Source organism: Nonomuraea basaltis, assembly GCF_005893125.1.
GTDB lineage: Bacteria > Actinomycetota > Actinomycetes > Streptosporangiales > Streptosporangiaceae > Nonomuraea > Nonomuraea basaltis.
This window is the reverse complement of the sequence record NZ_VCJS01000007.1, coordinates 1-55,859: the sequence shown is the minus strand read 5'-3', so window position 1 is coordinate 55,859 and position 55,859 is coordinate 1. Positions and strand designations below refer to the sequence as shown.

The window sequence follows — 55,859 nt, the reverse complement described above, 5'->3', positions numbered from 1 at the left end:
AGCAGATGCTGGCCATCGCCCGCGCGCTGATGTCCCAGCCGAAGCTGCTGCTCCTCGACGAGCCCTCGCTCGGCTTGGCGCCGCTGCTGGTGAAACAGATCGGCGAGACCGTGCGCGAGATCAGCCGCGACGGCGTGCCCGTGCTGCTGGTGGAGCAGAACGCGGCGATGGCGCTGTCCGTCGCCCACCGGGCGTACGTCCTGGAACTGGGCCGGGTCGTGCTGAGCGGACCGGCCGAGGAGCTGTCCCGCAGCGACGAGGTACGCCGGCTCTACCTGGGCGAGGACGACACCGAAGACGCGGCAAGAGACCTGGCCGTGCCCGAGCTGGCCCGGTGGACGGCATGAGCCCGCCCCGCCTGACGGTGGACGAGGTGACCGTGGCGTTCAGCGGCCTGCTGGCCCTGGACGCGGTGTCGTTCACCGTCGAGCCGGGCACGGTGCACGCGGTCATCGGCCCCAACGGAGCCGGGAAGTCGTCGCTGCTCAACGCGCTGTGCGGGATCTACCCCGTGACCGGCGGGCGCATCCTGCTCGACGAGCACGAGGTGACCCGGCTACGGCCGGACCGGGTCGCGGCGCTGGGGGTCGGCAGGACCTTCCAGAACATCGTCGTCTCGCCGCAGGAGTCGGTGCTGGACAACCTGATGGTGGGGCGGCACCGGCTGACCCGCGCCGGCCTGGTCACGACCGCGTTGTGGCTCGGCCGCCGCGAGCAGCGCCGCCACGAGGCGCGGGCACGGGAGATCGCCGAGTTCGTCGGCCTCTCGGCGCGGCTGGACACCACCGCGGGACGGCTGCCCTTCGGCGACCTCAAGCGCCTGGAGTTCGCCAGAGCGCTCTGCCTGGAGCCGCGCCTGCTCATCCTCGACGAGCCGGTCGCCGGCCTGAACACCACGGAGAGCCGGGAGCTGGGGCAGCTCGTCCTCGCGGCGCGCAGGGCCCTCGACCTCACCGTGGTCTTCGTGGAGCACGACATGGGCGTGGTCATGTCGATCGCCGACCGCATCACGGTGCTCGACTTCGGCAAGGTCGTCGCCGAGGGCGCGCCCGCCGAGGTGCGCCGGGACCCGACCGTGGTCAGCGCCTACCTGGGCGCGCCGGAGGAACCCCGGACCGGCCGAGAGGCAGAGAGGACGCCGCAATGACCCGGCTGCTGGAGCTGCTCGTCAACGGTGTGTCCCTGGGCCTGCTGTACGCGCTCATCACGCTCGGGTTCGTCATCGTCTTCAAGGCCACCCGGGTGGTCAACTTCGCGCACGCGTCGTTCCTGCTGCTCGGCGTGTACGTGGTCGCGGCCATGCAGCCCCGGATCGGGTTCGCCGCGGCGGCGGTGCTCGGGCTCGCCGTCGCCGGCCTGCTCGCGCTGGCGACCGAACGGCTGCTGCTGGCCCGCATCGACCGGCACAACCACCACGCGATGTCGATCCTCACGATCGGCCTGAACGTCGTGCTGGCCGCCGAGCTGACCCGCCGCCTCGGGGAACACGTACTGCCGCTGGGCGCGCCATGGGACGGTCACGTGGTCCACCTCGGGCCGCTGACCCTGCCGCTCACGGTCGTCATCACCGTGGTCGCCGTGCCGCTGCTGATCGGCGGCCTCACCGCACTGCTCACGCTGACCGGCTGGGGGCTGGCGATGCGCGCCTCCATCGCCGACGCCGAGGGCGCGGCGCTGGTGGGAATCCGCCTGCGCCGCGTCTCCGCCACCGCCTGGGCGCTGGCCGGGCTGCTGGCCACCCTGGCCGGCATCGGCCTGGCCTCGTTCCCCAGCCCCGGCGTCAGCGTGAGCATGGAGGCGGTCGCGATCGCCGCCTTCCCCGCGGCCATCATCGGCGGGTTCGACTCGCTCGGCGGGGCCATCGCCGGTGGCCTCATCGTCGGGGTCGTCCAGGTGCTCGTGGCCGGCCACCAGGACTCGCTCGCCTTCCTAGGACTCGGCGTCGGCGACGTCGTGGCCTACCTCGTGATGATCGTCGTCCTGCTGTGGCGGCCGTCAGGACTGTTCGGGTCGAAGGAGTTCAGCCGTGTCTGACGACACCATCGCGCCTGCCCGCCCCACTACCTCCCGGACGCGGCCGGCCGTAGCGCCCGCCCGGACGCTGCCGCGCCGGCTACTGGGCGCCGCGGTCCTGGTCGCCGCGATCGTCGTGGCGCTGGCGCTGCCGCTGTACGTGGACGCGTTCTGGCTGCGCATCGGCCTGTTCGCGATGGCCGCGGCGGTCGGGGCGCTCGGCCTGACCATCCTGTTCGGCGCGGCTGGACAGTTGTCGCTCGGCCACGCGTTCTTCGTCGCCGTCGGCACGTACGGGTACGCGTTCCTCGCCGGCGGCGACAGCGGCCATCTGACGGGCCTGGGCCTGCCCCCGCTCGTGGCGGCCGTGCTCGCGACCCTGCTCGCCGGACTGTGCGGCCTGCTGTTCAGCCCGGTCGCCAGCCGCCTGCGCGGCATCTATCTCGGGATCGCCTCGCTCGGCCTGGTCTACCTCGGCCACCACCTGCTGCTCAACCTGCGGCCGGTGACCGGAGGCTACGACGGGCGCTCCGTCACGCCGTTCGCGCTGGGCGAGTTCGCCTTCTCCGACGCCGCGGGCCTCGTCGTGCTCGGCGTTCCGTTCGGGGCCGTGGAGAACCTCTGGTACCTCTTCCTGGCGGTCACCGTCGCCGCGACCCTGGTGGCCCGCAACGTGCTGCGGGGCCGGCCGGGCCGGGCGTTCCGGCTCATGCGCGACAGCGAGGTGGGCGCCGCCATGATGGGCGTGCGGGTCCAGCGCACCAAGGCGGCCGCGTTCGTCCTGTCCTCGATGTACGCCGGTGTCGCCGGCGTGCTGACGGCGCTGGCGTTCCAGCGCGCCGTCCCCGACTACTTCGACCTCCACCTCTCCATCGACTTCCTCGTGATGATCATCCTCGGCGGTCTCGGCTCGACGTCCGGCGCGATCGTCGGCGCGACGTTCGTGATCGCGCTGCCGATCGTCCTGGCCAGGTACGCGGACGTGCTGCCGCTCGTCGCGGGCCCCGGCCAGGACGGGCTCGAGGCGTCCATCGCCGCGCAGTTCGTGTACGGCGCGCTCGTCGTGGTCGTCATGCTCACCCAGCCCGGCGGGCTGCGCGCGATGGTGCACGCCCTCCGGGACCGGCTCAGGCCGGCTGTCCGCTGATCCATCCCACCCCCCAGGAAACACGCCAGGAGAACCACATGAACCGGTCTCGTCCGCGCGTCCTCACCGCGGCCGCCCTCGCACTCACCCTGTCCGTCACCAGTTGCTCGACCAAGGCCGCCACGTCCTCGGACGGCGCCGCCGCCCCGGGAGTCAGCGACTCCACCATCAAGCTCGGCATGCTGGTGGACCTGTCAGGGGCGTTCGCCACGTCCGGCAAGACCAGCAACACCGCCGGCCAGTTCGCCGTCGACGAGATCAACGCGGCGGGCGGCGTGTGCGGGAGGAAGATCGAGCTGGTCGTCCGGGACCACGGGTACGACGTGCAGAAGGCGGTCACGGCCTACGACGAGGTCGCACCGCAGGTCCTCGGATTCCTCAACGTCTACGGCTCGGCGATCACCTCGGCGCTGCGGGACAAGATCTCGGCGAACGACATGCTGGTCGGTCTGACGGCGTTCGCGCCCACCCTGCTCGGCGACCCGCATCTCATCGTGGTCGGCTCCACGTACGACATCCAGGCGATCAACAGCATCGACTGGATGTCGCGTGAGGGCATGCTGAAGAAGGGCGACACTCTCGGGCACATCTACCTGCAGGGCGAGATCGGCGAGACCAGCCTGCGGGGCAGCACGTACGCGACCGAGCAGCTGGGGCTGAAGCTGGTGGGGCAGCAGATCAAGCCGACCGACGCCGACCTCAGCAGCCAGGTGAACGCGATGAAGGCGGCCGGCGTCAAGGCGATCCTGATGGACTCCACGGCGAAGCAGGCCGCGGCACTGGCCAGCGCCACCCAGGCCGCCGGGCTGGACGTGCCGATCATGGGCGGCGTCGCGTCGTTCAGCACCAGCCTGCTGTCGACGGCGGCCGCGCCCGCGCTGCTCGAGCGGTACCACCGGGTGTCGGGCGTCGGGCTGATCAGCGATGACGCGCCCGCGGTGCAGAAGCTCGCCGGCAAGTGGAAGGCCAAGTTCGGCGCGGAGCAGCCCGAATCGGGCGGCGCGATCGTGCTCGCCTACGAGACGACCCATCTGTGGGCGAAGATCATCAGCGGTACGTGCGACGACCTGACGCGCAAGGGCCTGCTCGCCGCCCGCGCCAAGGTGACCAGCTTCAGCATGGACGGGCTTGGGCCGGCGCTGGACCTGTCCGACCCGGGGCAGCCGACCTCGCGGGCGAGCCAGATACACCGCCCCGACAAGGACGCCTACGCCGGCATGAAGCTCCTCGAGGACTTCAAGGTGTCCGACCTCGCCAAGCAGTATCAGGTGAAGGCGGGGTAGCCCCCGGCCGGGCGGCGCCCCGGCCGGCGCGGATGATCTGACGTTCAATCTCTGGAATAGGATGTGGTAATGGCGACACGCGGCACGACCGATGCGGCGGATCGGCCGCCTCGGGCGGTGGCCAGGGGAGACGGGCTCGCCGCGATCATGCGGTCGGCACGCGAGATCTTCGCCGAGCGCGGCTACCACGGCGCGTCGATCAGAGACATCGCCAAGGGCGCGGGGCTGAGCCTGTCGGTCCTGTACTACTACCACACCGGCAAGCAGGAGCTGCTCCACGCGCTGCTGGAGGACGCGCTCGACGACTGCTGCCGCGGCTGCGAGACGGCGCTGGCCACCGCCGGGGACGATCCGGCGGCGCGGCTGGGCGCCTTCGTGCGGGCCACGGTGGAGTACCGGGTGCGGCGCCAGGTGGACAGCCTGCTCGCGCTGCGCGAGCTCCGCAACCTGGAGCCGGAGCGGCTGGAGCGGTTCGTCGAGCGGCGCGACGCGCTGCCCAAGCTGCTGCTCGAGATCATCGACGACGGCGTGGCGCGCGGCGTCTTCGCCACGCCCTACCCCGACGAGGCGCAGCGGGCGATCCTGGCGATGTGCAACGCGATCGCCCAGTGGTACCAGCCGTCCGGTGACCTGAGCGTCACCGAGCTGGCGGAGCGGTACGTCCACCTTTCGCTCACGCTGGTGCAGCACCACGTGCCCGCCGCGAAGGCGCCGGCCACCCGCAAGCCGCGGGCCAAGAGCCGGTAGCACCCCCGCGAGCCGGATCCTGGCGGGTCCGGCTCGCGCCCCTTGCTTAACGATCGTTCGACAAGCTGGCCAGAGGAGAAGTGATGCGACGCACCGTCTTCGACGAGGACCATGAGGCGTTCCGGGCGACCGTCCGCGATTTCCTCGCCCGCGAGGTCGTCCCGGTCTTCCCGGAGTGGGAGAAGGCGGGTGCCGCGCCCCGCGACTTCTACCGGCTGCTGGGCAAGCTGGGCGTCCTCGGCCTGCAGGTGCCCGAGGAGTACGGGGGTGGTGGCCAGCGCGGTTTCAAGTTCAACGCCGTGGTGAACGAGGAGCTGGCGCGGGCGAAGCTGGGCCTCGGCACGGTACGGGTGCACACCGACATCGTGCTGCCGTACCTGTTGCGGTACGCCGACGCCGAGCAGCGGCGGCGCTGGCTGCCCGGGGTGGCCGATGGCGAGCTGATGACGGCGATCGCGATGACGGAGCCGGGCACCGGGTCCGACCTCGCCGGCATCACCACGACCGCGGTCCGCGACGGAGACCATTACGTGCTCAACGGGGCCAAGACCTTCATCACCGGCGCCGTCAACGCCGACCTCGTGCTCGTCGTCGCCCGCACGTCCGCGCCGCCGCCGGACGACCGCCGGGCCGGGCTGAGCATCCTCGTCGTCGAGGCGGCCACGCCCGGTTTCTCGGTGGGCCGCAACCTGGCGAAGCTCGGGCTCAAGGCGCAGGACACCGCCGAGCTGGCCTTCGACGGCGTCCGCGTGCCGGCGGCCAACCTGCTGGGCGAGGAGGGCCGCGGGTTCGAGTACCTCGGGCACAACCTCGCGCAGGAGCGGCTGTCCATCGCGGTGAACGCGCAGGCGGCCGCGGCGGCGGCGCTGGAGCTCACCCTCGGGTACGTGGCCGAGCGGAACGTCTTCGGCAAGCCGCTGTCCGGGTTCCAGAACACCAAGTTCGTGCTCGCCGAGTGCGCGACCGACGTGGAGGCGGGTCAGGCGCTGGTCGACCGGGCACTGGAGGAGCACGACGCCGGCGGGCTGAGCGCGGCCGACGCGGCCAAGGTGAAGCTCTTCTGCACCGAGCTGCAGTCCCGCGTCGTGGACAAGTGCCTGCAGCTGCACGGAGGCTACGGGTACGTGCTGGATTATCCGATCGCCCGCATGTACGCAGACGCCAGGGTCACCCGCATCTACGGTGGCACCAGCGAGGTCATGAAGAGCATCATCGCCAAGTCCATCGGCCTATGAGGCGGTGACGCGGCCCCCCAGTGACCAAGGAGTTCCGAGATGAGCACAGTGCTGACCGAATTCGCCGACGGCGTCGCGGTCATGACCATCAACCGGCCGGAGGCGCGTAACGCGGTGGACCTGGAGACGACGAAGGCGCTCGCCGCCGCGATCGACGAGTTCGAGTCGCGGCCCGAGCTGCTGGTCGGGATCCTCACCGGCGCGGGCGGCACCTTCTGCTCCGGCATGGACCTGAAGGCGTTCGCGCGCGGCGAGAAGCCCGCGCTGCCGGGGCGCGGCTTCGCCGGCATCACCGAGCGGCCTCCGGCGAAACCGCTGATCGCGGCGGTCGAGGGGTGGGCCGCCGCGGGTGGCTGCGAGCTGGCGCTGGCCGCCGATCTCGTGGTCGCGGCCAAGGACGCCCGGTTCAGCCTGCCCGAGGTCAAGCGGGGCCTGATCGCGGTGGGCGGTGGCCTGTTGCGGGTGGCGAAGGCGCTGCCGTACCACCTGGCCATGGAGCTGGTGCTCACCGGCGACCCCCTCCCGGCCGCGGAGGCGCACGCGTACGGGCTGGTCAACGTCCTCACCGAGCCGGGCGGCGCGCTGGCGGGGGCGCGGTCGCTGGCCGCCCGGATCGCCGCCAACGCGCCGTTCGCGGTGCGCGCGTCCAAGCAGGTCCTGTCGTCGGCGGTGCGTTACACCGACGATGAGGCGTTCGCGGCGCAGCGGGAGGTGTGGTCGGCGGTCGAGCGGTCCGCCGACGCGCAGGAGGGCGCCCGAGCCTTCGCGGAGAAGCGGGCACCGGTCTGGCGGGACCAGTGATGAGCAAGACCGAGCTGAGGGAGCGCGCCGTCAGGGCTTGGCCAGCCGCGGGGCGATGACGCGCAGGGCGAGCACCTCGTCGGCGCCCTCGAAGATGGACAGCACCCGGGCGTCGACGAACAACCGCGAGATGCTGTACTCCTCCGCGTACCCGTAGCCGCCGTGCAACTGCTGTGCCTCCCGGGTGACCCATTCGGCCGCCCGGCAGGCGAGCTGCTTCACCTGTGCGGCCTCGAGCTGGCCGTCGCCGGCCGCCACCGCCCGTGCCGCCGCGAACGCGAAGGCGCGGCACGCGGCGATCGACGCGGCCATCCTGGCGATCTTGGTGCGGGTCAGCTGGTGGTCCGCGAGCGGCCGGCCGAAGACCGACCGCTGCCTCGCGTAGTCCACGGCCAGCTCGAGCGCCGACTGCATGACCCCGACGGCCCGGGCGGCGGTCTGCAGCCGCGCGTTGGCGAACGCCTGCATCTGCAGGTAGAAGCCGCGGCCGAGGCCGTCGTCCAGGCCGATCAGGCCGCCCGCCGGGACGCGCCAGCGGTCGAAGCCGACCTCGAACGAGTGCATGCCCCGATAGCCGAGGGTACGGATCGCGCGCCCTTCCATACTCCCGCCGCCCTCCTGGGTGAGGCGCCATTCATGACCGGCGATCGATGGCTTCTCCACCACGAAGAGCGACAGGCCACGGTGGCCGGCGGCGCGGTCCGGGTCCGTCCTGGCGAGGACCAGGAGGTAATGCGCGCGGCCGGCGAAGGTGCACCAGGTCTTGACGCCGGTCAGCAGCCAGTCGTCGCCGTCCCGGACCGCGCCGGTGGTGATCCGGGCCACGTCGGAGCCGTGGTCGGGCTCGGTCACCGCGACCGCGCACAGCCTCTCCCCCGAGGCGATCGCCGGCAGCCAGCGCCGCTTCTGCTCCTCGGTGCCGCCCCGGGCGATCGCGGTGCCGATGATCTCGGGACGCGTGATGAGCGAGCCGGCGGCGCCGAGGGAGGCCCGGGAGAGCTCCTCGGTCACCACGACCATGCCGAGCAGCTCGTCGGCTCCGCCCTCCGCGAATCCACCGTACGCGGCCGGGATCGACAGCCCGAAGCAGCCCATGTCCGCGAGCCCGTCGATGATGTCGGCGGGGATGTCCTCATTGTCGCGGTGGATCCGGTCGGCGACCGGGGCCACCCGGTCGGCGGCGAACTCGCGGAAGGCGGTGCGGACCATCCGCAGCTCGTCGGGGAGGTGCCGCGGCCCCGCCTCACGGGTGGCCATGACCCGCTCGGCCACGCGTTCCTGGAAGACCGGGTCGCGTCCCGCGGCGACGTGGGCGGCGACGCCGTCCAGCGCCGATCCGTCCACGCCCCACTGGGATTCCCTGCCGGTCATGCGGCCGGCCAGGTCCGCGGCGACGTCGGCGGCATGGAGCAGCGCCAGGTCCGCCTCCTCCTGGCCGCGCGCGCCGTAGTCGAGGAGCTCCGCGGCCGCCGCGACCGCCGACGACATCGACGCCAGATCGTAGGCGACGGCCTGGCCCTCGCCGGGCGAACGGGACGCCTTGTCGATGACGGCCCGCAGCGCCTCGACGACGGCACGGGCGCGGGCGAGATTGTGCTCCATCGCGGGTTTCCTCAGCCTTGGAGTACGAGGGTGATGGTGTCGGCGACGCAGGCGGGTTTCCGTCCCCCGTCGATCTCGATGGTGTAGCGCGTCGTCAGAGCGGGGCCCGCCGCGGTCTGACGGAGACCGGCGAAGACGGCCTGCGCCCGCAGGCGCGACCCCACGGGCACGGGCGAGGGGAAGCGGGCCTTGTCGACGCCGTAGTTGATGCGTGCCTGGCCCAAGTCGAGGCGGAAGAGCTGCCGGCCGAAGTGGGGTATGAGAGACAGGGTCAGGTATCCGTGCGCGATGGTGCGGCCGAACGGCCCGGCCGCGGCCCGTTCGGGGTCGACGTGGATCCATTGGTGGTCGCCGGTGGCGTCGGCGAAGGCGTCGATGCGCTCCTGGTCGACGACCAGCCAGTCGCCGGGGCCGAGCGGCTGGTCGAGGGCGCTCTCGAGCTCCTCCAGGGACGCGAAGACGCGCGCGGTCATGCCGTCACCCGCTCGAAGACCGCGGCCAGCCCCTGGCCTCCGCCGATGCACATGGTCTCCAGGCCGTACCGGGCCTGGCGCCGGTGCAGCTCCCGGGACAGCGTCGCGAGCATCCGCACGCCGGTCGCGCCGACCGGATGGCCGAGCGAGATGCCTGAGCCGTGGACGTTCGTGCGCGCCAGGTCGTCGTCGCCGAACTTCCACTCCCTCATGACCGCCAGCGCCTGGGCCGCGAACGCCTCGTTCAGCTCGATGAGGTCCATGTCGTTCATGGACAGTCCGGCGCGGTCCAGGGCGGCCGCGGTGGCGGGGGCCGGGCCGATGCCCATGGTGCCCGGCTCGACTCCCGCCACGGCCCACGACACGAGGCGGACCAGCGGTCGCAGGCCGAGCCGCTCGGCACGCTCGGGCGTGGTGACGACGCACATGGCGGCCGCGTCGTTCTGCCCGCTGGCGTTGCCCGCCGTGACCGTCGCCTCCGGGTCGGAGCCGAGCAGGATCGGCTTGAGCCTGCTCAGCGACTCCAGCGAGGTGTCGGCGCGCGGATGCTCGTCGGTGTCGATCACGACCTCGCCGCTCCTGGTCCTGACCGGGGTCGGGATGATCTCCTCGGCCAGGATCCCGTCGGCCTGTGCCTTGACCGCCCGCTGGTGGGACAGGAGAGCCAGCTCGTCCTGTTCCGCACGGGAGATCCCGTACGCGCGGCGCAGGTTCTCCGCCGTCTCCAGCATGCCGCCGGGGACGGGATGGCTCCTGCCGCCCGCGGTCTGCCGGGCACGCGCGAGGCCGTCGTGCATCACGATGCCGTTCCTCGCGCCCCACCGCATGTCGAGCGAGTAGAACGGGGCGTTGCTCATGCTCTCGGTGCCGCCCGCGACGACGACCTCGCAGGCCCCCGTCCGCACCTGCATGGCGGCGTAGATGACGGCCTGCAGGCCGGAGCCGCACCGGCGGTCGAGGTGCAGGCCGGGGACGGTGACGGGCAGACCGGCGTCGAGCGCGACGACCCGGCCGATCGCGGGGGCCTCGCTGGTGGCGTTGCAGTGGCCGAGGATGACGTCCTCGATCACCTCCGGCGCGATGCCGGTACGGTCGATCAGTCCCCTGAGCGCGGTCACCCCGAGGTCGACCGCCGTCAGGCTCTTGAACATCCCGCCGTAGCGGCCTATCGGGGTGCGGACGGGCTCACAAACGACCGCTTCACGCATGGCCGGTCCCTTCGAACTCGATCGTCAACGTGCTGTGGGGCTCGGGATCCGGCCCGAACAGGCCCAGGGTGTCGTCCTCGACCCGCCGGAGCCGCGCGGGCTGCCCGCAGAAGAGGGGTTTGCGGTTGCGGTGCCGCAGGCGGGAGACGCGGGCCGGGTGCCCTTCGAGGCGGAGGACCTCCGCGAGGGCGAGCGTCATCAAGGGGCCGTGCACCACCAGGCCGGGATAGCCCTCGACCCGGGTGGCGTACGGCCAGTCGTAGTGGATCCGGTGCGGGTTCGACGTCGCGGCGCTGAACCGCATCAGCAGCGTCGGGTCCGTGGCCAGATTCCAGGCCCACTCCCCCGCCCGGCTGAACGGGGCGCCCGCCGGGGCGAGGCCGGCCACCGGCTCGGCCGGGATCGTCGCGGACGCGACCGCTCCGGCTTCCCGGTAGATGAGATCCTGCCGCTCCTCGATCGCGAGCCTGTCGTCCTCGTCGTAGAGCCGGGTGGCGACGACCACGACGACCAGCCCGCCCGAGCGCCCGGACTTCTCGGTGACCGACTCCACGCGCGACTCGCGGCGGACCGTGCTCCCCACCGTCAGCGGGGCGTGGAAGGCGACCTCGCCACCGGCGAACATCCGTCGCGGCAGCTCCACCGGAGGCAGGAACGTCCCGCGCGCCGGATGGCCGTCCGCGCCCAGCGCGGACGAGCGGGGCCAGCGGGCCAGGGCGAGCCAGTGCCACAGCGGCGGCAGGACGTCTCCCGGGCCGGCCGCCGGTGTGCCGTCGTCGAACAGCGCGGACAGCGCCGCCACGGGATGGGGCTCGACGGTCTCGGTGGTGGTGACGGTGTGCGGCTCCCAGCTCACATGAACCTTCCGCCGGTCACTTCGAGCACCGTGCCGGTCATGTACGAGGACAGATCGCAGGCCAGGAACAGCGCGACATTGGCGACCTCGATCGGCTCGCCGGCGCGCCGCATCGGGATCTCGGCCAGCTTCTGGTCCCACGCCTTCTGCGGCATCGCCTCGGTCATGGCCGAGCGGATCAGGCCCGGCTGGATGACGTTGACCCGCACACCGTGGTGCGCCAGCTCCTTGGCGGCGGCCTTGGACAGGCCGACGATGCCGGCCTTGGCGGCCGAGTAGTTGGTCTGGCCGACCATGCCGACCTTCCCCGACAGCGACGAGATGTTCACGATCGCGCCGCTCCTGCGCTCGCGCATGATCGCGGCCGCCTTGCGGGTGCCGTTCCAGGTGCCCTTGAGGTGCACGTCGATGACCTGGTCGAACTGCTCCTCGGTCATCGTCCGCATGGTCGCGTCGCGAGTGATCCCGGCGTTGTTGACCATGACGTCCAGCGAGCCGAAGGCCGCCGGTGCCGTCTGGATCAGGGCGTCCATGTCGGCGGCGCTCGTGACGTCGCACCGCACCGCCCGGGCCACCGCGGGACCGCCGAGCTCCTTGGCCGCCGCCTCGGCCGCGTCCAGGTTCAGGTCGCCGAGGACGACCCGCGCGCCTTCCTTGACGAAGACCTCCGCGATGGCCAGGCCGATGCCCTGGGCACCGCCCGTGATGACCGCGATCTTACCGTTGAGCAGCATCATGTTCTCTCATGTGATGGGGTTGCGGGCGATCAACTGCGCCGCGATGACGTTGCGCTGGATCTCGTTGGTACCCTCGCCCAGGATCATCAGCGGGGCGTCACGGAAATACCGCTCGACGTCGAACTCCTTGGAGTAGCCGTACCCGCCGTGCACGCGCATCGCGTCCAGCGCCACCTGCATCGCGGCCTCGGAGGCGAACAGCTTGGCCATGCCGGCCTCCATGTCGGCGCGGCCGCCCGCGTCGAGCCGGCGGGCGGCGTCCTCGGTCAGCAGCCGCGCCGCCTGGACCTTGGTCACCATGTCGGCCAGCAGGTTGCCCACCGACTGGTGTTTCCAGATCGGCTTGCCGAACGACTCGCGTTCCTGGGCGTACCGCACCGCGTCGTCGAGCGCCGCCTGGGCCACGCCGACCGCGCGCGCGGCCACCTGGATCCTGCCGACCTCGAGGCCACGCATCATGTGCGTCCACCCCTTGCCCGGCTCGCCGCCGAGCACGGCGGACGCGGGAACCCTCATCCGGTCGAAGACGAGCTCGCACGCCTCGACCCCGCGGTAGCCGAGCTTGGGCAGGTTCTTGGAGACGGTCAGGCCCTCACCGGGCTCGACGAGGAGCACGCTCATGCCCTTGTGCGCGGGTGCCGCGCCGGGGTCGGTCAGGCACAGCAGGCCGATCAGGCCCGAGTGCCGGGCGTTGGAGATCCAGGTCTTCGACCCCGTGATCACCAGGTCTCCTCCGTCGGTGACCGCCTGCGTGCGCATGGCCTGCAGGTCGCTGCCGCCGCCCGGCTCGGTGAGCGCCATCGTCGCCCGGATCGTGCCGTCGGCCATCAACGGCAGGTAGCGTTCCCGCTGCTCCCGGGTGCCGAACGTGCTGATCAAATAGGTGATCACGGAGTGCCCGCCGATGGCGCCGGCGAGGCTCATCCAGCCGCGGGACAGCTCTTCGGTCACGCGGGCGAAGCAGGCCGCGCTGACCTCCACGCCGCCGTAGCCGGAGGGGACCAGCAGGCCGAAGAAGCCCAGCTTCTTCATCTCCTCGATGAACTCGGCGGGGTACTTGTCCACCGCCTCGTAGTCCCGCACCCGCGGCCGCACCCGCTCGTCGACGAATTCGCCGGCCAGGGCGACGATCTCCCGCTCGTCCTCGGTCAGTGCGCTCATGCTTGCTCTCCGCTCATTCCACGTCCTCGAACGTCCGGATGACGCCGTTCTTCCTCAGCGTCGCGAGGTCCTGGGCGGACAGTCCGAGCTCGGCCCGCAGCACCTCGCCGGTGTGCCGGCCCACCGGCGGCGACGCCACCGGTGGCGACTGCTCGCCGTCCATCACCACGGGTGATCCGGGCGCCCAGTGGCTGCCTGCCCCGGGCTGCTCGATCTCCGCCATCAGCGGGCTCTCGCGCAGCAGGCGCGCGTCGTCGGCGGCGAGCTCGGCGAAGCTCCGGTACGCCGACCACAGCACGCGGGCGGTCCGCAGGGCCTCCTCCGCCTCGGCACGGGTACGGGTCTGGAACCAGCCGGCGAGCAGCTCGCCGAGCAGCTTGCGGTGCCGATAGCGCTCCGACTCCTCGTCGAAGTCCGCCCCCAGCGCGGCGGCCAGCGCGCGGACCGCGTCGGTGAGGCCGGTCGCGGCGAGGAGGCCCCGCCAGTGCCGGGCGGTGAGCGCGACGATCATCAGCCGCCCGCCGTCGGCGGTGGTGAAGTCGCGGCCGAAGGTGCCGTAGACGTAGTTGCCGGTGCGTTCCCTGGGCGTGCCGCTCAGTTGCGCTTCGGCGAGGTAGCCGAGGTTTCCCGCGGTCGCCAGGGCGACGTCCTCCAGCGCGACCCGCACCTGCTGCCCCTCCCCCGTGAGCAGGCGGTGCCGCTCCGCGGCCAGCAGCCCGATCGCCAGGTAGAGCCCGGCGGCGACGTCCCAGGCGGGCACCAGGCTGTTCACCGGCTGCGCCGCGTCCTCGGGGCCGGTCAGCAGGGGGAATCCGGTGGCCGCCTGGACGGTGTAGTCCACCGCGGGTTCGCCGTCCCGGCGGCCGGTGAGCAGCACGTGGATCACGTCGGGGCGGCGCGCCCGCAACGCCTTGAAGGTCAGCTCCGGGTACCGCTCGGAGTTGCTGATCACGATCCCGCCGCCGCTGACGATCAGGTCGGCGACGAGCCGTCGTCCCTGTTCGGAGGACAGGTCCACCTCGATCGCGCGCTTGCCTTTGTTCAGCCCTGACCAGTACAGGCTCGTTCCGCTCTCGGCCAGCGGCCAGCGGGTGCGGTCCACCGCCCCGCCGATCGGCTCGACCCTGATCACGTCGGCGCCCAGCTGGGCCAGCGTCATCCCGCTCAGCGGGGTCGCCACATAGCTCGAGACCTCGACGATCCGCATGCCGCGCAGCGGTTGCGTCATCGGCCGGTCCTGAGCAGTTGCTTGGCGATGATGACCTTCTGCACCTCGCTGGTGCCCTCGTACAGCCGGAACAGGCGGGCGTCGCGGTAGAACCGCTCGACCGGCACCGTCCGCATGTAGCCCATACCGCCGTGGATCTGGACGGCGCGGTCGGCCACCCGGCCGACCATCTCGGAGCAGAAGAGCTTCGCGCACGACGGCGCCATGCGGCGGTCGCTGCCGTCGTCGTACGACTTCGCCGCCTCCAGCACCAGCGCCCGGCCGGCCATGACCTCGGTCTGGGAGTCCGCGAGCATCGCCTGCACCTGCTGGAACTCCGCGATGGGACGCCCGCCCTGCCGGCTCGCCGCGGCATGGTTGACGCTCTCCTCGACCAGCCGCTGGCCGAGCCCGACGCAGATGGCCGCGATGTGCAGCCGGCCGCGGGCCAGCGAGCGCATGGCGGCCGCGAAGCCCTCGCCCTCGGCCCCGCCGACCAGCGCGGACTCGGGCACGAAGACGTCGTCGAGGAACACCTCGGCGGTGTGCGCGCCGCGCTGTCCCATCTTCTCGTCGTTGGGGCCGACGGTGAGCCCTTCTGCGCCGGACTCGACCACGAAGACGGAGATGCCCTTGGTGCCCTCGGTGTCGGCGTTCGTCCTGGCGAAGACCATGAACAGGTCGGCGCGGTCGGCGTTGGTGATGAACCGCTTCTGGCCGGTGAGCCGGAAGCCGCCCTCGGCCCGGACCGCCCGGGTGCGCAGGCCGCTCGGGTCCGAGCCCGCCTCGGACTCGGTCAGGGCGAAGGAGGCGATCTTGTCACCGGCGGCCAGGTCCGGCAGGTAGTGCCGCTTCTGCTCGTCGGTGCCGAAGTTCACCAGCACCTGGCCGGCGATGCCGTTGTTGGTGCCGAGCATCGAGCGGAAGGCCGGAGCGGTGTAGCCGAGCTCCATCGCCAGCCGGACGTCCTCACTCATCGAGAACCCGAGGCCGCCGTACTCCTCTGGCAGGGCGTAGCCGAAGAGCCCCATGGCGGCCGCCTTCGCGCGGATGACCTCGGGGATCTCGTCGGTCTGCTCGATGACGTCTTCGGCGGGCACGACCTCCTTGCGCACGAAGGTGCGCACGGCGGCGAGCACCGCCTGGAACGCTTCGGTCTCCACTGTTCATCTCCCGGTGCTGGTGGTGGGCTGCGCGAGCCGGGCGCGCAGCTCGGCCTTGAGGATCTTCCCGGCGGGCGAGGTGGGCAGCGCGTCGACGACGTGGACGGCGCGGATCCTCTTGTACGGAAGGACGCGCTCGGCGACGAACGCCATGACGGCCTCCGGGTCGACGACCGCGCCCTGCCTCGGCACGACGAACGCGACCGGCTCCTCCCCGGCGCCCGGGACGGGCCGGGCGACGACCGCCGCCGCCCCCACGCCGGGATGGCCGTGCAGGACGTCCTCGAGTTCGCGCGGATAGACGTTGTAGCCCTTGTAGATGAGCATGTCCTTGGCGCGGTCGGCGATGAAGAGGAAACCCTCCTCGTCGACGTACCCGATGTCCCCGGTGCGCAGCCAGCCGCCGGCGAACTGTTCGGCGGTCGCGTCCGGCCGGTTCAGGTAGCCCGCCGTGACCTGGGGGCCGCGTACCCAGAGCTCGCCTGCCTCGTTCGGGCCGGGCGCGGCCGTGCCGCCGGCGACGGGGCGTACCCGCACCACGGTGTCGGACATCGGCAGGCCGACGCTGCCGGGCTTGCGCCTGGCGCTGCGCAGCAGCGGCGCGGCGGTGACCAGGCACGTCGCCTCGGTGAGCCCGTACCCCTCGCTGACCATCGCGTTGGGGAAGGCGGTCTGGAGCGCCTGGAGGGTGGCCGGGTCGATGGGGGCGGCTCCCGAGGAGATCACCCGGACCGAGGACAGGTCGCGGCCGCCGGGCGCGGGGCTGTCCAGCAACGCGTGCCACATGGCGGGGCTGCCGGTGAGGTACGTCGCGCGGTGGCGCTCGACCGCCTCCAGCAGCGACTCGGGAGAGAAGCGGCCGGTGAGCACGATGGTGGTCCCGCAGAGCAGCAGGAAGTTCACGTTGATGAGCGCGTGCGCGTGGAACAGGGGTGACACGAGCACCGTGACCGCGTCCCCCGGCCGCACTCCCGCGTCGTGCAGGCCGTGGATCGGGCGGAGCCGGACGTCGCCGTCCACGGTGTGGTCGATCAGGTGGGCGGCGCGCCAGGCGGTCATCTGGGTGACGTTGGCGACCACGTTGCGGTGCAGGACCCGCACGCCCTTGGGGACCCCGGTGGTGCCGCCGGTGTAGGCGATGTGCGCCACGTCGTCCGCGGTGACGGTGATCTCCGGCGGGACGGCGGCCCGGCCCGCGACGAAGTCCGCGAGGGCGACCACACCGTCGCCGGCCTGTTCCGTGGAGGGCGCGCAGGCGCTCGGCGGGACGACCACGATCGTCCGCAGGGCCGACTCCGCGCCGGCTTCGCGCAGCGTGGCGACGTGGGCGGGATGGCTGACGGCGAGGACCGCACCGGTGTCGATCAGTTGGGCGCGCAGGCCCGGCGCCGGTTGCAGCGGGTTGGCCGGCGACACGGCCGCTCCGGCGAGCAGCGCTCCGTAGTAGCCGACCAGGAACCACACGCTGTTGGACAGGTGCAGAAGGACGACGTCGCCGTCTCGGACGCCGGCGTCCCGCACGGCATGGGCGAACGCCGCGACGTGCTCGCCCAGCTCGGCGAAGGTGAGCCGCTCCGCTCCGTCGACGACGGCCGTCCGGTCGCCGTACAGCTGCGCGGCGGCGGTGAGCAGCTCGGCCACGGTCAGCTCGGGGTAGTCGAGCGAGGCCGGCATTCCCTCCGGCCAGTACGCGTTCACCGCACGACCCCCTCCGACAGCAGGTTCTCGATGTCCTCGGAAGTGTGTCCCAGCTCGGCCAGGATCGCACGGGTGTCCTGGCCGGGGACAGGCGCGGGCGCCGGCCGTCCGCAGGGGGTGCCGGCGAACCGGGGCGCGGGCGCGGGGTGGATCGCGCCCTCGGCGTCGGTGTAGAAGCTCTCCCGATCGGCGTTGTGGGGGTGCGCCGCCACCTCGTCCATGGTCAGCACCGGCGTGACGCAGGCGTCGACACCGGCGAAGCGCTCGGCCCACTCGTCGCGCGAGGCGTTCATGAACGCCTTCGCGAAGGTCTCCCGCATCGCGGGCCAGGTGCCCGGGTCCCGCTGGGCGGCGAGGTCGATCGAGCCGGCGACGCCGAGGACGTCCACCAGCCTGGCGAAGAAGGCGCTTTCGATGGCGCCGACGGCCACGTGGCGGCCGTCGGCGCACTCGTAGGTGTCGTAGAAGGGGGCGCCGCCGTCGAGGAGGTTCTCGCCGCGGCCGACGGTCCACGTGCCGTGCGCGTACCGGCCGTAGATCATCGACATCAGCAGGCCGGATCCCTCGACCATCGCCGCGTCCACGACCTGGCCGCGGCCCGACGTCCGCGCGTTCAGCACCGCGGCCAGCACGCCGAGGGCGAGGAGCATGCCGCCGCCCCCGAAGTCGCCCACCAGGTTGAGCGGCGGCGTGGGCGGCTGGCCGGGCCGGCCGATCGCGCCGAGGACGCCGGACAGGGCGATGTAGTTGATGTCGTGGCCGGCCCGCATCGCCAGCGGCCCGTCCTGGCCGAAGCCGGTCATGCGGCCGAACACCAGCCGCGGGTTGCGCTCGGCGAGCGTCCCGGGATCGAAGCCCAGCCGCTCGGCCACGCCCGGGCGGAAGCCCTCCAGCACCACGTCCGCGGTGTCGATCAGGGCCAGGACGACCGCGGCGCCGCGGGGGTTCTTCAGGTCGGCGACCAGCGATCGGCGGCCGCGGTCGAGCACCGGGTTCGGGCGCGCGTCCCGATCGGCGGGGCGGTGCACCCGGATCACCTCCGCCCCCAGGTCGGCCAGGACCATGGCGGCGAAGGGCACGGGGCCGATGCCGCCGAGCTCGACGACCCGCACCCCGGTGAGAGGACCGTTGCGGCTCATCGGCCGCGCCAGTTCGGGCGGCGCTTCTCCGCGAAAGCGCGAGCGCCTTCCTGGGCGTCCTCCGAGGCGAAGACGGGCTCGATGATCAGGCGCTGGCGGGTGAACCTCTCGGTCTCCGGCCACTGCTCGTGCTCCTTGATCACCCGCTTGCTGGCGAGGGTGGCCAGCGGGCCGTTCTCCGCGATGCGGGCGGCCAGGCCGAGCGCGGCCTCGAGGGCCTCGCCGTCCTCGGTGAGCCGGTTGACCAGGCCGATCTCGTACGCGCGGGCCGCCGTGATCATGTCGCCGGTCAGGGCGAGCTCCATCGCGATCTGCGCCGGGACGCGGTGCGGCAGGCGCAGCAGCCCTCCGGCGGCGGCGACCAGGCCGCGCTTGACCTCCGGGATGCCGAACTTGGCCGTCCGCGCCGCCACGACGAGATCGCAGGCGAGCACGATCTCGCAGCCTCCCGCGAGCGCGTAGCCCTCGACCGCCGCGATCAGCGGCTTCTTCGGCGGCGCCTCGGTCAGGCCGGCGAAACCCCTGCCCTCGATGCTCGGCCGCTCCCCGCGCAGGAATCCCTTCAGGTCCATTCCCGCGCAGAAGCAGCCCCCGGCCCCGGTGAGGACGCCGACGGAGAGATCGTCGCGGCGGTCGAGCTCGTCGAGCGCGGCGGCGATGCCCTCGGACACCGACCGGGTGACGGCGTTCCTGGCGTGCGGCCGGTTGATGGTGATGAGCGCGATGCGCGACTCGTGACGCACCAGCACGTCGTCGCCGGTCGTGCTGCTCTCCGTTGTCATCTGTCGAGCTCCCGAGTGGGCCGGGGGGCGGGTCGGCCGCGACGCGGCCATGGGCACACCTGACTGCATCATCACCGAGGCGGTGCACGCAAAGACCAGGCTGTGTATGGATCTATTGGCCAGACCTATGAGTGAAGGTCAGCCGCCAGGTCCGGCGATGCCCGTATCGTGCCGCTATGGACCTGCGGCTCGTCGCGTACTTCGTAGCGGTCATCGACCACGGCAGCATCACCAAGGCCGCGCAGGCGCTGTACATCGCGCAGCCCTCGCTTTCCCAGGCGATCCGCAGCCTGGAACGCCAGCTCGGCGCCCAGCTGTTCGACCGGTCCGGCCGCGGGCTCACCTTGACCGCCGACGGACGGGCGTTCGCCGGGCCGGCCCGGCAGATCCTGGCCGACGTCGAGAGCGCCAAGGGCAAGGTGCACGCGGTCCGGGACCTGGTCACCGGGCGCCTGGAGATCGCGGTGCTGTCGACGCTGTCCGCCGATCCGCTGCCGGAGCTGACCAGCAGGCTGCATCGGCTGCACCCGGGCATCCTGATCACCGTTCTCGATCCCGGCAGCTCATCCGGTGTCGAGACCGCCGTCCGGCAGGGGCAGGCCGAGCTGGGGCTGACGGACTTCCCGGTGAAGAGCGACCTGTTGCAGACCCGCGAGCTCTGGGAGCAGGAGATCGCCCTCGTCCTGCCGCCGGACCTGGCCGCCACGCTCCCCGATCCGGTCCCGCTGGAGGCGGTCGCCGACATCCCGTTGGTGCTGGAGTCCTCGGACCCGAGGGGCCGGACCGCCATCGACGACGCGCTGGGGCAGGCCATCGACTTCGTGGCCGTCGAGTGCGCGCACCGGCAGGCGATCTGGGAGCTGGTCATGCACGGCGCGGGCGCCACGTTCCTGCCCCGGCGGATCGCGGAGACGGAGCTGCGCAACGTGGTGGTGCGGTCCACGTCGCCGCAGGTCCGGCGTACGGTGCGGCTCGCGTACCGGCCGGGCCCCCTGTCCCCCGCCGCCACGGCGTTCCTGAACGTCGCGGCGGCCGTGAGCCGGCAGCGGCTGTCATAGGTTCGGCCTATCGGACGATGCGGCGTTCGCTCTTTGCGCCGCGCCTCCCGGGATGGTCGACTCTCAGCAGCGTGTCTCGGCCCGGATGCGAAGGAGAACCGACGTGAACAGTGCCTGGAGTTCGCCATCGGCCCACTCGGGGATGACGATCGGCGACCAGCTCGCCCGGCACGCCCGCTCCGTCCCCGACGCCGTGGCCCTGCGTATGGACGGGGTCGATCGCACGTACCGTGAGCTGGACGCGCGGGTCGACCGGCTGGCCAACGCCCTCAGGACGCGCGGCGTCGATCAGGGCGACCGGGTCGTGGTGATGACGTTCAACGGGCTGGAGATGGTGGAGGCCTTCTTCGCCTGCGCCCGGCTGGGGGCGATCTGCGTCCCGATCAACTTCCGGTTGCACGCCGACGAGGTGGCGTACCAGCTGTCCGACAGCGGGGCGGTGCTCGCCGTCGTCGAGGCCGGGCTGGCGGGGACCTTCGCGCGGGCGTGGAAGGACGTGCCGACGGTGCGCCACTGCCTGGTGGTCGGCGACGAGCCGGTCGCGGACATGGAGCGCTACGAGGACGCGCTGCGCGACGCGCCCGAGAGCGGCCCCGGCGTGGCGGTCGACCTCCACGCGCCCGCCTTCATCATGTACACCTCGGGTACGACGGGACGGCCCAAGGGCGCGGTGCTGACGCACTACAACCTCGTCATCCAGACCATGAGCAGGTTCGCCCATATCGGGGTGCCGGCCGACTGCCGGGTGTGGCTGATCAGCACCCCGCTCTTCCACATCGGCGGCCTGGCCGCCCTGCTGTCCAGCGTCCTGGTCGGCGCGCGGGCCGTGATCGCCAGGTCGGGCCGCTTCGACCCGGTGGAGACCGTGGACCTGTTCGAGCGCGAGCGCATCGCCTACTGCTTCCTCGTCCCCGCCCAATGGCAGGCGGTCTGCGACGTGCCGGGGATCGCGGACAGGGACCTGTCCGCGCTGCGGATCATCTCGTGGGGCGCCGCACCGGCGACGAAGGCCCTGCTGCGCCGGATGATCGAGACTTTTCCCGCCGCCAAGCTGCTGAGCGTGTTCGGCCAGACGGAAAGCAGCGCGGTGTCGACCGTGCTGCTCGGCGAGGACGCCCTGCGCAAGATCGGCTCGGTGGGGACCCCGCTGGTCAACGTCGAGGTGCGCATCGTGGACGAGCGGATGAACGACGTGCCGCGGGGCGAGATCGGTGAGATCGTCTACCGGGGGCCGTCGATCATGGCGGGCTACTGGAACAAGCCGGCCGAGACCGCGCAGGCCTTCGCCGGCGGCTGGTTCCACTCCGGTGATCTCGTCCGCCAGGACGAGGACGGCTACATCTACGTCGTCGACCGGCTGAAGGACATGATCATCTCTGGTGGCGAGAACATCTACTCCGCCGAGGTGGAGGAGGCCATCGCCGCCCACCCGAAGGTGGCGGAGGTCGCGGTGGTGGGCGTGCCGGACGAGCGGTGGGGCGAGACGCCGCTGGCCGTCGTGGTGCCCGCCGGCGCCCCGGACCCGCCGACGGCCGAGGAGATCGCACAGTGGTGCCGGTCCCGGCTGGCGGCGTACAAGGTGCCGCGGCGCGTCGCCGTGGTCGCCGAGCTGCCGCGCAACGCGAGCGGGAAGGTACGCAAGCACGAGCTGCGGCAGGCCTACGGGCCGGCGCCCGCCCGGGCCAGCTCGACGAACGCGCGGCCTGCCGGGGACAGCGCGGCGGAGTCGTACACCAGTCCGTAGGCCCGGCTGATCCGCGGCTCGAGGGAGCGCACCACGGCTCCCCGGGCCGCGGCGGCCTCGGCCATCGACCGCTCCAGAAACGTGGCGCCCACCCCGGCGAGGACGAAGGGCAGCCGCGCCTCGCGGTGCTCCACCACGACGGACGGGCTGATGGCGCGGCCCGCCGCCGCGACCGCCTGCTCGATCTCGCCGACCGCCAGGGAGCTGCCGCGCGGCACCGTGACGTGCGGGAGGTCCGGCAGCTCGGAGAGCGGCAGCGGATCGTCCAGCGGCACCGCCGATCCCGGCGGCAGGACGAGCCAGTACTCCTGCACCCCGAGCTCGCAGACCTCCAGGCCGGCGTGGTCCGTCGCGGGCAGATGGCAGACCACGATCTCGCAGTGCCCCTCCTTGATCAGGGAGGCCCCCATCGCCTCGTCGCGCAGGTCCCCGATCCGGATGGAGACCTTCGGGAACTGCCTGCGGAAGGCGCCGACCAGGGGTGCCACCGGATCGGCCGACAACGCGGGCATGGCGAAGATGTCCAGCCGCCCCCGCGGCCGTCCGGCCGCGTCGACGAGCGAGCCCTCCGCGGCGACGACATCACGCAGGATGCGGCGCGCGGGTCCCACCAGGCTGTGCCCGGCCGAGGTGAGCACCATGCCACGGCCGATGCGGTGGAACAGCGGGACGCCGAGCTCGCGCTCGAGCCCCTGGATGGCCTGCGAGATGGTGGGCTGGGCGACGTCCAGCACGGTCGCCGCCGCGTTGATGCCGTTGTGGTCGACGACCGCGAGGAAGTACTTGATCTGGTGCAGGTCCACGGCGTGACTGTATCCGGGCCCGCCCATGCGGTCGTTCAGCGCGGCGCCATGCGGATGGCGCCGTCGAGCCGGATGGTCTCGCCGTTGAGGTAGCCGTTCTCCAGGACCTGGCAGGCCAGCTGGGCGAACTCGTCGGAGCGGCCGAGCCGGGCCGGGTTGGGCACGCTGGCCTCGAGGGAGGCTCGCACGTCGTCGCGCAAACGGGACAGCAGGGGCGTGTCCATGATCCCGGGCGCGATCGTGCACACCCGGATCGACCTGCCGGCCAGGTCGCGGGCCGCCGTCAGGGTCATCCCGACGATGCCCGCCTTCGCGGCGGTGTACGGAATCTGGCCGATCTGGCCTTCGTACGCGGCCACCGACGCGGTCAGCACGATGGCGCCGCGTTCGCCGTCGATCTCGTCATGGCGGGCCATGCGGGCCGCGGCCAGGCGCAGGGCGTTGAACGAGCCGATCAGGTTGAGCCTGATCACCCATTCGAAGTCCTCCAGGGAACCGGGGTTGCCGTCCTTGTCCAGCAGCCTGAGGCGGCGGCCGGCGCCCGCGCAGTGCACGAGACCCCGGAGGCCGCCGAATCCGTCGGCCGCGTCGAGCGCCGCCGCGAACTGGTCCGCGTCGGTGACGTCCGCGGCTGCGAACCGGGCCGCCTCGCCGAGCTCCCCGGCGACGTCGGCACCGGCGGAGGCGGGCAGGTCGATGATGGTGACCTTGCCGCCCGCCTTGACCAGCCGCCGGGCCGTCGCCAGCCCGAGGCCGGACGCGCCTCCGGTGACGGCGAAGGACAGTCCTTCCACACGCATATGGTCAGCCCTCTCTTCAGAGCAGCAGTTCGAGGATGGTCGCGTTGGCCATGCCGCCCGCCTCGCACATGGTCTGCAGGCCGAAGCGGAGGCCCTGGTCCTTCATGTGATGGACGAGCCGGGTCATCAGGATGGCGCCCGAGCCGCCCAGCGGGTGGCCCACGGCGATCGCCCCGCCCAGGGGGTTGAGCCGATCGCCCGGGCCTCCGATTTCCGCCTGCCAGGCCAGCGGGACCGGCGCGAAGGCCTCGTTCACCTCGAAGGCTCCGATGTCGTCGATGCCCAGCCCGGACTTCTTGAGCGCCTTGGCGGTGGCCTCGATGGGCGCGGTCAGCATGATGACCGGATCGTCGGCAGCCAGCGTGGCCGTGTGCACGCGGGCGATCGGCCGCAGCCCTCGCGCCCGGGCGGTCTCGCTCGACGTGATGAGCAGGGCTCCGGCGCCGTCGGAGATCTGTGAGGCGTTGCCGGCGGTGATCACGCCGTCCTCGCGGAAGGCGGTCTTCAGCCCGGCCAGCGTCTCCACCGACGATCCGCGGCGGATGCCCTCATCGGTCCGCAGGACGCCCTCCACCGGAGCGAGCTGTCCGTCCAGCGCACCGGAGTCGACGGCCGCCGCCGCCCTGGCATGCGACCGGGCGGAGTATTCGTCGAGCCGCCGCCGGGAGAATCCCCACCGCTCGGCCATCATCTCCGCCCCGACGCCCTGGTTGAAGCCGGGCACGCCGTAGCGTTCGAGCACCTCGTCCGGGTACGGCCGGCCGTCCCGCGCGGCCGAGCCCATGGGCACCCGGCTCATCGACTCGGCACCGCCGGCGATCACGAAGTCGTAGTGCCCGGCGATGACTCCCGCGGCCGCGAAGTGGACCGCCTGCTGGCTTGAGCCGCATCGGCGGTCGACCGTCGTGCCGGGGACCGAGTCCGGCCAGCCCGCCGCGAGCACGGCGACCCGGCCGATGTTCCCGGACTGGTCTCCGACCTGGCTGACACATCCCCAGATGACGTCGTCGATCTCCACCGGATCCACTCCGGTGCGCTCGACGAGCGTCTTGAGCACGTGTGCGGAAAGGGTCGCGGGGTGAATGCCGGACAGGGCCCCATTGCGCTTTCCGACGGGGGTGCGAACCGCATCGACGATGACCGCGTCCCTCACGCACTTCTCCTCATGTACTGAGATGGATTCGCTGCTCGGAAGCCGCTTGCAGGAGCCGTTCGAATCAATCACACGCCGCGGGTCCGGCACAAAGCCCGGATTGCGATCAGGGGTATCGCCCATACCTATATGAGCCCTGTGCTTTCCGGCTGAGGGCCGGCCACAGCCTCCGCGTCATCGTGGCCGGCGACGACTACCCGGAGATCGACTCCGACGCCCCTGGCCGGCTAGGTCCGCCTGCGCGTGGGCCACGTCGGCACCGGGATGCGCCTCAGCACGGGGAAGAACGCAACGTGAGCGGCCTCACCTGGACCGGTCCCCCTTGTAGGACCGGGCACCATCGGCCGCCTGTGCCGCGGCGATCGCCTGCTCCACACGGTCATGCACGACCACGGCCTGCCTGGCGCCGGTGATCTCCAGCAGCCGGGCCGGCCTCGGATGCAGCGCGGCCACGTGCAGCACGGCGTCGTGTACCCGGGCCAGGGTGGCGGCGGCGAGCAGGACGGCCAGACCGGAGCTGTCCATGAAGGACAGCTCGCTCATATCGAAGATCAGGTGTTCGTCCAGCCGCCGGCGCGCCTGATCGATGTACGTCTCCAGCTCGGCGGAGGTGGAGGCGTCCACCTGGCCGGCCACGATGATCAGCGTGGCCCCGGTCAGGTGCCGGCAGGTGAGGTTCACTTGGACTCCCGGGGGAGGAGTTAGCGTGGCCGCTCCGCGCCATGGCGACGGCGTTGAGGCGTTGTGCCGTCGATGAAACACTAACGCCCGAAGCTAAATACCGGAAGGACAGTTCCTCAAAGGATCTTCAGGTAAGCACCTGCTCCTGAAGGAACCGACGACGTGCGGCCGGCCACATGCGCACTCGCAGCGGACACCGAGATCCGCTCGGCCGGCATGGCCTGGAAATGTACCGGCCCGGGGAGTGGCGCAGGCCCGGGCTCAGGTGCAGGTGAGGCGGGGTTCCGGCTGGTAGACCGTGGTGAACTTCTGCTTGCGCAGCGCCTTGCCGTCCTGCTTGAAGATGCGCCACACGTCGATGGTGAAACCCTCCGCGCCCTCCATGGCGATGCACTCCGGGTCCGACTCGGTCAAGGTCGGAAAGCCCTTGACGTTGTAGCGGCCGGAGCTCTCGGAGTCGATCTCGTACCGCTTGGTGCTCCAGAACTGCACCGTGATGGAGGTGCTGGTGTACGACGTCTTGATGAGAACCCCGTACGGCGAGTCGTTCCGCCAGCGGAAGTCCGGCTGCGGGAAGGACACCGTGGACTCCCGCCCGGCGGGGTAGCGGGAGATGTAGTACTGGTGCGCCCTGTGCTGGACGTCCTGGAAGCCGCCGAAGAAGACGGCGTTGAACATGGTGGTGGCGAACTGGGAGACCCCGCCGCCGACGTCGTTGACGAACCGGTTGTTGAGGATCATCGGCGCCTCGACGAAGCCACGCGCCTTGTCCCGCTTGCCGACCACGCCGTTGAGCGAGAACGTCTCTCCGGGCTTCACGACGTAGCCGTCGACGATGTCGGCGATGCGGTGGATGTTGGTCACGCGCGGCGCGCAGCACGGGTGGTTCGTGGTGAACGAGCTGACCCGCTCCTTGACGCCGAGCTTCCCGGCCAGCTCGGTGGTCACCCTGGGCTGGATCCGCTTGGTCGGGACGACGGCGCTGCGGTCGTCTCCGGTGAGGGCGCCTGAGATCGTCTTGCTGAGAGCGGTCGTGTCGATGCCCTGGCCGGTTCGTGCGGGGATCACCCGCGGCTTGCCGCCGGTGATCTTGAATGAGGCGTCCTTCGGCCGCTGGGCCGCCTCGACGAGTTGCTTCTCGAGGCCGGCGGCGAGGCCCCGGGCGTCGAAGGCCGCTCGTAGCGAGCCGCTGCCGTCGGGGACGAAGCGCAGCTGCGCGGCCAGGTCCGCCCGGGAGAGCTGGGCCTTCTTCGACCCGTTCGTCACGGTGAACGGGCGGGCGACCGCGGTGCGGGCCTCGGAGGCGGCGATCCGGCGTATCTCGTCGGCGGGCACCGAGGCGGGAAGCTGCCGCAGGAGGGCGTCGACCGGGTCGTTCGTCTTCATGAAGGCGGCCCGGACCGAGCGTGCCGTCCGAACCTGATCCACGGCTCGGCCGGGCTTCGGCAGGACGGCCTGCGGTTCGAGCCCTTTGTAGCGCACGCTGCCCTCTTTGGGCTTGCGGTCCACGGTCTTGGCGAAGGCGGCGATGCGGTCGTTCAGCCGCCGCTCGTCGGCGCGGACCACCGGTTCGAGCGTGCGTGCGCCGAAGATCGATCGGACGATCCCGGCCGGTGTCATGGCGCCGTCGAGCGCCTCGGCGACCGTGGCGCGCGCGTCGAAGGTCAGGCCGAGATCGCGCGGGGCCAGCGCCACGTTCTTGCCGGTCACCCGAACCCTGATCGGGCGCGCGGCGGCCGGGCCGAGACGCCTTTCCAGCAGCGACTCTGCCGCGGTGGGCGTGAGGCCGCCGATGTCGACGCCGGCGACGCGCGTGTCCGGCGGCACCTTGCCGGTCAGGAGAGCGGCGGGGACGGCATAGGCCAGCAGGAGGAGACCCAGGAGGCCGCAGGCGATCAGCGCCAGGCGAGGAACCCTGCCTTTGCCGGTCATACGCCTGCCACGGCGCATCAGCCGCTCGCCGGGCGGAAGACGACGGCGAAGTCCGTGCCGCCGTTCTCGCTGATCCGCACGCCACCGGTCGTGGCCGCGTAGACGCGTTCGGGCCGTGCGGCGTTGTCGGCGAGATCGATGATCTCCTCCTCGGCACCCTGGCGCCAGGTCGCGCCCTCGTCGACGCTCACCCGGACGCGGCTGGTCTGGCTGTCGTAGGCGTAGAGCGTGCTCCCGGCCGGCTGTAGAGCGTGGAAGCCGGCGGCGCCGCGCTCGGAGACAGTCTCCCACGCCACACCGGCATCTGTGGTACGAATCAGCCCAAAATGGGGCGGGGAGTCCGCAACACGCATTCCTCCCACGGCACGAAGTCTACTATCCATAGTCGTAGGTCAGAGCGTGAGGAGCGAGTGGCAGTGGTGGGCCAGGAAGGAGCTGAAGCCGGGCACCAGCGCGACCATCGCGGGACCGCCCAGCAGCACGGCGACCGCCGCCAGCCCGGTCAGCCGCTCGCGGCGGCCGAGGGGCGCCTGGGGATTGAGCATGCGGCGCACCCGCGCGATCGCCGTCTCGCCGCCTGCCCCCAGCGTGAACGCGGGCACGCGGCCGGTGGCCAGGCGGACCAGCGCGGCGGCGATCTGCGCGCGGGGGTGGCGGCGGGCGGCGACGTCGTCGGCCAGGAGCTCGATCATCCGGGCGACCTCCGTCCTGGCCCGCTCGAACAGCGGGACGCCGGGGAACGCCCTGGCCAGGGCCTCGGTGGCGGCGAGCACGAGATGATGGCGGCCGCGGAGATGGGCCCGCTCGTGCTCCAGGACCGCGGCGACCTGCTCTGGCGCCAGATTGCTCAGCGCGCCCGTGGTGATGACCATCTGGGCGTTGCGGCCGGGCAGGCAGTAGGCCAGCCGTTCGGGGTAGTCGATCACGACCGCGCCCAGCTCGGTGTCGCGCCGGCCGAGGAGGCCGAGCAGCGCCGCGTGCTCGCGCCGCTCCACGCCTGCCCTGAACAGCACGGCCGCGCCGCAGTAGGCCACCCTCGCCAGCACCGCGCCGGCCGCCAGCAGCGCCGCCGCGCCCGCCCGCGTCACCCCTGAGCCGTTGGTCAGCATGGCGGCGCAGGCCTCGAACAGCCCGGCCAGGCCGTGCCCCACGACCTCGGCGGGCACCGCGAAGGCCAGCGCAGCCAGCACGGCGGAGGCGACCACCGAGGCGGCCGCCGCCTGCCACAGCGCGATCGCCAGCCACGGCGCCCGGTCGGCCCAGCTCGCCGCCCGCCGTCCCAGCCTCGGCAGCCAGATCGCGGCGACGATCGTGTAGAGCACCAGGACGATGGCGGCGATCACGCTGACCTGCCTTTGTGCGGGAACACCTGCAGCGCCGCCTCGAGCGCCGCGGCCTCCTCCGGCGTGAGCCGTTCGAGGAAGTGCACGAGCGTGGCCGCCTGGTTGCCGCTGCCGGCCAGCGCGCTGCGCATCAGGTCGGCGGTGTAGGCCTCCTTCGAGGCGACCGGCTCGTAGACGTAGGCCCGGCCGACCGGCCGGCGCTTGAGCAGGCCCTTGGTGTGCAACTTGTCCATCACGGTCATCACGGTGGTGTAGGCGATGGCCCGCTCCCGCCGGAGGTCCTCCAGCGCGTCCCGGACGGAGGCCGGCCGGCGCCGCGCCCACATCCAGTCCATGATCGTGGATTCGAGCTCGCCAAGGCCGCGTATCATGCGGCAATCCTACCGGCGGTCGTAGTCATGCCGTAGCGCGTTCTCTGCGACTCACATGCCCCTCGCCCAGGCGTTCGGCCGACGCCGTTTCGGTACGGAATGTCGCGTTCAAGTCGCGATGTATCGTTTTCGTCGACTCGTATACTTGGCGCGTGCCGAAGCTGTGGAACGAGACGATCGAGGCGCACCGTCGCACCGTGCATGACGCGATCCTGGACGCCACGGTGGAGCTGGTGGCCGACCGGGGGCTGCTGGCGGTGACGATGTCGCAGATCGCCGAGAAGACCGGCATCGGCCGCGCCACGCTCTACAAATACTTCCCCGACGTTGAAGCGATCTTGCTGGCCTGGCACGGCCGCCAGATCGCCGCCCACCTTGAGCAGCTCGCCCAGGCGACGGAGCGCGAAGGCGACGCGGGGCGGCGGCTCGAAGCCATGCTGGAGGCGTACGCCGTCATCCACCAGCAGCGGGGACGGCACGACAAGCACCAGGCGTTCGGCCCCGACCTGATCGCGCTCCTGCACCGGCCGGAGGATGTCGGCCACGCCCAGCGCCGGCTGCACGACCTGCTGCGCGACGCGCTGGCCGACGCCGCCCGGGCCGGTCACATCCGCGACGACGTCGCGGCCGACGAACTCGCCACGTTCTGCCTGCACGCCCTGCAGGCAGCCGCCGTCCTGCCGTCCAAGGCGGCCGTCCAGCGGCTGGTCGCGCTCACCCTGGCCGGGCTGCGCGCACCCTGAGCCGGTTCAGCGGGCTCAGGCGGACGTGCCGGAGGGGGTCACGTCAGCCGGCGAGAGTGGTGGACGGCCGGGGGGCGCGACGCGTTTCCGGCGGTATCAGAGTGGGCCCATAGGTAAAGAATTGTGCTCGCAAACCCCTACCAGATAGGGGATTTCATGGCGTTCCCCCAAACCTGACTTGCACTGCCCTATGCGAATTGCTTACCTTTGAGGACTTGAGGCGCATAACCAGTGCCGCGCTTTGCGTGGCGTGTGCGTCCGATCTCGCCGAGACCGTGCTCGACCTGCGCAGGCATGAGGCCCGCAGAGCAGGCACGGCCGCCGAATCCGCGAAGAAGAAAAGCGGAACCGGGGACCCAATTCCGTTGGGGTGAATCGGAACATCCACATGGACCTTCCGTAGGGCACTTCCACGCCCGAACCCGTCAGCTAACCCGGTAGGCGGCATGGAAGCAAGGAGTAAATCTCAGTATGGCCAAGAACGTTCTTTCTCACGCCCTCAGCCCGATGAACATCTCGCGGATCGCGGTGGGAGCGGCTGTCGCCGCCGGCGCCTTCCTCGCCGGAAGCCCCGCCTTCGCCGCCGACGACACGGGTGACCGTGCCCCAGTCGCCGCGGCCGTCGCGCAGAAGCCCCGCCAGATCACCGCCGCGGCGGTGCTCAAGGTGGCCGAGTCCCAGGTGGGCGTGTCCGAGAACGCGGCCGGCGGAGGCACGCCGTTCCACCAGTGGTACATGTCCTCGCCTCGCGCGAAGGAGACCGTGGCCCGGGACGGTGGCAGCATCGGCTCCTACGCGAACGCCCCGTGGTGCGCCATGTTCGTCTCCTGGGTCGGTGAGAAGGTCGGCGCCCGGCCCACCGTCGGCTGGGACGCCTACACCGTCTCCTACGCCAAGTGGTTCGAGGAGAACGGCCGCTGGGGCACCACGGCCAAGCCCGGCGCCGTCGTCTACTTCTCCTGGAGCGGCAGCAAGGACCTCACCGACATCAACCACATGGGGTTCGTCGTGAAGGACAACCAGGACGGCACGATCTCCACGATCGAGGGCAACACCGGCAACGGGCGGGTGGAAGAGCGCATCCGGCCCACGTCGCAGGTCGTGGGCTACGGCTACCCGCAGTACCAGGGCTGACCGACGCATCACCGGGGCCGTCCGTCCCGCCGACATGGCGGGATGGGCGGCCCCGTCGGCGTTCAGGTAGGCGAGAGGTCTGCCCGACCGGTGCCGCCCTGAGACTGCCGTTGCACGGCCACGCTCAGGCCGGCTGGTAGTCACGCATGTAGCGAGAGACCCTGTCGGTGTAATCGCGCCACCGCTCGGGGATGCCGCCCGCCCGCTTCAGCGGGTCGACGCCGCTGCGGTAGAGGGCGGCGAGCTTCAGCGCGGGCTCGCCGGGCAGATCCTGGACCCGAGGGCCCAGGGTGCACATGAACCGCCCCATGGACACGATCGACAACTCGGGGCTGAGCGGCGGCGTGGGCTTCGGGCTCTGCAGTCCACCCGGCTGCCAGTGCCACAGCACCTCGGGCGTCCACCTGGCGATGCCGTACTCGTTGTTCCCCGGATCGGACAGGCCGGGGTCGTAGCCCGACTCCGCCTTGAGCATCGCGGCGATCAGGGCGGGGCTCAGGCCGGGCTGCTCGCAGTACGTGCCCGCCTGCACGATCAGCCGGCGATACCGGCGGGGGATGTCGGAGTCGTCGCGCAGCCAGGTGCTGGCCTCGGCGCTCGCGGGCGGCGGGCTTGTCGTGGCGTCGGCGCCGCCGCCGGGCGAATCGGGGGTCTGGGCGCTGTTGACGACCACCGCTGTGACGGCCGCCGCGGCCACGACGGCCGCCGCCGTGCCGCCGGCGATCGCCATCCGCCGCGTCGGCCTACGACCCTCGCGCGGCCGCTCCACCTCGGCCGGGCCCTCCCCGGACGGGGCCTCCCCGGACGGACCCTCCTCAGACGGACCCTCCCCGGACGGGGCCTCCCCGGACGGACCCTCCTCAGACGGACCCTCCCCGGACGGGCTCTCCGGCAGGGTGACGGTCGACGACGACAGGGCCGCGGCGTAGCCGGCGGCGTCGGCCCAGCGCGCCTCCCTGTCGGGATCCAGGGCGCGCATCACCGCGGCGTCGATCGCCTCCGGCACCTCGGGCCGCAGCGCGCTCGGCGGCACCCGCCGCTCCGGCTTGGCGGGCACCTGGCCGGTGAGCATGTGGTACGTCAGCGCCCCCAGGCCGTGCACGTCGGCGCGCGCGTCCGGCGCCCCGTCGAAGTAGAGCTGCTCGGGGGCCTGGTAGCCGGGTGAGCCCGCGGGCAGCGTCAGCCCGCTCAGGTGGTCGGTGGACCTGGCGATGCCGAGGTCGGCCACCATCACCCGCTCACCGCCCTCGGGCCGCGAGCAGAACAGCACGTTGGACGGCTTCAGGTCGCGGTGGACGACCCCGATGCTGTGCAGCACGGCCACGCCCTGGCAGATGCCGCGCATCAGGCGGAGCGTCTCGTCGACGGTGAGCGGCCGCCCGGCCAGGCGCTCCTCCAGGGTGCCGCGGTCGGCGTACGTCATCACGAAGTACGGCCTGCCGTCGTCGAGCTCGCCGATGTCGAAGACCTGCACGAGCAGATGTGAGTCGGCCCTGCGCAGCAGCCGCGCCTCCTGGATGAAGCGCTCGCGCACGCCGGTCTGACGGGCCCAGTTGTCCGCGAGGATCTTGACCGCCACCGGCGAGCGCAGCTCGTCGTCGTGGGCCAGGTGGACGGAGGCGAAACCCCCGACGCCGATGAGCTGCTCGATCCGGTAACGACCTGCGTGGGAAGGAGCCGTCATTCAGCTCATCATGGCCGATGGTCAGGGGTTCGTCCACGTGCCCTGGCAGCTACCAGGTTACGGAACCGCCCTCCGCCCCGCACGATCGACGCAGCGACACCGAAAAGGGGAGGGAAACATCATGAGCATCCGACGGGCCGCGATCGCCATGTCCTTCGCGCTGGCGGGTCTCGCCGCCGCCGCTCCGGCCGCGCAGGCCGCCGCGGGAGACACCCAGCCGTGTGGCAAGCAGTACCAGCACAACGGCCTCACGGTCCAGAACTGTCCCGACTGGTCGCCGAGCGGGAGCATCCCGGTCCACGCGTCACCGGCGAAGGGCAAGATCGTCGGCTACATCAACCCGTCGGGGGCCGACTGGTACCTGTGTCACAAGCCCGGCGCCGGCTACCAGCTGGGCGGCTACCGCAACTACTGGTGGGCCTCCACGATGGCCGACAACAACAAGTGGGGGTACGTCAACGAGGTCTACTTCCGCGGCGGCGGCAACAACGAGCCCGACTCCGGCCTGCGCACGTGCCGCGGCCCTGGGGGCAAGCCGCTGCCCGAATGACCTGGACACCTTCACCGGCATGCGAGTAGGGTCCCGCCGATGCACAGCACGATCTTGATCCAGATGGCGGCTGCGCCGACCGACGACCGGCCGTACTCGCTGGAGCTCGCGCCCGGAGAGCAGGCGTTCTTCGGGCGCGGGACACCCGGCTCCCCTGTGGACATCATGCTGGACGACCCCGCGGTCTCCCGCCGGGCCGGCAAGATCGTCGCAGTGGGCGACTACTGGCTGCTCTCCAACCTCAGCACGTCGAAGACGTACGTCGTGGAGAACCCGGAGGGCGGCGGGGAGTTCGTGAAGGTACCGCCGGGCCGCATGGGCGCGCCGATCCCGTTCGAGTTCTCCCGGGTGAGCCTGCCCGCGGTCGACGGCACCGTCTCGTTCCTGGTGTTCGCGCCGCAGCACGTGCATGTGCCGCCGCTCCACGCGGACGGCGGCGAGGCCACGCAGGTCGCCTACCCCCTCGACCGGAACGCCAAATACTTCCGCATCCTGGTGGCGCTGTGCGAGCCGCGCCTGCGCGACCCGTCGACGTCACGCATCCCGACGATTCCCGAGATCATCGAAAGGCTCCCCGACCTGGGGCTGAGCCGCACCGCCATCGGCTTCCACATCGGATACCTGGCCGAGAAGAAGCTGCACGTCAAAAGCCCGCAGGGCGGCGAGGGCAAGGCCGACTGGCAGCGCCACGCGCTGGTCTCCCTCGCGCTGAGATTCGACCTGGTGACCAGCGAGCACCTCGCCCTGCTGCCGATGCCCGGCCGCTGAGCGCCGCCCGACCGGCCTGCCATTTCGGGGGCCAGGCCGAAGGCGCGGCGCGTGTGGGCCTTCCTGCCGCATCTGCCGTGAGGTAGTCAAGGAGGTGACCCCACGACCCCTCGGGAGGAATCCGATGCCGTACATCGAGCTGGGCAACGACGCTCCGGGCATCACCGGGCTGTTGCGGTACCGTCCCGAGACCGGCAGGGTGCTGAACGAGCTGGCCGAGGTCCTGCTGCGCGGCGACAACACCCTGTCGCGGGGCGAGCGCGAGCTCATCGCCTCGTACGTCTCCACGCTCAACGGGTGCCGCTTCTGCGCGATGTCCCATGGTGCCTTCGCCGCCGCCCAGCTCTCCGGGGGTGAGCCGGTGGTCGCCCACGCCTGCTCGGCCCCCGACACCGCCCCCATCTCCGGCAAGCTACGGGCCTTGCTGCGCGTCGCGGCGGCCGTACAGCGGAGCGGAGCCGCCGTCAGCCCCGAGGACATCGCGGCAGCCCGGGAGGCCGGAGCCACCGACGTCGAGATCCACGACACGGTCCTGATCGCCGCCGCGTTCTGCATGTACAACCGCTACGTCGACGGCCTGTCCACCACCGCACCCGACGACCCCGCCCTCTACGCCCGGCGCGCCTCCCACATCGTCGCCCACGGCTACCTCCCCCTCTCCGCCTCCCCGTGAACCCGGCGTTTCCAGCGCCCATCGCCCGTTCATGACGGCCGGACCGCCGTTCAAGACGCTGTTGCTCTGGCACAGGAGCCGGGCGCTGAACGCTCCGGGCCTTGCGCGCGTATCTCCACATGAGCTGGTATGACCGTCCGTTATTCCGGACAGTACGTCCAGCTCACCGAGGGGTAAATGCCGCGAACAGGCAAACCAGCCTCTTCGCTTCTGTACTATTTCGCCCCGGGTTGGAGATATACGAGGAGGCTTCGTAGTGGCAGCGCCGAGATGGGTTGGGCGAACAGCAGTGGCAGCGGCGCTGGCCTTGGCCGCAGCGGTCGCGAACCCTGGCAGCGCCGCCGCCGATCCGTCGCCCGCCAAGGCCAGGGCCAAGCTGGTGAAGCTGAACGAGCAGGCCGACCAGATGGTCGAGCGGTACAACCAGGCCACTGAGACCTTCAAGAAGGCCAAGAAGAAGTTCGACGTGCTCAACGCCGAGCTCGCCAGCAAGAGCACGCAGGTGGACGACCTGCGCCAGGACCTCATCACCGCGGCGGTCAGCGACTACCAGAACGGCGCCTCCCTGGGGTGGCGGCGGTTCGTCGGCGAGGGGAGCCCGGAAGCGCTGCTGAGCGGCATGGCCTCGCTCGATCAGATCGCGCAGGACAGGGCGGCGAAGGTGCGGGCCTTCGAGAAGTCGACCAAGGACCTGCGCGATCGGCGTAATGCGGCCAAGAGCGTGCTGGCCGAGGCCGAGACCGCGCGCGACAAGGTACGCGGGGAGAAGACGAAGGTCGACAAGCTGGTCGACCAGCAGACCAAGCTCCTGCGCAGGCTGGGCTCCTTCAACGCCGGCAACCCCAACAGCGTGGGCATCAAGTACACCGGCCCGGCCTCCGGCAACGCCCGCCTGGCGCTGCAGTTCGCCTTCGCCCAGGTCGGCAAGCCCTACCGGTACGGCGCCACGGGACCGGACTCCTTCGACTGCTCCGGCTTCACCCAGGCCGCCTGGCGTACCGGAGGAGTCGAGCTGCCCCGCACGACCTACACCCAGTGGAGCTGGGGCGCCGATCGCCGCGTCCCCCTGACCGCGCTGGAGCCCGGCGACCTGCTCTTCAGCAAAGGGCTGGGACACATGGGCATGTACGCGGGCAACGGGAAGATGGTCCACTCGCCCCAGACCGGAGACGTCGTCAAGGTGGTCGATCTCGACGACTACTGGCGCAACCGCCTGCTCGGCGCGATCCGCCCCTGATCCCGTCCCGATGGCCGGGCTGGACCTCGCCCGCCGCTCTGGCCGGTCCCGGCGGGGAGCTGCTTGAAGACCCCCGCGTCCGCGAGGCGTACCTCGGATAGCGATGGGTGAACGGGCGCGCCGTCGTCCCCTCCCGGCAGGGCTTTGTCTCATCACTTGACGGACAGCATGCGGCCCTTGTACATCGGGTGCTTGGTCTCCCAGTAGCGCCAGCCTTCCACTTTGGCCGGCACGTTGGCGATGCCGGAGGTGACCTTGACGTGGCGGCACGTGCGGAGCACGGACCAGGCCGACCAGCCGATGCGGTAGCCGAAGACGCGGTACCACATATTGCCGTACATTCCCTCGCTGATCTCGCGGGTGTAGTCGTGGCCGCTGAAGACCTTATGCCGCTCTTCGAGGTGGACAATTCCCTCCCTTCGGAAGGCGCGGATCACCTCTTCGGCGGTGATCTCGGTCTCACCCTCGGTGCTGGTCTTGGTTTCACTCTCGGTGGTGGAAGCGGTGTCACTCCTGTTAGTGGAAGCGGTGTCACTCCTGTTAGTGGAAGCGGTGTCACTCCTGTTAGTGGAAGCGGTGTCACTCCTGGTGGTGGTCTCGGTTCCACCGTCGGTGGGGATCTCGGTTGCCTGCGTGGTGGTGGTCTCGGTTCCCCGCTCGGTGGTGGTCTCGGCTCCCCGCTCGATGGTGGTCTCGGCTCCCCGCTCGGTGGTGTTCTCGGCTCCCCGCTCGGTGGTGTTCTCGGCTCCCCGCTCGGTGGTGTTCTCGGCTCCCCGCTCGTCTCTGAACTCCTTTCGCCGATCTTTCTCGGTCTCGAGGAATGCGAGTACTTCGTGCTCCCGCGTGACCGACACCGTCATCTCGCCGCCGGGGCCGTCGATGTAGCGGGTGCGAGGAATGAAGAAATTCCGGGGGGACAGGCGGTGCCTCTTGATGAAGAGGCGCGGCTCGCACCACCCGTCGCGCTCATCATCCGCCCGCACCGGCGGGGTCAAGGTCGCGACCAGGGCGAGCGAAAGAGAGCCGCTCAGGGCCGCCCGCAACGCGTGACGTGCTTTCGGATGGACAGGAGTGGCCGAGGATTCTGAATGGAAAATGGGCGTGAACAAAGTCTGGTTCCTTTCAGAATACGAATCCCCAACGAGACCCGCATGGCGTCTACAGGTTTACATCCGGCCTGAATGACGCCACAACGCCACACCGAAGCCAAATTTCCCGTACCGGAAAAGAATCGGTGAAGAATTGCCCATCTCCGGCTCGCGTGATCGCGACCGCTTCCGCCCCGATAACATGCCGCTATGCCCCCGACCCGCGAACACGCCGAGCTGAAGCTGCAGCCGTTGCCGCAGGCGGGGCGGTCGCTGGCCGAGCAGGTGATCTCCGAGGTGCGGCGGGCGGTGCACACCGGCGCGATGGTCCCCGGCCGGCTCTACTCCGTCTACCAGGTGGCCGAGCAGCTCAACGTCTCCAGGAGCCCGGTGCGCGAGGCGATGCTGCGGCTCGCGGAGGCGGGGCTGGTGCAGGTCGAGCGCAACCGGGGGTTCCGCGTCGTGCTGCCGCATCCGAGGGAGATCGTCGAGATCTTCGGGGTGCGGCTGGCTCTGGAGCTGCCCGCCGTCCGGCGGGCCGCCGGGGGCGATTCCGCCGGCGTCAGCGGGGCCCTGCGGGCGACGATGGAGGAGATGGCGGCCGCGGTCGGCGCGGGTGACGAGTCCCAGTTCTTCCAGCTCGACCAGGCCCTGCACGACCACATCCTGGTCGCGGCGGGCAACGGCAGGGCCCGCGCGATCGTCGGCGGGCTGCGTGACACCATGCGCATCCTCGGCACGTCCACCGACGACCGGTCCCGCACGCTGCGGCAGGTGCACGAGGAGCACGAGCCGATCGTGGCGGCCGTCGCGGCGGCGGACGCCGGGGGCGCGGTGCGCGCGATGCGGGCCCACCTGACCAACACCGGTCTCATCCTGGCCAGGCAGGCGGCCAGAGCCCAGGGGGAGCCGGTCGACGTGGACGCGTTGTGGGCGGCCATCGTCGACGAGCCGTGATCCGAGGTCAGATCTCCTGGTCCAGGCCGAGCTCCTCGCGTACGCGGGCCAGCGACGCCGCCCGGATCGAGGCGTACAGCTCGTAGGGGTCGTGCAGGGGACGCCCGAGGACTCCGGCCAGCGCCTCGGCGCCGAAGTCCGCGCCGGACCGGGTCACGTCCTTGGAGCCGTCGGAGGTCAGGTTGGACTGGAAGATCCCGGCGGCCGAGCGCGGCAGGAAGTCCTCGTACACGATGGGCCGGGCGGCGACCCAGCCCTCCGCCAGGAGAGTGGCGAGGTCGGCCGGGGGCGCGGACCCCGGGCGCGTGCCGAGGACGTGGAAGGTGAAGTAGGCGAGGTCGCCGGCGACCAGCTCGGCCTCGGTGCGCGGCACCCGATCCGCCCACAGCTTCGCGGCGACGGCGTTGCGCTCCTCCGCGGTGACCGGCTGCCCGGCGAGCGCGCCGTCCACCTCCGCGGAAAGGTCGTCGTAGAGCGCGCGTCCGGCGGGCGTCACCGCGATGCCCCGCGCCTCCACCTCCCCGAACCGCACCCGCAGGTCGTCCCGCACGAAACGGCCGTCGTCCTCCCGGAACAGCCGCGGCTCGGCCAGCGCGCGGAAGGAGGTCTGGCGCAGCAGGAGATCGGGGCCGTCCCAGCGGGGTGGTCCCTGGATGGCGTCGATCATCGCGATGCCGCGCTCGCTCATGCGGGCGTAGAGGGCGTCGATGTCGAGCACACGCGGGGTCAGGTGGTTGACGTGCGTGCTCGCCACGCCCCCGATGTCGGCGGCCACGGCGGAGACGCGCTCCAGCTCGGCGTACCAGCTGCGCGAGACCGGCTCCGTGGACAGCTCGAACGCCTGCGTGGCGAGGGTGAGGAACTCCTCGGCCGCCCGGTCGTCCAGGCCGCCCTCGGCCTCGGCGCGGTCGGCCAGGTCGAGCAGCCGCGGCGGGAACAGCCGGCGGGCCCCGAGGAACTCGCCGAGCCTGCGTTCCAGATCCGCGCTGAAGAACCGGCGGTCGCCCGTCACCAGCATGGACGTGAACACGCGGAAAGGGTTGGCGGCCAGCTCGGCCGCGTCCACGGGACGGAACGCGGTGGAGACGACCGGCACGGAGCTGCGGGCCGCCTCGCGCAGGTCGTAGTAGCCGACCGGGTACATGCCCATCGCGCCGAAGATGCGGGCGACCTGCGCCATCTCGGCCGGGGTGCCCACCCGGATCGCGCCGTGCCGCTCGGCGGTGACGCGGCCGATGGAGCCGAGCCGCTCGGCGCCGGCCCCCATCCGCGCCAGCACCTCGCGGTTCACCTCGTGCGCGACGTCGACGAGCGTGTTGTACGCGGGCACCTCCGTGCCGTACATCGCCGACAGGCGCCGGGCGAAGGCCGCCCGGAGTGAGGTCGAGTCGACCATCGTGCCTTCCTTCCTCGAGTGAGTGGCATGTTACATGCACTCATCGGAGCGTCCGGGCTTGATCGAGATATCGTCGCATGTAACATGCCACTTATGGATCGGGCTGCCGCACTCGCGACCCACCTCCGCCGGCGCGGAGTCACCGACGTGCTGACCGACTCCACCTCGCGATCGATCCACTCCTCCGACGCCTCGCTCTACAGGGTGCCGCCGCTGCTGGTCGCCCGGCCCAGATCCGCCGAGGACGTGGCCACCGCGATCGAGCTGTGCGCGCGCCACGAGATCCCGTTGACCGCGCGCGGCGGCGGCACGTCGGTCGCCGGGAACGCGGTCGGCCCCGGGCTCCTGCTGGATTTCAGCCGCCACATGAACCGGGTGCTGCGGGTCGACGCCGGGACCCGCACGGCCGTGGTCCAGCCCGGCGTCGTCCAGGCCGCCCTGCAGCTGGCGGCGGCCCCGTACGGGCTGAGGTTCGGCCCCGACCCCTCCACCTACACCCGGTGCACGATCGGCGGCATGATCGGGAACAACGCGTGCGGCTCCAGGACGCTCGGCTACGGCCGCACCTCCGACAACGTCGCCGGGCTCAAGGCCGTGGCGGGCGACGGAACGGCACTTGACCTTCCCGCTGAACACGGCCCCGCCGCGCTGCGCGAGCTGGCGAGGGCGAACCTGGCCACGATCAGGACCGAGTTCGGCCGGTTCGGGCGGCAGATGTCGGGATACGCGCTGGAGCACCTGCTGCCGGAGAACGGGTTCGACGTCGCCCGCCTGCTGGTGGGCAGCGAGGGCACCCTCGCCGTGCTGACCGAGGCCACGGTGGCGCTGGTGACCGACCCGGCGTACCGGGCCCTGGTGGTGCTCGGCCACGCCGACATCGCCGCCGCCGGGGACGCCGCGCCGGCCGTGCTGGAGCACCGGCCCACGGCCTGCGAGGGCATCGACGCGCGCATCGTCGACGTGGTGCGCCGGCGGCGCGGCGCGCAGGCGGTGCCGCCGCTGCCGCGCGGGGCCGCCTGGCTGTTCGTCGAGGTCGCGGGGGACGACGAGGCCGAGGTGCTGGAGCGGGCCGGGAGGGTGGCGGCGGGCGGCGTGGACGCGCTCATCGTCACCGACCGGGCGCGGGCCGCGGCGCTCTGGCGCATCAGGGAGGACGGCGCGGGCCTGTCCGGACGCAGCCCCGCCGGGCTGCCCGCGCACGCGGGCTGGGAGGACGCCGCCGTGCCGCCCGCGATGCTGGGGCGCTACCTGCGCGACTTCGAGTCGCTGATGGCCGGGCACGGCGTGACCGGCCTGCCGTACGGGCACTTCGGCGACGGTTGCCTGCACATCCGGCTCGACGTGCCGCTGGACCGGCCGGGCGGGCGCAAGGTGTTCCGGGACTTCCTGGTCGCCGCGGCCACCCTGGTCGCCGGCTACGGCGGCTCGCTGTCCGGCGAGCACGGCGACGGCCGCGCCAGGAGCGAGCTGCTGCCGCTCATGTACTCCGAAGCGGCCCTCGACCTGTTCGCCCGGGTCAAGGCGATCTTCGACCCGGGCGACGTGCTCAACCCCGGCGTGCTGGTACGGCCCCGCCCCCTCGACGCCGACCTGCGGATCCCGGCCGCCCGCCCGGCACCCGGCCCTCTCGCCCTGGCCTACCGCCACGACGGCGGCGACTTCGGCCAGGCCGTGCACCGCTGCACCGGGGTGGGCAAGTGCCGCGCGGACAACGCCGCGACCGGCGGCGTGATGTGCCCGTCCTACCTGGCGACCAAGGAGGAGAAGGACTCCACCCGCGGCCGCGCCCGCGCGCTGCAGGAGATGCTCAACGGCTCGGCGGTCTCCGGCGGCTGGCGCTCGCCCGAGGTCCACGAGGCCCTCGACCTGTGCCTGTCCTGCAAGGGCTGCGCCTCGGACTGCCCGACCGGGATCGACATGGCCGCGTACAAGTCCGAGGTGCTCTACCAGAGCTACCGCGGGCGGCCGCGCCCGGCCGCGCACTACTCGCTGGGCCGGCTGCCGCTGTGGGCCAGGCTGGCCGGCCGGATGCCGCGCGCCGTCAACGCGGCCCTGCGAACGCCCGCCCTGCGGCGGCCGGCGCTGGCGCTCGCCGGGGTGGACCCGCGGCGAACGCTGCCCGCGTTCGCGCGGCAGACGTTCCGGGCGTGGTTCAACAGGAGCCGGCGTCCGGCGTCGGGGGAGCCGGTCCTGCTGTTCGTCGACACCTTCACCGACCACTTCGCGCCGGAGGTGGGCCGGGCCACCGTGGCCGTGCTGGAGGCCGCGGGCTACCGGCCGCGGATCAGCGCGCGCCGCCAGTGCTGCGCGCTCACCTGGATCTCCACCGGCCAGCTCGACGCGGCCAAGAAGATCCTCGGCCGTACGGTCGCGGAGCTGGCCGAGGCCGCCGGGGCAGGCGTGCCGATCGTGGGGATGGAGCCGTCGTGCACGGCGGTCCTGCGCTCGGACGCGCTGGAGCTGGTGGACGCGGCGGCGGCCGCGCCGGTGGCGCACATGACCCGGACCTTGGCCGAGCTCCTGTCGGAGACCCCCGGCTGGGAGCCGCCCGCGCTGAGCGGGGCGCCGGTGGTGGCCCAGCCGCACTGCCACCACCACGCCGTCATGAGCTGGGACCAGGACGCCCGGCTGCTGCGAGAGGCGGGCGCGGAGGTTCGCCGGCTGGGCGGATGCTGCGGTCTCGCCGGCAACTTCGGCGTCGAGAAGGGGCACTACGAGGTGTCCGTGGCGGTGGCCGAGCACCAGCTCCTGCCGGCGCTGCGGCAGGCCGGGCCGGAGACCACCGTTCTCGCCGACGGATTCTCCTGCCGCACGCAGATCACCGATCTGTCGCCCCGGCAGGGCATCCACCTGGCGCAGCTCCTGGCCGACCGGCTGCCGTAATATTGCCTATGCTCAATCCGCTGCACCTGCGCACGCTGACCGCCGTGCTGCACGCGGGCTCGTTCGCCGCCGCGGCCAGGCGGCTCGGCTACACCGGGTCCGCGGTCTCGCAGCAGATCGCGGCGCTGGAGCGGGCGGTCAAGATGCCGCTGTTCGAGCGCGGGGCCCAGACCATCACGCCGACGCCGGCGGCGCGCTACCTCGTGCTGCGGGCCTACGACGTGCTGGCCGCGCTGGACGCGCTGGAGGAGGACGTGCGGGGCATGTCCGAGGGCACGATCGGCCGGCTCCGGCTGGGCAGCTTCCCCACGGCGAGCCAGCGGCTGCTGCCGATCGCCCTGGCCTCGTACGCGCAGACGCACCCGTCGGTGGAGACCGTCCTCGACGAGGGCGAGCCCGACGAGCTGATCCCGCTGGTCCGGGCGGGAGAGCTCGACCTGGCCCTGGTCTACCGCTACGACCTGGTGCCCCGGGCCTGGCCGCGGGATCTGCAGGAGATCCGGCTGCTGGCGGAGGAGCTGCTGCTCCTGCTGCCCGAGCGGCACTCGCTGGCCGCCGCCGGGACGGTCGCGCTCGACGACCTCAAGCACGAGACGTGGGTGTCCACCCGGGAGGGCACCGCCGGGGCCTCCTGCCTGCGCCGGCTGTGCGCGCGGGCGGGCTTCGAGCCGCAGGTCGACCACCGCAGCAACGACTACGGCGTGATCCGCGGCTTCGTACGCTCCGGCCTGGGCGTCGCGCTCGTCCCTGCGCTCGCGCACCTGCCCAGCGAGGGCGTGGCCACGGCCAGGCTCGACGGGGTCGAGGCGCGCAGGTGGATCGCCGCCGTGCACCGGCTCACGAATCCGGCGGTGACCGGCGCGGTGCAGGCCCTGCGCCAGGCGGCGGACCGGCTGAAGGACGATCTTCCCGGCGTCTCCGGAGCATAAGAACTTCTTCCACCACGCACATAGATGTCAGCGCTTGACCGCTTCCTCCGGCTCTGTCCGATAAGCAATGCTAGACGCGGGAACCGCGAAAGGAACGATCAATGGGACGAGTACTGCCCTCGTATGCCTCGGCGGTCATCATCGGGGGCGGCGCCATGGGCGTCAGCTCCGCCTACGCGCTGGCCGCGGCCGGGGTGAGCGACGTGGTCCTGATCGACAAGGGGCCGCTGGGCTCCGGCTCGACGTCGAAAGCAGCCGGGGGCGTGCGCGCGCAGTTCTCCGACCGGGTCAACATCGAGCTCGCCGTACGCAGCCTGGAGACGTTCGAGACCTTCGCCGACCGCTTCGGGCAGGAGATCGACCTGCACAAGGTGGGCTACCTGTTCCTGCTCGACTCCCCCGAGTCGGTCGCGGAGTTCGAGAAGAACGTCGCGATCCAGAACGACCTCGGCGTGCCCAGCCGGATGATCTCGGTACGGGAGGCCGCGGAGCTGTCGCCGCTGATCGACACCGAGGGGCTGCTCGCCGCCGCCTACTCCCCCAGCGACGGCCACTGCACGCCCGAGTCCGTGGTGCTCGGCTACGCGAGCGCCGCCCGGCGGCTGGGCGCGCGGCTGCTGCCCGGCTGCGCCGCGACCGGCATCGAGACGGTGGACGGCCGCATCGTCGCCGTCCAGACCGAGGGCGGGCGCATCGAGACCGGCACCGTGATCTGCGCGGCCGGCGCCTGGTCGCAGCCGATCGGCGCGTGGGCCGGCGTCGAGCTGCCGGTGACCCCGCTGCGCAGGCAGGTCCTGGTCACCGAGCCGATCCCGGACCTGCCTCCGACCACGTTCACCATCGACTTCGGCACCACGTTCTACTTCCACCGCGAGGGCCCGGGGCTGCTCCTCGGCATGTCCGACCCCGACGAGACCCCCGGGTTCAAGCTCGACCGGTCCGACGCCTGGCTGCCGCGGCTGGGCGAGGCCATGGCGCGGCGCGCCCCGTCGCTGATGGAGACCGGCATCGCCACCGGCTGGGCCGGCCTGTACGAGGTGACGCCGGACCACAACGCGCTCATCGGGACCGCCCCGGACGTCGACAGGTTCATCTACGCCACCGGCTTCTCCGGCCACGGCTTCCTGATGAGCCCGGCCGTCGGGGAGGTGGTCCGCGATCTCTACCTGGGCCGGACTCCGTTCGTGGACGTCACCGGCCTCGACGCCGGCCGCTTCGCCCTGAGCGGGGCCAGGCCCGAGCTCAACATCGTCTGATCCGAGGGAGATTTCTTTGATGGGGACCACGCTGCCCGCCGCCGACGAGCTGGCCGCCCTGGCGCGGGAGACCGCCAAGCGCTGCGGTGTGGAGGTGGACGCCCTCGGTGGCGGCGTCACGACGACCTCGCCGATCAACGGCGCACCGCTGGCCGCCCTCGACTGGGTCGACGCCGGCGCGGTCGGCGACGCGGTCGCGCGGGCCGGGGAGGCGTTCCTGACCTGGCGTTCCGTGCCCGCGCCCGCGCGGGGCGCGCTGGTGAAGCGGCTCGGCGAGCTGCTGTCCGAGCACAAGGCGGACCTCGCCACGCTGATCAGCCTGGAGGCCGGGAAGATCACCTCCGAGGCGCTCGGCGAGGTCCAGGAGATGATCGACATCTGCGACTTCGCGGTGGGCCTGTCCCGCCAGCTGTACGGGCGCACGATCAGCTCCGAGCGCCCCGGCCACCGGCTCATGGAGACCTGGCACCCGCTGGGCGTCGTCGGGGTGATCAGCGCCTTCAACTTCCCGGCCGCGGTCTGGTCGTGGAACGCGGCGATCGCCCTGGTGTGCGGCGACCCGGTCGTCTGGAAGCCGTCCGAGCTGACGCCGCTGACCGCCCTGGCGTGCGCGGCCCTGCTGGACCGGGCCGCGGCCGAGCAGGGCGCGCCCGCGTACCTGAGCCAGGTCCTCCTCGGCGGCCCGGACGTCGGCGAGGCGCTCGTGGACCACCCGGGGATCGCCCTGGTCAGCGCGACCGGCTCGACCCGCATGGGCCGTGCGGTGGGGCCGCGGGTCGCGGCCAGGTTCGGGCGGTCGCTGCTGGAGCTCGGCGGGAACAACGCGGCCGTGGTGTGCCCGTCGGCGGACCTGGACCTGGCCACACGCGGCATCGTGTTCTCGGCCGCGGGGACGGCGGGCCAGCGGTGCACCACCATGCGCCGCGTCATCGCCCACACCGGCATCGCGGACGCGCTCGTCGAGCGCCTCGCCGGTGTCTACGCGCGGCTGCCGATCGGGAACCCGATGGCGCCGGGCACCCTGGTCGGGCCGCTCATCAACGGGCGCGCGCACGCGGCCATGCGCGCCGCGCTGGAGGCCGCCCTGGAGCAGGGCGGGACGCTGGTGGCCGGCGGCGGGCGCCGGCTCGCCGACCAGGCGCCGGAAGCCTTCTACGCCGAGCCGGCGCTGGTGCGGATGGGCGAGCAGAGCCCGATCGTGGCCGAGGAGACCTTCGCGCCCCTCCTGTACGTCCTCCCGTACGACACCCTGGAGGAGGCCATCGCGCTCAACAACGCGGTGCCGCAAGGCCTGTCGTCCAGCATCTTCACCCGCGACCAGGCCGAGGCCGAGCTGTTCGTCTCGGCCGAGGGCTCCGACTGCGGGATCGTCAACGTCAACATCGGCACCTCCGGGGCGGAGATCGGCGGCGCCTTCGGCGGGGAGAAGGAGACCGGCGGCGGCCGCGAGTCCGGCTCGGACGCCTGGCGCGGCTACATGCGCCGGGCCACGAACACGATCAACTACTCCGGCTCGCTGCCACTCGCCCAGGGGGTCGAGTTCAGCGCGTGAAAGTCAGCTTGGCGACGGGGCCGGTCCAGCCGTAGGTCTCGGCGTCCAGGTCACCGCAGGCCATGATCCCCTTGTGCTTGCTGATGACCTTCTTCTCGGGGGCACGCTGCATCGGGTTGCCGCAGCAGGGCCCGGGGATGGTGGCCTTGGTCTCGAGGTTCTGCTCGCTGCCCGCGTCGTAGGCCATGGTGCGGATCGAGCCCGGCCGGGGCCGCAGCGCGTCCACGCCGGTGAAGCCGTCGTTGGTGTTGACGAGCATGCTCATGACGCTGATCCGGTCGCCCGGCCGTACCTTGACCTGGTACGTCGCCGTCTTGCCCGGGGCGATCGGACCGCCCGCTCCGGCGAACGCGTCACGCACGCCGCGGCGCTTGGAGACCTCCTTGATCAGGGTCGGGTTGTCGGCGTCCTCGGCCACGGCGGCGACGCCGCGACTGGCGAACCGGCCGGCCTGCCAGACGTGGACACCGGCCGAGTGGACGACGAACACAGGGGGTGACAGCGGCTGGGACCCCGACGGCGTCAGGTTCTGGATCTTCACCGTCCAGGTCGTCATGGAGTCCGCGTGTGCGGTGGCCGGCAGGGCGACCATGCCGGCGCAGAAGGCGGTCAGTCCTGCGAGGAGTCGGACGGGGCGCATACAGGTGCTCCTTCGAGTTGATGTGACCCATGGGACGTTATGGGCGGATCTCAACCCGAGGTCTTACGCACGGCTTACCTCGTCCTTACAGAACCATTACGGCCGCCCATGGTCGTTGCCATCGCCATCCTGGCGATGCGTGTCATCAACGGGCGGAAGGAGCCTGAATATGGCCGGATCCCACCTCGATCCACGAGGTCAGAGGCCCAAGGGAGCCGTCGCGGACAACGCCCTTTTCAGCGGGCCGCGACCCGGGATCGCTGGGGAACCTCGGCCGGGTTGGCCGGGTTCGCGCGGGTGAGGTACTGGGGGACGGGGGCGCGATCGTTGCCGGTGTCGCGGGTCAGGCCGTAGCGGATGATGCCCTTGGCCGGGTCCGGCCTGGCGGTGAGATCGGCCCACACGTCGCGCCAGGTCTTGGGCGAGACGTTGAGGTCGACGTCGGTGGTGCCCTCGTTGTTGTGGAAGGTGACGCTGCCGTCGAGGTAGTAGAACTCGTTCTGCCACATCTGCTGGTGGCCCCTGGGCAGCTTGACCGGCCCCATCCAGGTGACGCCCGGCGAACTCTCGTCGTCCATGCGCCGCCCGCCTCCCGAGGCCACGTGGAACAGCTTGCCCTTCAGCCCCGTCCACGTGGCGGGCGGGAAGTCGCCGGCCCTGTTCCTGTACAGGACACCCCACCTGACCTGGAAATATCCCCGGCCCGTGAGCGTCACGTAGTCGCCTCGGTGGTTGATCTGCGGGGCGCCGCCGAACCGGGAGTAGTCGTGCTTACCGGTGATCTTGATGGTGCCGTCCCGGCGTTCGGGGAGCGGGTCCGGGCGGGCGTTCTTGGGCGGCGCCTGGTCGACGGCGTCGACGATGGTGCCGTAGAGGCGTGGCCGGGGTGTTCTCGTCCTGGTGGGGGACGCCTTGGTGGGCGACGGCCTGGCTGAGGCCGGGGACGAGACGACGACGGGGACGGCCGCCTGGCGTGGCGGCGGGTCCGGCTGGAACGTGTACACGGCCAGGCTCCCGCCCGCCACCAGAGCCGCGCCCACGGCCGCCGCGGCGATGGGCTTGATCGCGACGGAGCCCGCCGCCCCGGCCGCGCCCGCCGCCCCCGTCGCCACGGCCTGGGTCTTGAGGAGCGAGGCGAGCGCGAATCCCGCCGGTAACGCCACCAAGGCCAGCCCCGCCAGCAGCCGGTCGGCGGGCACCAGGTCGGCGTGCAGGGTGGAGCAGTACGGGCAGTCCTGCACGTGCCGGGAGATCCGCTTGCGCCAGAGGGGACCGGGCTTGCCGTCCCATTCCGCGGTCGCCGCCCGCAACCCGCCGCACGAGGCGGCCAGCGCCCTGACCACGGCCCTGGAGGACTCCAGTCGCCGCTTCATCCGCTGGACGCGTACGGCGGCGTGCTGCTCGGTCAGGCCGAGCCCGGCCGCCAGCTCGGCCCTGCTGAGCTCGCCCGCCACCTCCAGCCACCACAGCGACAGCACCTCCTGGTCGTCCAGGTCGAGCCAGCGCGTCGCCTCGGCCGTCTCCTTGCGCTGGCCGGACAGGCCGAGCTGGGTGATCGTCAGCCCGGTGAAGTCGGCCGCCGGGTCGGCCATGCCGAACACCTCGTCGAGGAAGGTGACGGAGCCTGCCCTGGTGCGCCGCCACTCGCGTACCTGGTTCATGGTGATGGCGACCAGCCACGACCTGAAGCTCTCCGGGGTACGCAGCCCCGCCAGCCCGGAGATGGCCTTCGCCATGGTCTCCTGGACCACGTCGTCAACGTCGGGATGGCCGTCGAGCGCCCGGCCGGCGATGTTGTACACGAGCGGCAGGTAGGACCGGACCAGCTCGTCGACCGCCCGGGGGTCGCCTGCCCTGGCGGCCAGCACGGTCTCGATCGCGTCGGCCGGCTGCGCGTACATCCATCACCTCGATCTCTCGTCCCGCAGTCAGGAGACGGAGGGCCGCGGCAACAGATAACCAGAAATCACGCAAATAACCTAAAATCCCCCCGGTAACGAAGGTCGCACCAGAGTCATCATCCCGGCGTGCGACGCCGGCGCCGGCGAAGGCCCGGAACGCCTCCGCGGGCGGCCTGCGGATGAGCATCGTCGCTCTTCACTGCCGGGATGTGCGTGAGTCGCAGGGTTTCTGCAGGCATGGTCATGCCCCTTCCTCGGATTGCGTGTCCTCCCTGGCCGTCTCGTCCATGGCAGGCAGGGTTTCTCCGGTTTCCAGCAGGGTCTTGAGGTTGGACAGCAGCTCGGGCCAGCCCTCGCTGACCGACTCTCTGACGGCGCTCCCGGGCTCGAAGCCGCCGTGCACGACGGTCAGCTTGACCATCCGGCCGCGCGGCTCGATGTCGAACGTCACCCTGGACCGGGGCTCCTCGGAAGCCCTGGCGACGGCCTCGACGTCCAGGCCGTAAGCCTTGGCGAACTCCGGCGTGAAGGTGTGCCAGGTGTAGGCCAGGCGGCGACCTGGCTCGGACTCCAGCACGACCTGCTCGGAATCCTCGATCGTGACGCCGCCCAGCTTCCAGGTGACCGCCGAGCCGGCCTTCCAGTCGGACTCCAGCGCGACTCCCCAATAGCGCTCGGTGAACGCCGGCTCGGTCAGCGCCTGCCAGAGGCGTTCGGGAGTGGTGTTGATGTACGTCGTGTACACGAAGTCGTTGCCTGCCACGTGGCTGCCCTCCAGGGCGGTCTTCAGATCGGCCAGCGCGCCGGCTCGCTGCCGGTCGTACTGGTTGATCCAGCGCTCGGCGATGGCGTTGATCGGCGCGGCGTTGAGGTAGTGCAACTTCTCCCGCCCGCGCCACACCGTGGTCACCAGATCGGCCGCCTCCAGCACGGCCAGATGCTTGCTGACCGACTGCCTGGCCATGTCCAGCCCGGAGCACAGCTCGCGCAGAGTCTGCCCGTTACGGGCGTTCAGCCTGTCCAGCAACCTGCGCCGGCTGGGGTCGGCCAGCGCCTTGAACACCTCGTCCATCTACCGCCATCCCAACATGCAGCCGTTTAGCTGCATGTCCGACAATAGGCAGCCAACCGGCTGCATGTCAACCCGATCGCGACGAGGGGCTCAGGCGGCAGGCGCTCGCGGGCCGTTGTCCGGCATCGCCGAGCCGGCTCGGCGACGAGGACCGCGACGCTGCTCCTGCTGCCGGCGCCACCCGTACCGGGTCAGGCCCGGCGGTTTGACCACGGAAAGGATCGTGATCACGAGCAGCACCACGAGGCCGCCGATGGAGTGCGGCAGCGTGCCGGGCAGGGCGCGGGGATCGGCGCCGGTGGCCGCGACCTCGGCCATGGCGTCGATGACCCGCGTCTCCGCCTGCAGGACGAGGGTGGCGACGACCGTCAGCGCCAGTTTCACCAGGACCCAATAGTGCCGGAACAGGCCCCACGGGGTGCCCAGCGCCTGGACCACGCCGGTGACCAGCGCCGCGAGGGCCAGCGGGACGATGACGTACGACACCGTCAGGTCCATCGCGATATAGGCGCCGCGTACGGTGGCGAGGTCCTCGCCGGTCACCGCCGCGACGTCGAGTGCCGTGTACGCGGCGACCGCGCCGAGCCAGCCGACCGAGCACGTGACGTGCGCGATGAGCGCGATCTTGCGGAGGCGGGGATTCATCCATCACCGCCCTGAGATGGACTGACCGTGACGGCGGGCATGTGCCGTCCGGGCCCGTGCTCCCCGCCGAGGCCGGTGAACTGCAGGACGGCGAACAGCAGGAGCAGGACCCCGACGACGATCCCAGTCGTCTTCAGCCATCGGGGCATGCGCGGGGGCGATCCCCGCTCGGGGGTCGGTTGAGCCATGGTCGTCGTCCTTCTCTCCTGGCATCGGCCGGTCAGTGCGGCCACCAGTCCACCGGAGGGGAGCCGGGCGGCGCGTCATCCCGTGAGGAGATCTTCCGCGTCCCCATGGCGTGGACACGGCTCCCCCATCGGGGGGATTACCCGCCGCGCCGGCGCAGGTACGCTCTACGTTCGTGCCCTCGAAGACCAGCGCGGACCGGCTCTTCGCGGCCCGGCCCCTCTGGGGAGCGCTGTTCGACATCGCGCTCACGATCGCGGTGCTCGGCGGCTCGCTCACGCTGCTCGCCCACGGGCTCGGTCTCCTCCCCCACCCCGGCCTCCCGCATATCGGATCCGCGACCATCGACGCGGTCGCCCTGGTGCTCTTGGGGTGCGCCTCGGTGCCGCTGCTCGCCTGGCGGCGCTTCCCGCTCGGCGTGTTCGCGGTCACCGCGGTGGCCAGTGCGGTGCTCTCGGGCCTCGACTACCGGTCCGCCCCGACGCTCGGCCCCGCCGCCGCGCTCTACCTGCTCACCGCCAGCCGGGAGCGGCGCGCCCCCTGGACGTGGCGCACCACGGCCGTCGTGGCCGGCCTGGGCGTCGCCCACGTGTGTGCGACCGTCGCGGCGGCCGAGGAGACGCCGGGGATCCCCGTGGTGTCCCTCACACCTGTCATCTGGGCCGTGGCCTGGTTCGCCGGCGAGCGTACCCGCCTGCGGCGCGAGCAGATCGCCGAGCTCCGAGCCCGTGCCGTGCGCGCTGAGCGGGAGGCCGAGCGCGAGCGCCTGCTCGCCACCGTCGAGGAACGCGCCCGCATCGCCCGCGACCTGCACGACTCGGCCGGCCACGCGATCAGCGTGATCGCCGTCCGCGCCGGCGCGGCCCGGCTGCGCCACCCTCAGGACCCCGATCGCTCGCTCCAGACGCTGGAGGCGATCGAGGAGCTGGCCAGGCAGACGGTCGAGGAGATCGACCAGATCGTCGGCAGCCTGCGCACGGGCGGCTCGGCGGACGGGGCCGTCGAGGCCCCGCCCGCGCTCGCCTCGCTCGACACCTTGATCGCCCACCACACGGCGGCGGGGCTCCAGGTCACGCTCGCCTCCTCCGGCACTCCACGAGCCCTCGGCGGCCCCGCCGACCAGGCCGCCTACCGGGTCCTGCAGGAGGCCCTGACGAACGCGGCCCGCCACGGAACCGGCAGCGCCCGCGTCGAGCTGACCTTCGGCGAGACGGCCGTCGAGCTCGACGTCGCCAACCCCGTGCGCGCCGACGGCGCCTCCCGCGGCGGCGGCGGGCACGGGCTGATCGGCATGCGGGAGCGCGCGACCCTGCTCGGCGGTAGCCTCGACGCCGAGCGCACCGGGGACGGATTCCGCGTACGCGCCCGGATCCCCTACGGAGGCCACCGACCATGACGCGGGTGCTGATCAGCGACGACGACGACCTGATGCGCGCCGGGCTCGTCGAGCTGCTCTCCAACGACCCTTCGATCGACATCGTCGGCCAGGCGGCGACCGGGCGGGAGGCGGTCGAGCAGGCGTGCCGACTCGGGCCCGACGTCGTGCTCATGGACGTACGCATGCCCGGCCTCGACGGGATCGCGGCCACCCGCGAGCTGTCGCGCAAGGCCCCGGACGTGCGGGTGCTGATCCTCACCACCTTCGAGCAGGACGACTACATCTTCGGCGCCCTCCGCGCCGGCGCCTCCGGCTTCCTGCTCAAACGCACCCGGCCCGAGGAGCTCATCGCCGCCGTGCACACGATCGCCGCCGGCGACTCGCTGCTCTCGCCGTCGGTCACCCGGCGCGTGATCGACCGCATGGCCCAGCAGCCCACCCCCGAGCTCGCCGACCTGCACAAGATCGCCGAACTGACGCGGCGCGAGAAGGAGGTCCTCGCCCTCATCGCCCGGGGCCTGTCCAACCGCGAGATCGCCGCCGTCCTCGTGGTCGAGGAGTCAACGATCCGGACCCACGTCAAACGGCTGCTCATGAAGCTCGGCCTGCGCGACCGCGTCCAGGTCGTGATCTTCGCGTACGAGAGCGGCCTGCACCGGCCATCGCGATAGGGCCCCGCCGGGCTTCGTCCGGCGCGCGAGTCCCAGGAGCCTCCCATACCTCCGATGGCGGCGGCCGTGGTGACCCTCAGTATCGCGGAGAATTCATCCCGTAATACTGCCATATCCATATGCGCATACCTTGAGAAATATAGATATCCCCGTACGTACCTCCTGACGGCAGATTCCGGTTTTCGGGAGGTACGTAATGCACCGCAGAGTTGCCCTGCTCTCCGCCGCCGCGCTCGTCGTGGCAGGCGCCCTGGTACCCTCGGGCACCGCCCAGGCCGGCGCCTCGGCCGGCCTCGACCCCAGGCCCGTCCGCTGGACCGCCACGGACTCCTGGTCGGAGCGCAGGAACGTCCAGCAGTACTGGACGTCGCAGCGCATGCTGGCGGCGCAGCCGCTGTCGTCGCCCACGCCGCGACGCGGCACCCAGTCCAGCGGACCCACGCAGGGCAGCCCGTGGGCGACCCAGGGCGCTTCGACCACCACGACGCGGCGCACCCCGTGGACCACCCGCGGCGCCTCGGCCGCCACCCAGGGAAGCCCGTGGTCGGTCCGCGGCACCGCGGCCGTGAGCACCCAGCAGCAGGCCCTGGTGCCGAACAGCCCCGGCCTGCGATGGACCGACGGCGGCGCGGTCGTGCGCACCACCGGGCGCGTCTTCTTCACCACCGCCGACGGCCAGAACTCCTCCTGCTCCGGATCGGCTGTGACCAGCGCCAACGAGAGCGTCGTGATCACCGCCGGGCACTGCGTGAAGCTGAACGGCGCCGCCCATCGCAACTGGGTGTTCGTCCCGGCCTTCGACAACGGCCGGCGCCCGTTCGGCACGTGGGTGGCCGCCAGGATGCTGACCACGCAGCAGTGGAACGCCAGCGAGGACATCAACTTCGACGTGGCCGCCGTGGTGGTCGCGCCGCTGCAGGGGCGGACGCTGACCGACGTCGTGGGCGGGCAGGGGGTGGCGTTCAACCAGCCGAGGCGGCGCCAGATGTTCTCCTTCGGCTACCCGGCTGCGGCGCCGTTCGACGGCTCGAGACTGATCTACTGCAGCGGGCGCGCGTTCGACGACACCGTCCAGACCAGGGACCTGGGGCTGCGCTGCAACATGACCGGCGGATCGAGCGGCGGCCCGTGGTTCCAGGGGTTCGACGAGTCCACCGGGCTCGGCTGGCTGAACTCCGTCAACAGCTTCAAGTACGACTTCGCGCAGAACTTCATGTTCGGCCCCTTCTTCGGGAACGAGGCCATGTCCGTCTACCAGGCCGCGCAGAACTCCGACGCGACCTGACGCCTTTCACCGACCGAAGCTGCCATCAGGGAACAGCGACGCATGGCGGGTGCCCTGGTCATGAGCACCCGCCTGCCGGCGTTCCGGACGACATGGGCGGGTCACGACTCCCGTGATCTCACATTGATTTGTTAGCTTGAACAGAGATGTGTTAGAAATGAGAACCATGGGAGTCGCCAACCGTCTGGACCTGACCCTGCGCATGGTGCAGGGCGCCGACCGCATCGCCGTGTCGGAGCTCGCCCAGCGCCTGGGCGTCTCGGAGATGACCGTGCGCAGGGACCTGGACGCGCTGGAGCGCCAGGGCCTGGTGCGCAGGGTCCACGGCGGCGCGGTCGCCACCCGCCCCCGCGAGGAGGGCGGCGGCTTCGCCGCCCGCGAGCATTGGCAGGCCGCCACCAAGGACCGCCTGGGCGCGGCCGTGGCGGCGCTGGTGGCACCCGGTTCGCACGTGCTGCTGGACGCGGGCACCACGACGGTGCACGTCGCCGGCCACCTGGCCGATCGGGCGCCGCTGACGGTCGCGGTGCTCAGCCTGCAAGCGGCGGCGCACCTGGCCGACCGCCCGGGGATCGACCTGCTCGTCGTCGGCGGCCGCTCCCGGCCCGGCGAGCGCTCCCTGGTCGGCCCGCTGGCCCTGCGCACGCTGGAGTCACTGGCGTTCGACTGCTTCGTGATGTCCATCGGCGGCGTGCACTCCGAGCAGGGCTGGTCGGAGTTCTCGCTGGACGACGCGGCCGTCAAGCAGGCCGGGCTCGCCCAGGCGGCCCGTGCGATCGCGGTGGCGGACGCGACCAAGCTCGGCGTGCGCGCGTTCAGCCAGGTCGCGCCCCTCGGCGCGGTGGACGCCTTCGTCACCGACACGGCCGCGGAGGACCCCGCCACGCACCCCGGCGGCCCCGAGACCTTGAAGGCCATGCGAGAGGCCGGCGTCGACGTCGTCCTGGCCTGACCGATCCTGAGGAGTGACCCTTTCATGACCGCTGTGCCATGCCCGCAGATGATCCTCGTCGCCGGCCCCTACCGGTCGGGCACCGGAGACGACCCCGCCAAGCTCCAGGCCAACGTACGGGCGATGAACGAGACCGCGCTGACGCTCTTCCGCGCCGGGCACCTGGCCGTCACCGGCGAGGCCCTCGCCCTGCCGCTGCTGGAGACGGCCGGCAGCACCCGCACGGGCGACGCCGTCTTCCAGGAGATCTTCCATCCCGTCGCCGAGCGGCTGCTGTCCCGCTGCGACGCCGTCCTGCGGATCGGCGGCCCCTCCGAAGGGGCGGACCTGATGGTCGCCCAGGCCCGCGCGCAGGGCAAGGCCGTCTACACCAGCCTCGCCGACGTCCAGGCCGCCCATAGATCGCTAGTTTGACGATCCATCCGGGGGAAAGCTGAACAAGTGCCCGCGGATCCCTTGCCGACCACCCGGCGGGCCTGGTGATCATGAGTGTGGAATCCGAGCTACGCTGCCCCATCAGCGACGACCTTGCCTTCATCCGCGAGCTGGTGCGCGTCCACGGGCGCCGCAACGGGCTGCGCGGGGAGCGGCTGGAGGACCTGGTCCTGGCGGTCAACGAGGCGGTCACCAATGTCCTCGAGCACGGCGGCGCCGCCGGCACGGTCACCGCGCGCGGCGACCGCACCGGGATCACCGTGGAGGTGCTCGACGTCGCCGGCCGGTTGACGTGGCGGCACCTGACCGCGGCCGAGATCGACCCGACCGGCTCGCGCGGGTTCGGCCTGTGGGTGATCCAGCACCTGTGCGATGACGTCGGCCTCGAGCAGACGGAAGCAGGCTCCCTGCTGACCCTGCGGGTGCACCGCCGTCCCGCGACCGCCGCCCACGGCCGGGCGGCCCGGCCGCGCATCCGGCATGGCCGCCAGGAGGGCGGCGCCGACTGGCAGCTGAGCGCGGCGACCCCCGCCTCGATGAGCACGGCCCCCGCCTCGTTGAGCGCGACCGTCCCCGCTTCGTGACGTGGCGGGTGGTGGCCGCCCCGCCACGCAAGGTCTAAGGTGCCTGCATGGGAGCCCCCCGGCAACAAAAAAAAAAGCAACATTAATACCAGAATACGCATAGCCCCACTCAAAATACAAGAA

At 71.7% G+C, this 55,859-nt stretch carries 54 protein-coding genes and 1 riboswitch (1 of these 55 running past the window's edge); of the genes, 27 read left to right on the top strand and 27 right to left on the bottom strand.

The genetic code is table 11. The annotated features are described in order from the left end of the window. The 8 genes from EJK15_RS04970 to EJK15_RS04935 form a co-directional block, all read left to right on the top strand. Positions 1-347 carry the final stretch of an ABC transporter ATP-binding protein gene (locus EJK15_RS04970; RefSeq protein ID WP_138709168.1) on the top strand. It extends 436 nt beyond the left edge of the window, so the window shows 347 of its 783 coding nt (coding positions 437-783); the start codon falls outside the window, past its left edge; the stop codon is at positions 345-347. After that, positions 344-1,147 (top strand): ABC transporter ATP-binding protein, encoded by an 804-nt coding sequence (locus EJK15_RS04965; protein WP_138709167.1) that lies wholly within the window; start codon positions 344-346, stop codon positions 1,145-1,147. The genes EJK15_RS04970 and EJK15_RS04965 overlap by 4 nt, the downstream gene beginning before the upstream one ends. Then, positions 1,144-2,034, top strand: a complete 891-nt coding sequence (locus EJK15_RS04960; protein WP_138709166.1) for a branched-chain amino acid ABC transporter permease — start codon at positions 1,144-1,146, stop codon at positions 2,032-2,034. The genes EJK15_RS04965 and EJK15_RS04960 overlap by 4 nt, the downstream gene beginning before the upstream one ends. Then, positions 2,027-3,160, top strand: a complete 1,134-nt coding sequence (locus EJK15_RS04955; RefSeq protein WP_240776777.1) for a branched-chain amino acid ABC transporter permease — start codon at positions 2,027-2,029, stop codon at positions 3,158-3,160. Before EJK15_RS04960 ends, EJK15_RS04955 begins: the two co-directional genes overlap by 8 nt. Positions 3,161-3,198: 38 nt before the next feature. Further along, positions 3,199-4,443, top strand: a complete 1,245-nt coding sequence (locus EJK15_RS04950; RefSeq protein WP_138709165.1) for an ABC transporter substrate-binding protein — start codon at positions 3,199-3,201, stop codon at positions 4,441-4,443. Between the two features lie 69 nt (positions 4,444-4,512). Further along, positions 4,513-5,190 carry a TetR/AcrR family transcriptional regulator gene (locus EJK15_RS04945; RefSeq protein WP_138709164.1) on the top strand — a complete coding sequence of 226 codons (678 nt, stop codon included), beginning with the start codon at positions 4,513-4,515 and terminating at the stop codon, positions 5,188-5,190. An 83-nt stretch (positions 5,191-5,273) separates the two neighbouring features. After that, the gene (locus EJK15_RS04940; protein WP_138709163.1) at positions 5,274-6,425 is read left to right on the top strand and encodes an acyl-CoA dehydrogenase family protein; all 1,152 of its coding nucleotides are present in this window, start codon (positions 5,274-5,276) and stop codon (positions 6,423-6,425) included. Between the two features lie 39 nt (positions 6,426-6,464). After that, on the top strand, positions 6,465-7,226 hold the full coding sequence (locus tag EJK15_RS04935; RefSeq protein WP_138709162.1) for a crotonase/enoyl-CoA hydratase family protein: 762 nt from the start codon (positions 6,465-6,467) through the stop codon (positions 7,224-7,226). 30 nt (positions 7,227-7,256) lie between these two features. On the opposite strand, the gene EJK15_RS04930 is transcribed toward EJK15_RS04935, so the two are convergent. The 11 genes from EJK15_RS04930 to EJK15_RS04880 are packed head-to-tail and all read right to left on the bottom strand — an operon-like array spanning position 7,257 to position 19,252. Then, positions 7,257-8,828, bottom strand: a complete 1,572-nt coding sequence (locus EJK15_RS04930) for an acyl-CoA dehydrogenase family protein (protein ID WP_138709161.1) — start codon at positions 8,826-8,828, stop codon at positions 7,257-7,259. Positions 8,829-8,839: 11 nt separating this feature from the next. Beyond that, complete coding sequence (locus tag EJK15_RS04925) at positions 8,840-9,301, bottom strand: MaoC family dehydratase (RefSeq protein WP_138709160.1); 462 nt, start codon at positions 9,299-9,301, stop codon at positions 8,840-8,842. Then, the gene (locus tag EJK15_RS04920) at positions 9,298-10,509 is read right to left on the bottom strand and encodes an acetyl-CoA C-acetyltransferase (RefSeq protein WP_138709159.1); all 1,212 of its coding nucleotides are present in this window, start codon (positions 10,507-10,509) and stop codon (positions 9,298-9,300) included. The genes EJK15_RS04925 and EJK15_RS04920 overlap by 4 nt, the downstream gene beginning before the upstream one ends. Continuing rightward, the gene (locus EJK15_RS04915; RefSeq protein ID WP_138709158.1) at positions 10,502-11,365 is read right to left on the bottom strand and encodes an HTD2 family dehydratase; all 864 of its coding nucleotides are present in this window, start codon (positions 11,363-11,365) and stop codon (positions 10,502-10,504) included. Before EJK15_RS04915 ends, EJK15_RS04920 begins: the two co-directional genes overlap by 8 nt. After that, entirely contained in the window at positions 11,362-12,102 is a 741-nt protein-coding gene (fabG, locus tag EJK15_RS04910) for a 3-oxoacyl-ACP reductase FabG (protein WP_138709157.1), read from the bottom strand. Before fabG ends, EJK15_RS04915 begins: the two co-directional genes overlap by 4 nt. A 6-nt stretch (positions 12,103-12,108) precedes the next feature. Then, entirely contained in the window at positions 12,109-13,263 is a 1,155-nt protein-coding gene (locus tag EJK15_RS04905) for an acyl-CoA dehydrogenase family protein (protein WP_138709156.1), read from the bottom strand. Positions 13,264-13,276: 13 nt separating this feature from the next. After that, positions 13,277-14,491 (bottom strand): CoA transferase, encoded by a 1,215-nt coding sequence (locus EJK15_RS04900; RefSeq protein WP_138709155.1) that lies wholly within the window; start codon positions 14,489-14,491, stop codon positions 13,277-13,279. After that, the gene (locus EJK15_RS04895) at positions 14,488-15,633 is read right to left on the bottom strand and encodes an acyl-CoA dehydrogenase family protein (protein WP_138709154.1); all 1,146 of its coding nucleotides are present in this window, start codon (positions 15,631-15,633) and stop codon (positions 14,488-14,490) included. Before EJK15_RS04895 ends, EJK15_RS04900 begins: the two co-directional genes overlap by 4 nt. Positions 15,634-15,636: 3 nt before the next feature. Continuing rightward, the gene (locus EJK15_RS04890) at positions 15,637-17,331 is read right to left on the bottom strand and encodes a class I adenylate-forming enzyme family protein (RefSeq protein ID WP_206060654.1); all 1,695 of its coding nucleotides are present in this window, start codon (positions 17,329-17,331) and stop codon (positions 15,637-15,639) included. Then, a complete protein-coding gene (locus tag EJK15_RS04885) occupies positions 17,328-18,470 on the bottom strand; it encodes a CaiB/BaiF CoA transferase family protein (protein WP_138709153.1) in 1,143 nt (380 codons plus the stop codon). The genes EJK15_RS04890 and EJK15_RS04885 overlap by 4 nt, the downstream gene beginning before the upstream one ends. Beyond that, on the bottom strand, positions 18,467-19,252 hold the full coding sequence (locus EJK15_RS04880) for a crotonase/enoyl-CoA hydratase family protein (RefSeq protein ID WP_138709152.1): 786 nt from the start codon (positions 19,250-19,252) through the stop codon (positions 18,467-18,469). The genes EJK15_RS04885 and EJK15_RS04880 overlap by 4 nt, the downstream gene beginning before the upstream one ends. A 176-nt stretch (positions 19,253-19,428) precedes the next feature. Between EJK15_RS04880 and EJK15_RS04875 the strand changes: the two genes are divergently transcribed. Together EJK15_RS04875 and EJK15_RS04870 are read left to right on the top strand one after the other, a co-directional pair. Next, positions 19,429-20,310: a LysR family transcriptional regulator gene (locus EJK15_RS04875; RefSeq protein WP_138709151.1), complete on the top strand. Its 882-nt coding sequence runs from the start codon at positions 19,429-19,431 to the stop codon at positions 20,308-20,310. Between the two features lie 103 nt (positions 20,311-20,413). Next, positions 20,414-22,054 (top strand): long-chain-fatty-acid--CoA ligase, encoded by a 1,641-nt coding sequence (locus EJK15_RS04870; RefSeq protein WP_240776776.1) that lies wholly within the window; start codon positions 20,414-20,416, stop codon positions 22,052-22,054. Here EJK15_RS04870 and EJK15_RS04865 read toward each other — a convergent pair. The 8 genes from EJK15_RS04865 to EJK15_RS04830 form a co-directional block, all read right to left on the bottom strand. Further along, positions 21,970-22,857, bottom strand: coding sequence for a LysR family transcriptional regulator (locus EJK15_RS04865; RefSeq protein WP_138709150.1), 888 nt, complete (start codon positions 22,855-22,857; stop codon positions 21,970-21,972). The two genes, EJK15_RS04870 and EJK15_RS04865, sit on opposite strands and share 85 nt — an antisense overlap. A gap of 35 nt (positions 22,858-22,892) precedes the next feature. Then, on the bottom strand, positions 22,893-23,657 hold the full coding sequence (locus tag EJK15_RS04860; protein WP_138709149.1) for an SDR family NAD(P)-dependent oxidoreductase: 765 nt from the start codon (positions 23,655-23,657) through the stop codon (positions 22,893-22,895). Positions 23,658-23,673: 16 nt separating this feature from the next. Next, positions 23,674-24,810 (bottom strand): thiolase family protein, encoded by a 1,137-nt coding sequence (locus EJK15_RS04855; RefSeq protein ID WP_138709148.1) that lies wholly within the window; start codon positions 24,808-24,810, stop codon positions 23,674-23,676. Between the two features lie 303 nt (positions 24,811-25,113). Beyond that, positions 25,114-25,491: an STAS domain-containing protein gene (locus tag EJK15_RS04850; RefSeq protein ID WP_171074120.1), complete on the bottom strand. Its 378-nt coding sequence runs from the start codon at positions 25,489-25,491 to the stop codon at positions 25,114-25,116. Positions 25,492-25,752: 261 nt separating this feature from the next. Beyond that, the gene (locus tag EJK15_RS04845) at positions 25,753-27,423 is read right to left on the bottom strand and encodes a VanW family protein (RefSeq protein WP_171074119.1); all 1,671 of its coding nucleotides are present in this window, start codon (positions 27,421-27,423) and stop codon (positions 25,753-25,755) included. Between the two features lie 17 nt (positions 27,424-27,440). Beyond that, positions 27,441-27,719: a hypothetical protein gene (locus tag EJK15_RS04840; protein WP_138709145.1), complete on the bottom strand. Its 279-nt coding sequence runs from the start codon at positions 27,717-27,719 to the stop codon at positions 27,441-27,443. 96 nt (positions 27,720-27,815) lie between these two features. After that, positions 27,816-28,766 carry a M56 family metallopeptidase gene (locus EJK15_RS04835; protein ID WP_138709144.1) on the bottom strand — a complete coding sequence of 317 codons (951 nt, stop codon included), beginning with the start codon at positions 28,764-28,766 and terminating at the stop codon, positions 27,816-27,818. Further along, positions 28,763-29,137: a BlaI/MecI/CopY family transcriptional regulator gene (locus EJK15_RS04830; RefSeq protein WP_240776775.1), complete on the bottom strand. Its 375-nt coding sequence runs from the start codon at positions 29,135-29,137 to the stop codon at positions 28,763-28,765. The genes EJK15_RS04835 and EJK15_RS04830 overlap by 4 nt, the downstream gene beginning before the upstream one ends. Before the next feature lie 152 nt (positions 29,138-29,289). Between EJK15_RS04830 and EJK15_RS04825 the strand changes: the two genes are divergently transcribed. Together EJK15_RS04825 and EJK15_RS04820 are read left to right on the top strand one after the other, a co-directional pair. Further along, positions 29,290-29,880, top strand: a complete 591-nt coding sequence (locus tag EJK15_RS04825) for a TetR/AcrR family transcriptional regulator (protein ID WP_138709143.1) — start codon at positions 29,290-29,292, stop codon at positions 29,878-29,880. Positions 29,881-30,189: 309 nt separating this feature from the next. Further along, a riboswitch (cyclic di-AMP (ydaO/yuaA leader) is annotated at positions 30,190-30,339 on the top strand. Between the two features lie 12 nt (positions 30,340-30,351). Further along, positions 30,352-31,014 carry a CHAP domain-containing protein gene (locus tag EJK15_RS04820; RefSeq protein ID WP_138709142.1) on the top strand — a complete coding sequence of 221 codons (663 nt, stop codon included), beginning with the start codon at positions 30,352-30,354 and terminating at the stop codon, positions 31,012-31,014. A gap of 124 nt (positions 31,015-31,138) precedes the next feature. On the opposite strand, the gene EJK15_RS04815 is transcribed toward EJK15_RS04820, so the two are convergent. After that, entirely contained in the window at positions 31,139-32,698 is a 1,560-nt protein-coding gene (locus tag EJK15_RS04815) for a serine/threonine-protein kinase (RefSeq protein ID WP_138709141.1), read from the bottom strand. Positions 32,699-32,819: 121 nt separating this feature from the next. Here EJK15_RS04815 and EJK15_RS04810 point away from each other — a divergent pair, with 121 nt between their 5' ends. From EJK15_RS04810 to EJK15_RS04795, 4 genes are all read left to right on the top strand, one after another. Next, complete coding sequence (locus EJK15_RS04810; protein WP_138709140.1) at positions 32,820-33,248, top strand: hypothetical protein; 429 nt, start codon at positions 32,820-32,822, stop codon at positions 33,246-33,248. 39 nt (positions 33,249-33,287) lie between these two features. Further along, positions 33,288-34,016 (top strand): FHA domain-containing protein, encoded by a 729-nt coding sequence (locus EJK15_RS04805; protein WP_206060653.1) that lies wholly within the window; start codon positions 33,288-33,290, stop codon positions 34,014-34,016. Between the two features lie 124 nt (positions 34,017-34,140). Then, positions 34,141-34,689, top strand: coding sequence for a carboxymuconolactone decarboxylase family protein (locus tag EJK15_RS04800; RefSeq protein WP_138709139.1), 549 nt, complete (start codon positions 34,141-34,143; stop codon positions 34,687-34,689). Between the two features lie 289 nt (positions 34,690-34,978). Next, a complete protein-coding gene (locus tag EJK15_RS04795) occupies positions 34,979-35,926 on the top strand; it encodes a C40 family peptidase (RefSeq protein WP_240776774.1) in 948 nt (315 codons plus the stop codon). A gap of 152 nt (positions 35,927-36,078) precedes the next feature. Here EJK15_RS04795 and EJK15_RS04790 read toward each other — a convergent pair whose 3' ends face one another. Next, positions 36,079-36,969: a hypothetical protein gene (locus EJK15_RS04790; protein ID WP_138709137.1), complete on the bottom strand. Its 891-nt coding sequence runs from the start codon at positions 36,967-36,969 to the stop codon at positions 36,079-36,081. Positions 36,970-37,224: 255 nt separating this feature from the next. Here EJK15_RS04790 and EJK15_RS04785 point away from each other — a divergent pair, with 255 nt between their 5' ends. Beyond that, positions 37,225-37,971: a GntR family transcriptional regulator gene (locus EJK15_RS04785; RefSeq protein WP_138709136.1), complete on the top strand. Its 747-nt coding sequence runs from the start codon at positions 37,225-37,227 to the stop codon at positions 37,969-37,971. Between the two features lie 7 nt (positions 37,972-37,978). Here the strand turns inward: EJK15_RS04785 and hglS are convergent, their stop codons facing one another. Next, positions 37,979-39,367, bottom strand: coding sequence for a 2-oxoadipate dioxygenase/decarboxylase (gene hglS / locus EJK15_RS04780; protein ID WP_138709135.1), 1,389 nt, complete (start codon positions 39,365-39,367; stop codon positions 37,979-37,981). A gap of 93 nt (positions 39,368-39,460) precedes the next feature. Between hglS and EJK15_RS04775 the strand changes: the two genes are divergently transcribed. The 4 genes from EJK15_RS04775 to amaB all read left to right on the top strand — a co-directional run bounded on the left by EJK15_RS04775 (position 39,461) and on the right by amaB (position 45,987). Continuing rightward, entirely contained in the window at positions 39,461-42,250 is a 2,790-nt protein-coding gene (locus EJK15_RS04775) for an FAD-binding and (Fe-S)-binding domain-containing protein (RefSeq protein ID WP_138709134.1), read from the top strand. A gap of 8 nt (positions 42,251-42,258) precedes the next feature. After that, the gene (locus EJK15_RS04770; protein WP_138709133.1) at positions 42,259-43,179 is read left to right on the top strand and encodes a LysR family transcriptional regulator; all 921 of its coding nucleotides are present in this window, start codon (positions 42,259-42,261) and stop codon (positions 43,177-43,179) included. Between the two features lie 101 nt (positions 43,180-43,280). Beyond that, positions 43,281-44,435, top strand: a complete 1,155-nt coding sequence (locus EJK15_RS04765; protein ID WP_171074118.1) for an NAD(P)/FAD-dependent oxidoreductase — start codon at positions 43,281-43,283, stop codon at positions 44,433-44,435. A 19-nt stretch (positions 44,436-44,454) separates the two neighbouring features. Beyond that, entirely contained in the window at positions 44,455-45,987 is a 1,533-nt protein-coding gene (amaB, locus tag EJK15_RS04760; protein WP_138709132.1) for an L-piperidine-6-carboxylate dehydrogenase, read from the top strand. On the opposite strand, the gene EJK15_RS04755 is transcribed toward amaB, so the two are convergent. The 5 genes from EJK15_RS04755 to EJK15_RS04735 all read right to left on the bottom strand — a co-directional run bounded on the left by EJK15_RS04755 (position 45,977) and on the right by EJK15_RS04735 (position 50,433). Beyond that, positions 45,977-46,627: a spondin domain-containing protein gene (locus tag EJK15_RS04755; RefSeq protein ID WP_138709131.1), complete on the bottom strand. Its 651-nt coding sequence runs from the start codon at positions 46,625-46,627 to the stop codon at positions 45,977-45,979. The genes amaB and EJK15_RS04755 overlap by 11 nt on opposite strands. Before the next feature lie 236 nt (positions 46,628-46,863). Then, the gene (locus EJK15_RS04750) at positions 46,864-48,528 is read right to left on the bottom strand and encodes an RNA polymerase sigma factor (protein ID WP_138709130.1); all 1,665 of its coding nucleotides are present in this window, start codon (positions 48,526-48,528) and stop codon (positions 46,864-46,866) included. Between the two features lie 241 nt (positions 48,529-48,769). Continuing rightward, a complete protein-coding gene (locus tag EJK15_RS04745; RefSeq protein WP_138709129.1) occupies positions 48,770-49,600 on the bottom strand; it encodes an ArsR/SmtB family transcription factor in 831 nt (276 codons plus the stop codon). A 90-nt stretch (positions 49,601-49,690) separates the two neighbouring features. After that, positions 49,691-50,245: a DUF2269 domain-containing protein gene (locus EJK15_RS04740; protein WP_138709128.1), complete on the bottom strand. Its 555-nt coding sequence runs from the start codon at positions 50,243-50,245 to the stop codon at positions 49,691-49,693. Further along, positions 50,242-50,433, bottom strand: a complete 192-nt coding sequence (locus EJK15_RS04735; RefSeq protein WP_138709127.1) for a hypothetical protein — start codon at positions 50,431-50,433, stop codon at positions 50,242-50,244. Before EJK15_RS04735 ends, EJK15_RS04740 begins: the two co-directional genes overlap by 4 nt. A gap of 173 nt (positions 50,434-50,606) precedes the next feature. Here EJK15_RS04735 and EJK15_RS04730 point away from each other — a divergent pair, with 173 nt between their 5' ends. The 6 genes from EJK15_RS04730 (at position 50,607) to EJK15_RS04705 (ending at position 55,736) form a co-directional block, all read left to right on the top strand. Further along, positions 50,607-51,827, top strand: coding sequence for a sensor histidine kinase (locus tag EJK15_RS04730; RefSeq protein ID WP_171074117.1), 1,221 nt, complete (start codon positions 50,607-50,609; stop codon positions 51,825-51,827). Further along, positions 51,824-52,480, top strand: a complete 657-nt coding sequence (locus EJK15_RS04725) for a response regulator (protein WP_138709125.1) — start codon at positions 51,824-51,826, stop codon at positions 52,478-52,480. Before EJK15_RS04730 ends, EJK15_RS04725 begins: the two co-directional genes overlap by 4 nt. 196 nt (positions 52,481-52,676) lie before the next feature. Continuing rightward, a complete protein-coding gene (locus EJK15_RS04720; protein WP_138709124.1) occupies positions 52,677-53,765 on the top strand; it encodes a trypsin-like serine peptidase in 1,089 nt (362 codons plus the stop codon). Positions 53,766-53,931: 166 nt separating this feature from the next. Further along, positions 53,932-54,717: a DeoR/GlpR family DNA-binding transcription regulator gene (locus EJK15_RS04715; protein ID WP_138709123.1), complete on the top strand. Its 786-nt coding sequence runs from the start codon at positions 53,932-53,934 to the stop codon at positions 54,715-54,717. 24 nt (positions 54,718-54,741) lie between these two features. After that, entirely contained in the window at positions 54,742-55,131 is a 390-nt protein-coding gene (locus EJK15_RS04710) for a DUF4406 domain-containing protein (protein WP_206060651.1), read from the top strand. Between the two features lie 71 nt (positions 55,132-55,202). After that, positions 55,203-55,736 (top strand): ATP-binding protein, encoded by a 534-nt coding sequence (locus EJK15_RS04705; protein ID WP_138709122.1) that lies wholly within the window; start codon positions 55,203-55,205, stop codon positions 55,734-55,736. Positions 55,737-55,859: the final 123 nt, after the last annotated feature.

Excerpts from the sequence above, each read along its gene's own strand:
- EJK15_RS04965 (WP_138709167.1), top strand. The coding sequence starts at position 344 with ATGAGCCCGCCCCGCCTGACGGTGGACGAGGTGACCGTGGCGTTCAGC.
- EJK15_RS04960 (WP_138709166.1), top strand. The coding sequence starts at position 1,144 with ATGACCCGGCTGCTGGAGCTGCTCGTCAACGGTGTGTCCCTGGGCCTG.
- EJK15_RS04950 (WP_138709165.1), top strand. The coding sequence starts at position 3,199 with ATGAACCGGTCTCGTCCGCGCGTCCTCACCGCGGCCGCCCTCGCACTC.
- EJK15_RS04945 (WP_138709164.1), top strand. The coding sequence starts at position 4,513 with ATGGCGACACGCGGCACGACCGATGCGGCGGATCGGCCGCCTCGGGCG.
- EJK15_RS04940 (WP_138709163.1), top strand. The coding sequence starts at position 5,274 with ATGCGACGCACCGTCTTCGACGAGGACCATGAGGCGTTCCGGGCGACC.
- EJK15_RS04935 (WP_138709162.1), top strand. The coding sequence starts at position 6,465 with ATGAGCACAGTGCTGACCGAATTCGCCGACGGCGTCGCGGTCATGACC.
- EJK15_RS04930 (WP_138709161.1), bottom strand. The coding sequence starts at position 8,828 with ATGGAGCACAATCTCGCCCGCGCCCGTGCCGTCGTCGAGGCGCTGCGG.
- EJK15_RS04925 (WP_138709160.1), bottom strand. The coding sequence starts at position 9,301 with ATGACCGCGCGCGTCTTCGCGTCCCTGGAGGAGCTCGAGAGCGCCCTC.
- EJK15_RS04920 (WP_138709159.1), bottom strand. The coding sequence starts at position 10,509 with ATGCGTGAAGCGGTCGTTTGTGAGCCCGTCCGCACCCCGATAGGCCGC.
- fabG (WP_138709157.1), bottom strand. The coding sequence starts at position 12,102 with ATGATGCTGCTCAACGGTAAGATCGCGGTCATCACGGGCGGTGCCCAG.
- EJK15_RS04905 (WP_138709156.1), bottom strand. The coding sequence starts at position 13,263 with ATGAGCGCACTGACCGAGGACGAGCGGGAGATCGTCGCCCTGGCCGGC.
- EJK15_RS04900 (WP_138709155.1), bottom strand. The coding sequence starts at position 14,491 with ATGACGCAACCGCTGCGCGGCATGCGGATCGTCGAGGTCTCGAGCTAT.
- EJK15_RS04885 (WP_138709153.1), bottom strand. The coding sequence starts at position 18,470 with ATGAGCCGCAACGGTCCTCTCACCGGGGTGCGGGTCGTCGAGCTCGGC.
- EJK15_RS04880 (WP_138709152.1), bottom strand. The coding sequence starts at position 19,252 with ATGACAACGGAGAGCAGCACGACCGGCGACGACGTGCTGGTGCGTCAC.
- EJK15_RS04875 (WP_138709151.1), top strand. The coding sequence starts at position 19,429 with ATGGACCTGCGGCTCGTCGCGTACTTCGTAGCGGTCATCGACCACGGC.
- EJK15_RS04860 (WP_138709149.1), bottom strand. The coding sequence starts at position 23,657 with ATGCGTGTGGAAGGACTGTCCTTCGCCGTCACCGGAGGCGCGTCCGGC.
- EJK15_RS04845 (WP_171074119.1), bottom strand. The coding sequence starts at position 27,423 with ATGACCGGCAAAGGCAGGGTTCCTCGCCTGGCGCTGATCGCCTGCGGC.
- EJK15_RS04830 (WP_240776775.1), bottom strand. The coding sequence starts at position 29,137 with ATGATACGCGGCCTTGGCGAGCTCGAATCCACGATCATGGACTGGATG.
- EJK15_RS04820 (WP_138709142.1), top strand. The coding sequence starts at position 30,352 with ATGGCCAAGAACGTTCTTTCTCACGCCCTCAGCCCGATGAACATCTCG.
- EJK15_RS04815 (WP_138709141.1), bottom strand. The coding sequence starts at position 32,698 with ATGACGGCTCCTTCCCACGCAGGTCGTTACCGGATCGAGCAGCTCATC.
- EJK15_RS04810 (WP_138709140.1), top strand. The coding sequence starts at position 32,820 with ATGAGCATCCGACGGGCCGCGATCGCCATGTCCTTCGCGCTGGCGGGT.
- EJK15_RS04805 (WP_206060653.1), top strand. The coding sequence starts at position 33,288 with ATGCACAGCACGATCTTGATCCAGATGGCGGCTGCGCCGACCGACGAC.
- EJK15_RS04800 (WP_138709139.1), top strand. The coding sequence starts at position 34,141 with ATGCCGTACATCGAGCTGGGCAACGACGCTCCGGGCATCACCGGGCTG.
- EJK15_RS04785 (WP_138709136.1), top strand. The coding sequence starts at position 37,225 with ATGCCCCCGACCCGCGAACACGCCGAGCTGAAGCTGCAGCCGTTGCCG.
- hglS (WP_138709135.1), bottom strand. The coding sequence starts at position 39,367 with ATGGTCGACTCGACCTCACTCCGGGCGGCCTTCGCCCGGCGCCTGTCG.
- EJK15_RS04775 (WP_138709134.1), top strand. The coding sequence starts at position 39,461 with ATGGATCGGGCTGCCGCACTCGCGACCCACCTCCGCCGGCGCGGAGTC.
- EJK15_RS04770 (WP_138709133.1), top strand. The coding sequence starts at position 42,259 with ATGCTCAATCCGCTGCACCTGCGCACGCTGACCGCCGTGCTGCACGCG.
- EJK15_RS04765 (WP_171074118.1), top strand. The coding sequence starts at position 43,281 with ATGGGACGAGTACTGCCCTCGTATGCCTCGGCGGTCATCATCGGGGGC.
- amaB (WP_138709132.1), top strand. The coding sequence starts at position 44,455 with ATGGGGACCACGCTGCCCGCCGCCGACGAGCTGGCCGCCCTGGCGCGG.
- EJK15_RS04755 (WP_138709131.1), bottom strand. The coding sequence starts at position 46,627 with ATGCGCCCCGTCCGACTCCTCGCAGGACTGACCGCCTTCTGCGCCGGC.
- EJK15_RS04750 (WP_138709130.1), bottom strand. The coding sequence starts at position 48,528 with ATGTACGCGCAGCCGGCCGACGCGATCGAGACCGTGCTGGCCGCCAGG.
- EJK15_RS04745 (WP_138709129.1), bottom strand. The coding sequence starts at position 49,600 with ATGGACGAGGTGTTCAAGGCGCTGGCCGACCCCAGCCGGCGCAGGTTG.
- EJK15_RS04740 (WP_138709128.1), bottom strand. The coding sequence starts at position 50,245 with ATGAATCCCCGCCTCCGCAAGATCGCGCTCATCGCGCACGTCACGTGC.
- EJK15_RS04735 (WP_138709127.1), bottom strand. The coding sequence starts at position 50,433 with ATGGCTCAACCGACCCCCGAGCGGGGATCGCCCCCGCGCATGCCCCGA.
- EJK15_RS04725 (WP_138709125.1), top strand. The coding sequence starts at position 51,824 with ATGACGCGGGTGCTGATCAGCGACGACGACGACCTGATGCGCGCCGGG.
- EJK15_RS04720 (WP_138709124.1), top strand. The coding sequence starts at position 52,677 with ATGCACCGCAGAGTTGCCCTGCTCTCCGCCGCCGCGCTCGTCGTGGCA.
- EJK15_RS04715 (WP_138709123.1), top strand. The coding sequence starts at position 53,932 with ATGGGAGTCGCCAACCGTCTGGACCTGACCCTGCGCATGGTGCAGGGC.
- EJK15_RS04710 (WP_206060651.1), top strand. The coding sequence starts at position 54,742 with ATGACCGCTGTGCCATGCCCGCAGATGATCCTCGTCGCCGGCCCCTAC.
- EJK15_RS04705 (WP_138709122.1), top strand. The coding sequence starts at position 55,203 with ATGAGTGTGGAATCCGAGCTACGCTGCCCCATCAGCGACGACCTTGCC.